This window comes from Streptomyces sp. NRRL S-37, from assembly GCF_000721605.1.
Taxonomy (GTDB): Bacteria; Actinomycetota; Actinomycetes; order Streptomycetales; family Streptomycetaceae; genus Streptomyces.
In genome coordinates this window covers 114,481-170,756 of record NZ_JOIZ01000009.1, presented here as the reverse complement: position 1 = coordinate 170,756, position 56,276 = coordinate 114,481, and the positions used below count along the sequence as shown (strand labels likewise).

Annotated in this window: 49 protein-coding genes and 5 pseudogenes (2 of these 54 only partly in view); 33 read left to right on the top strand and 21 right to left on the bottom strand. The window is 72.6% G+C overall.

Annotated features, from left to right (window positions below; genetic code table 11):
* Together IH50_RS43545 and IH50_RS0116080 are read right to left on the bottom strand one after the other, a co-directional pair.
* Positions 1-45: pseudogene (locus tag IH50_RS43545) on the bottom strand (transposase) (its annotated part extends 96 nt beyond the left edge of the window); the annotation flags it as partial.
* Positions 46-221: 176 nt separating this feature from the next.
* On the bottom strand, positions 222-989 hold the full coding sequence (locus tag IH50_RS0116080) for a calcium-binding protein (protein WP_030861831.1): 768 nt from the start codon (positions 987-989) through the stop codon (positions 222-224).
* Positions 990-1,776: 787 nt separating this feature from the next.
* On the opposite strand from IH50_RS0116080, the gene IH50_RS0116075 reads away from it, so the two are divergent.
* On the top strand, positions 1,777-2,382 hold the full coding sequence (locus IH50_RS0116075) for a lytic polysaccharide monooxygenase auxiliary activity family 9 protein (RefSeq protein WP_030861829.1): 606 nt from the start codon (positions 1,777-1,779) through the stop codon (positions 2,380-2,382).
* 202 nt (positions 2,383-2,584) lie between these two features.
* Positions 2,585-5,755: an NACHT domain-containing protein gene (locus tag IH50_RS0116070; protein ID WP_051767329.1), complete on the top strand. Its 3,171-nt coding sequence runs from the start codon at positions 2,585-2,587 to the stop codon at positions 5,753-5,755.
* A gap of 327 nt (positions 5,756-6,082) precedes the next feature.
* Here the strand turns inward: IH50_RS0116070 and gvpJ are convergent, their stop codons facing one another.
* Positions 6,083-6,448: a gas vesicle protein GvpJ gene (gene gvpJ, locus IH50_RS0116065; protein ID WP_030861825.1), complete on the bottom strand. Its 366-nt coding sequence runs from the start codon at positions 6,446-6,448 to the stop codon at positions 6,083-6,085.
* Between the two features lie 712 nt (positions 6,449-7,160).
* On the opposite strand from gvpJ, the gene IH50_RS37720 reads away from it, so the two are divergent.
* Positions 7,161-8,330: a Cmx/CmrA family chloramphenicol efflux MFS transporter gene (locus tag IH50_RS37720; RefSeq protein WP_051767328.1), complete on the top strand. Its 1,170-nt coding sequence runs from the start codon at positions 7,161-7,163 to the stop codon at positions 8,328-8,330.
* A gap of 210 nt (positions 8,331-8,540) precedes the next feature.
* Here the strand turns inward: IH50_RS37720 and IH50_RS0116055 are convergent, their stop codons facing one another.
* Positions 8,541-9,707, bottom strand: coding sequence for an alpha/beta hydrolase family protein (locus tag IH50_RS0116055; protein ID WP_030861823.1), 1,167 nt, complete (start codon positions 9,705-9,707; stop codon positions 8,541-8,543).
* A 501-nt stretch (positions 9,708-10,208) separates the two neighbouring features.
* Here IH50_RS0116055 and IH50_RS0116050 point away from each other — a divergent pair.
* Both IH50_RS0116050 and IH50_RS0116040 read left to right on the top strand, forming a co-directional pair.
* Entirely contained in the window at positions 10,209-12,992 is a 2,784-nt protein-coding gene (locus IH50_RS0116050; RefSeq protein WP_199822091.1) for a hypothetical protein, read from the top strand.
* 259 nt (positions 12,993-13,251) lie between these two features.
* Positions 13,252-14,184, top strand: coding sequence for a hypothetical protein (locus tag IH50_RS0116040; RefSeq protein WP_030861820.1), 933 nt, complete (start codon positions 13,252-13,254; stop codon positions 14,182-14,184).
* Positions 14,185-14,272: 88 nt separating this feature from the next.
* Here IH50_RS0116040 and IH50_RS0116035 read toward each other — a convergent pair whose 3' ends face one another.
* Positions 14,273-14,671, bottom strand: a complete 399-nt coding sequence (locus tag IH50_RS0116035) for a VOC family protein (protein WP_030861819.1) — start codon at positions 14,669-14,671, stop codon at positions 14,273-14,275.
* A 92-nt stretch (positions 14,672-14,763) separates the two neighbouring features.
* On the opposite strand from IH50_RS0116035, the gene IH50_RS0116030 reads away from it, so the two are divergent.
* Both IH50_RS0116030 and IH50_RS0116025 read left to right on the top strand, forming a co-directional pair.
* Positions 14,764-15,753 carry a helix-turn-helix transcriptional regulator gene (locus IH50_RS0116030; protein ID WP_030861818.1) on the top strand — a complete coding sequence of 330 codons (990 nt, stop codon included), beginning with the start codon at positions 14,764-14,766 and terminating at the stop codon, positions 15,751-15,753.
* Positions 15,754-15,818: 65 nt separating this feature from the next.
* On the top strand, positions 15,819-17,342 hold the full coding sequence (locus tag IH50_RS0116025) for a glycoside hydrolase family 43 protein (RefSeq protein ID WP_030861813.1): 1,524 nt from the start codon (positions 15,819-15,821) through the stop codon (positions 17,340-17,342).
* A gap of 618 nt (positions 17,343-17,960) precedes the next feature.
* Here the strand turns inward: IH50_RS0116025 and IH50_RS0116020 are convergent.
* Positions 17,961-18,440 (bottom strand): ATP-binding protein, encoded by a 480-nt coding sequence (locus IH50_RS0116020; RefSeq protein ID WP_030861811.1) that lies wholly within the window; start codon positions 18,438-18,440, stop codon positions 17,961-17,963.
* A gap of 440 nt (positions 18,441-18,880) precedes the next feature.
* Here IH50_RS0116020 and IH50_RS0116015 point away from each other — a divergent pair, with 440 nt between their 5' ends.
* From IH50_RS0116015 to IH50_RS0116005, 3 genes are all read left to right on the top strand, one after another.
* Positions 18,881-19,444: a dihydrofolate reductase family protein gene (locus tag IH50_RS0116015; protein WP_030861810.1), complete on the top strand. Its 564-nt coding sequence runs from the start codon at positions 18,881-18,883 to the stop codon at positions 19,442-19,444.
* A 458-nt stretch (positions 19,445-19,902) separates the two neighbouring features.
* Positions 19,903-20,451, top strand: a complete 549-nt coding sequence (locus tag IH50_RS0116010; RefSeq protein WP_030861808.1) for a TetR/AcrR family transcriptional regulator — start codon at positions 19,903-19,905, stop codon at positions 20,449-20,451.
* Positions 20,452-20,476: 25 nt separating this feature from the next.
* A complete protein-coding gene (locus IH50_RS0116005; protein ID WP_030861806.1) occupies positions 20,477-22,645 on the top strand; it encodes an MMPL family transporter in 2,169 nt (722 codons plus the stop codon).
* Positions 22,646-22,768: 123 nt separating this feature from the next.
* Here the strand turns inward: IH50_RS0116005 and IH50_RS0116000 are convergent, their stop codons facing one another.
* Complete coding sequence (locus tag IH50_RS0116000; RefSeq protein ID WP_030861804.1) at positions 22,769-23,110, bottom strand: hypothetical protein; 342 nt, start codon at positions 23,108-23,110, stop codon at positions 22,769-22,771.
* Positions 23,111-23,395: 285 nt separating this feature from the next.
* Positions 23,396-23,506: pseudogene (locus IH50_RS42555) on the bottom strand (IS5/IS1182 family transposase); the annotation flags it as partial.
* Positions 23,507-23,758: 252 nt separating this feature from the next.
* Here IH50_RS42555 and IH50_RS0115995 point away from each other — a divergent pair.
* Both IH50_RS0115995 and IH50_RS0115990 read left to right on the top strand, forming a co-directional pair.
* Positions 23,759-24,796 (top strand): SPFH domain-containing protein, encoded by a 1,038-nt coding sequence (locus tag IH50_RS0115995; RefSeq protein WP_030861802.1) that lies wholly within the window; start codon positions 23,759-23,761, stop codon positions 24,794-24,796.
* On the top strand, positions 24,793-25,704 hold the full coding sequence (locus IH50_RS0115990; RefSeq protein ID WP_030861800.1) for an NAD(+)/NADH kinase: 912 nt from the start codon (positions 24,793-24,795) through the stop codon (positions 25,702-25,704). Before IH50_RS0115995 ends, IH50_RS0115990 begins: the two co-directional genes overlap by 4 nt.
* Positions 25,705-26,084: 380 nt before the next feature.
* Here IH50_RS0115990 and IH50_RS0115980 read toward each other — a convergent pair whose 3' ends face one another.
* The gene (locus tag IH50_RS0115980) at positions 26,085-27,704 is read right to left on the bottom strand and encodes a family 43 glycosylhydrolase (protein WP_030861795.1); all 1,620 of its coding nucleotides are present in this window, start codon (positions 27,702-27,704) and stop codon (positions 26,085-26,087) included.
* Positions 27,705-28,151: 447 nt separating this feature from the next.
* Between IH50_RS0115980 and IH50_RS0115975 the strand changes: the two are divergent.
* Both IH50_RS0115975 and IH50_RS0115970 read left to right on the top strand, forming a co-directional pair.
* A pseudogene (locus IH50_RS0115975) lies at positions 28,152-28,475 on the top strand (response regulator transcription factor); the annotation flags it as partial.
* Positions 28,469-28,891 carry a TSUP family transporter gene (locus IH50_RS0115970; protein WP_420709061.1) on the top strand — a complete coding sequence of 141 codons (423 nt, stop codon included), beginning with the start codon at positions 28,469-28,471 and terminating at the stop codon, positions 28,889-28,891. The pseudogene IH50_RS0115975 and the gene IH50_RS0115970, both read left to right, overlap by 7 nt.
* Before the next feature lie 37 nt (positions 28,892-28,928).
* On the opposite strand, the gene IH50_RS0115965 is transcribed toward IH50_RS0115970, so the two are convergent.
* On the bottom strand, positions 28,929-29,210 hold the full coding sequence (locus IH50_RS0115965; RefSeq protein ID WP_018845516.1) for a metal-sensitive transcriptional regulator: 282 nt from the start codon (positions 29,208-29,210) through the stop codon (positions 28,929-28,931).
* Between the two features lie 77 nt (positions 29,211-29,287).
* On the opposite strand from IH50_RS0115965, the gene IH50_RS0115960 reads away from it, so the two are divergent.
* Positions 29,288-29,857 carry a rhodanese-like domain-containing protein gene (locus IH50_RS0115960; RefSeq protein WP_030861785.1) on the top strand — a complete coding sequence of 190 codons (570 nt, stop codon included), beginning with the start codon at positions 29,288-29,290 and terminating at the stop codon, positions 29,855-29,857.
* 212 nt (positions 29,858-30,069) lie between these two features.
* Here IH50_RS0115960 and IH50_RS0115955 read toward each other — a convergent pair whose 3' ends face one another.
* A complete protein-coding gene (locus IH50_RS0115955) occupies positions 30,070-30,390 on the bottom strand; it encodes a hypothetical protein (protein WP_030861784.1) in 321 nt (106 codons plus the stop codon).
* Positions 30,391-30,599: 209 nt separating this feature from the next.
* On the opposite strand from IH50_RS0115955, the gene IH50_RS43170 reads away from it, so the two are divergent.
* The 3 genes from IH50_RS43170 to IH50_RS0115940 all read left to right on the top strand — a co-directional run bounded on the left by IH50_RS43170 (position 30,600) and on the right by IH50_RS0115940 (position 32,478).
* Entirely contained in the window at positions 30,600-30,731 is a 132-nt protein-coding gene (locus IH50_RS43170) for a hypothetical protein (RefSeq protein WP_267883273.1), read from the top strand.
* Between the two features lie 18 nt (positions 30,732-30,749).
* Entirely contained in the window at positions 30,750-32,006 is a 1,257-nt protein-coding gene (locus IH50_RS38760) for a hypothetical protein (RefSeq protein ID WP_030861782.1), read from the top strand.
* Positions 32,007-32,124: 118 nt separating this feature from the next.
* Positions 32,125-32,478, top strand: a complete 354-nt coding sequence (locus tag IH50_RS0115940) for a hypothetical protein (protein WP_030861780.1) — start codon at positions 32,125-32,127, stop codon at positions 32,476-32,478.
* Between the two features lie 64 nt (positions 32,479-32,542).
* On the opposite strand, the gene IH50_RS37710 is transcribed toward IH50_RS0115940, so the two are convergent.
* Positions 32,543-33,022 (bottom strand): L,D-transpeptidase, encoded by a 480-nt coding sequence (locus IH50_RS37710; protein ID WP_234328171.1) that lies wholly within the window; start codon positions 33,020-33,022, stop codon positions 32,543-32,545.
* Between IH50_RS37710 and IH50_RS39750 the strand changes: the two are divergent.
* Positions 32,981-33,322, top strand: a pseudogene (locus tag IH50_RS39750) (response regulator transcription factor); the annotation flags it as partial. The gene IH50_RS37710 and the pseudogene IH50_RS39750 overlap by 42 nt on opposite strands.
* A gap of 210 nt (positions 33,323-33,532) precedes the next feature.
* On the opposite strand, the pseudogene IH50_RS39745 reads toward IH50_RS39750, so the two are convergent.
* Positions 33,533-33,877, bottom strand: a pseudogene (locus IH50_RS39745) (DNA alkylation repair protein); the annotation flags it as partial.
* Between the two features lie 883 nt (positions 33,878-34,760).
* Between IH50_RS39745 and IH50_RS0115930 the strand changes: the two are divergent.
* On the top strand, positions 34,761-36,113 hold the full coding sequence (locus IH50_RS0115930; protein ID WP_051767333.1) for a DUF5933 domain-containing protein: 1,353 nt from the start codon (positions 34,761-34,763) through the stop codon (positions 36,111-36,113).
* A gap of 209 nt (positions 36,114-36,322) precedes the next feature.
* On the opposite strand, the gene IH50_RS0115925 is transcribed toward IH50_RS0115930, so the two are convergent.
* The 4 genes from IH50_RS0115925 to IH50_RS0115910 form a co-directional block, all read right to left on the bottom strand.
* The gene (locus IH50_RS0115925; protein ID WP_030861774.1) at positions 36,323-36,577 is read right to left on the bottom strand and encodes a hypothetical protein; all 255 of its coding nucleotides are present in this window, start codon (positions 36,575-36,577) and stop codon (positions 36,323-36,325) included.
* Between the two features lie 552 nt (positions 36,578-37,129).
* A complete protein-coding gene (locus tag IH50_RS0115920) occupies positions 37,130-37,375 on the bottom strand; it encodes a DUF5133 domain-containing protein (RefSeq protein WP_030861772.1) in 246 nt (81 codons plus the stop codon).
* Between the two features lie 157 nt (positions 37,376-37,532).
* Positions 37,533-38,537: a MerR family transcriptional regulator gene (locus tag IH50_RS0115915; protein WP_030861769.1), complete on the bottom strand. Its 1,005-nt coding sequence runs from the start codon at positions 38,535-38,537 to the stop codon at positions 37,533-37,535.
* Between the two features lie 3 nt (positions 38,538-38,540).
* The gene (locus IH50_RS0115910; RefSeq protein WP_030861767.1) at positions 38,541-39,215 is read right to left on the bottom strand and encodes a HEAT repeat domain-containing protein; all 675 of its coding nucleotides are present in this window, start codon (positions 39,213-39,215) and stop codon (positions 38,541-38,543) included.
* 127 nt (positions 39,216-39,342) lie between these two features.
* Here IH50_RS0115910 and IH50_RS0115905 point away from each other — a divergent pair, with 127 nt between their 5' ends.
* From IH50_RS0115905 to IH50_RS0115890, 4 genes are all read left to right on the top strand, one after another.
* Positions 39,343-39,684, top strand: a complete 342-nt coding sequence (locus IH50_RS0115905) for a hypothetical protein (protein ID WP_030861766.1) — start codon at positions 39,343-39,345, stop codon at positions 39,682-39,684.
* 507 nt (positions 39,685-40,191) lie between these two features.
* The gene (locus IH50_RS0115900; protein ID WP_030861763.1) at positions 40,192-40,806 is read left to right on the top strand and encodes an ATP-binding cassette domain-containing protein; all 615 of its coding nucleotides are present in this window, start codon (positions 40,192-40,194) and stop codon (positions 40,804-40,806) included.
* A complete protein-coding gene (locus tag IH50_RS0115895) occupies positions 40,803-41,603 on the top strand; it encodes a hypothetical protein (protein ID WP_037872454.1) in 801 nt (266 codons plus the stop codon). Before IH50_RS0115900 ends, IH50_RS0115895 begins: the two co-directional genes overlap by 4 nt.
* Before the next feature lie 232 nt (positions 41,604-41,835).
* The gene (locus tag IH50_RS0115890) at positions 41,836-42,060 is read left to right on the top strand and encodes a helix-turn-helix domain-containing protein (RefSeq protein WP_030861760.1); all 225 of its coding nucleotides are present in this window, start codon (positions 41,836-41,838) and stop codon (positions 42,058-42,060) included.
* 285 nt (positions 42,061-42,345) lie between these two features.
* Here IH50_RS0115890 and IH50_RS0115885 read toward each other — a convergent pair whose 3' ends face one another.
* Positions 42,346-42,603: a hypothetical protein gene (locus tag IH50_RS0115885; RefSeq protein WP_030861759.1), complete on the bottom strand. Its 258-nt coding sequence runs from the start codon at positions 42,601-42,603 to the stop codon at positions 42,346-42,348.
* Between the two features lie 349 nt (positions 42,604-42,952).
* On the opposite strand from IH50_RS0115885, the gene IH50_RS39740 reads away from it, so the two are divergent.
* The gene (locus tag IH50_RS39740; protein ID WP_078913982.1) at positions 42,953-43,162 is read left to right on the top strand and encodes a hypothetical protein; all 210 of its coding nucleotides are present in this window, start codon (positions 42,953-42,955) and stop codon (positions 43,160-43,162) included.
* A gap of 93 nt (positions 43,163-43,255) precedes the next feature.
* Positions 43,256-46,081 carry a SpoIIE family protein phosphatase gene (locus IH50_RS0115875; RefSeq protein ID WP_030861758.1) on the top strand — a complete coding sequence of 942 codons (2,826 nt, stop codon included), beginning with the start codon at positions 43,256-43,258 and terminating at the stop codon, positions 46,079-46,081.
* A 20-nt stretch (positions 46,082-46,101) separates the two neighbouring features.
* On the opposite strand, the gene IH50_RS0115870 is transcribed toward IH50_RS0115875, so the two are convergent.
* Positions 46,102-46,662, bottom strand: coding sequence for a hypothetical protein (locus IH50_RS0115870; protein ID WP_030861757.1), 561 nt, complete (start codon positions 46,660-46,662; stop codon positions 46,102-46,104).
* A 187-nt stretch (positions 46,663-46,849) separates the two neighbouring features.
* Between IH50_RS0115870 and IH50_RS0115865 the strand changes: the two genes are divergently transcribed.
* Positions 46,850-47,437: a TetR/AcrR family transcriptional regulator gene (locus IH50_RS0115865; protein ID WP_030861756.1), complete on the top strand. Its 588-nt coding sequence runs from the start codon at positions 46,850-46,852 to the stop codon at positions 47,435-47,437.
* A 457-nt stretch (positions 47,438-47,894) separates the two neighbouring features.
* Here the strand turns inward: IH50_RS0115865 and IH50_RS37705 are convergent, their stop codons facing one another.
* Entirely contained in the window at positions 47,895-48,212 is a 318-nt protein-coding gene (locus IH50_RS37705) for a hypothetical protein (protein WP_234328167.1), read from the bottom strand.
* A 300-nt stretch (positions 48,213-48,512) separates the two neighbouring features.
* Between IH50_RS37705 and IH50_RS39130 the strand changes: the two genes are divergently transcribed.
* Positions 48,513-49,646 carry a sigma-70 family RNA polymerase sigma factor gene (locus IH50_RS39130; RefSeq protein WP_063759493.1) on the top strand — a complete coding sequence of 378 codons (1,134 nt, stop codon included), beginning with the start codon at positions 48,513-48,515 and terminating at the stop codon, positions 49,644-49,646.
* A gap of 38 nt (positions 49,647-49,684) precedes the next feature.
* Positions 49,685-50,527, top strand: a complete 843-nt coding sequence (locus tag IH50_RS0115850) for a ribonuclease BN (protein WP_051767327.1) — start codon at positions 49,685-49,687, stop codon at positions 50,525-50,527.
* An 8-nt stretch (positions 50,528-50,535) separates the two neighbouring features.
* Here IH50_RS0115850 and IH50_RS0115845 read toward each other — a convergent pair whose 3' ends face one another.
* Positions 50,536-51,600 carry an MGDG synthase family glycosyltransferase gene (locus IH50_RS0115845; RefSeq protein WP_051767332.1) on the bottom strand — a complete coding sequence of 355 codons (1,065 nt, stop codon included), beginning with the start codon at positions 51,598-51,600 and terminating at the stop codon, positions 50,536-50,538.
* 351 nt (positions 51,601-51,951) lie between these two features.
* On the opposite strand from IH50_RS0115845, the gene IH50_RS0115840 reads away from it, so the two are divergent.
* From IH50_RS0115840 to IH50_RS0115825, 4 genes are all read left to right on the top strand, one after another.
* Positions 51,952-52,854 carry a DMT family transporter gene (locus IH50_RS0115840; protein WP_030861752.1) on the top strand — a complete coding sequence of 301 codons (903 nt, stop codon included), beginning with the start codon at positions 51,952-51,954 and terminating at the stop codon, positions 52,852-52,854.
* A 54-nt stretch (positions 52,855-52,908) separates the two neighbouring features.
* Entirely contained in the window at positions 52,909-53,688 is a 780-nt protein-coding gene (locus IH50_RS0115835; RefSeq protein ID WP_030861751.1) for a polysaccharide deacetylase family protein, read from the top strand.
* A gap of 185 nt (positions 53,689-53,873) precedes the next feature.
* A complete protein-coding gene (locus IH50_RS0115830) occupies positions 53,874-55,985 on the top strand; it encodes a SpoIIE family protein phosphatase (protein WP_051767326.1) in 2,112 nt (703 codons plus the stop codon).
* Positions 55,982-56,276: the 5' portion of a ZIP family metal transporter gene (locus tag IH50_RS0115825; RefSeq protein WP_030861749.1), read on the top strand. It continues 467 nt past the right edge of the window; only the first 295 of its 762 coding nucleotides appear in the window; it begins with the start codon at positions 55,982-55,984; its stop codon lies off the right edge, out of view. Before IH50_RS0115830 ends, IH50_RS0115825 begins: the two co-directional genes overlap by 4 nt.

The following is a 56,276-nucleotide window of genomic DNA, read 5'->3' as shown; positions in this document are numbered from 1 at the left end:
GTTGACGTACAGGATCTCGTTGACGATTTCCCGCAGATCGTGCATCCGGTCCGGTGCGTCTCACCCGCCAGGCCGTGGAGACCGGCTCGATCGGAGCCCAGCGGGCATCGGACACATCACTGCGGTACGGACGAGGAGCACGCACACATCGCCCGACGACCGCCGGCACCACCAGTCACAGAACCATCCCGGAACACCGACTGCCTGGATCGGGTGCTCTCTTACGGCAGGACGATGTTGCGGCCGGGTCCGCCTTCGAGGATGTCCTTTCCGGTGCCGCCGCAGACGAGGTCGTCGCCGCCTTCGCCGTCCAGTGTGTCGTTGCCGGGACCGCCGAGGACGATGTCACGGCCGTCCCCGCCCATGGCGTGGTCGTCACCGGGGCCGGCGTGCACGGTGTCGTCACCGCCGTAGCCCTCGATCATGTCGTCGCCCCGGCCGCCCCACATCTGCTGGTTGCCGCTGTCACCCATCAGGTGGTCCATGCCGTCGCCGCCGTGCAGGGCCGCGGGCCCCATGACCATGTCGTTCCCCGCGCCGCCCAGCACCGTGCGTGCGGTGTGGGCGTGCAGTTCGTCGTCGCCGGGGCCGCCGCTGACCGTGCCGATCCCGGGGGTGAAGGCGGCGGTCGTGTCGTCGCCGTCGCCGAGGAAGACGTCGATCCTGTCGGGCCGGGGGCTGTCAACGGGCAGTTCACAGACGACGGAGGTGGTGTCCTCGGGTCTGGAGTACGCACAGTGGTCGCCCGGTTCGAGCGGGACCACGTCGCTGAAGCCGATCCGCCGGATCCCGTCGCTGGTGTACATGGAGAATATGTCGAGGTTGTTGGTCTGTCCCGCAGCGGCGGTGAAGACGATCGACTGGGTCACCCAGTCGGCTCCGACGCGGGCCTTCGCCTCGGCGTCGGCGGCGGCTGCCGGGCCGACGGCGAGGCCGGCGGTGAACAGGGTCACGGCGGCCGCCGTGACGGTGGCTCGGTTTCGGTTCATCAGACCTCATCCCGGTGGAGTGACGGTGGACCGACCTGCTTGGCGTGGTGCTGCCGGGGACCGGGCGGACCCGGTCGTCAAGGCAGTCTCCCCTGCCGGCCCGGATCTGCAAGACCGCGAATCGACGCGGCGTCATGGTAAGCCGATGTCCCTCCGGATGCGATGGTCGGGCTTCTTCGGTCAGGCATGTTCCCGGTGCCGCCACGACAGGGTTCGCCAGCTCAATTCTTTCTCGACAAAAGCAAGTTGGCCGAAACGATCGATCACTGCGGCGTCCATGCTCCGGTGCCGTCGGTTCGGGTCCGAGGAGTACGGACGTTCCCGCCGCGTGCCATGAGCCGCGTTCCCCGCCCGGTGCGCCGTACAGTCACGGTTCCTACCGGGCAACCTGCCCGACGAGGACGACTCGGGTGCGCGGAAGCGCACCATCAGGGCTTGGGATCCCGCGTGTTGTGGAACCGGACAGCCCTCGCGCCGGAACCAGGCCCCGTCGTCATGCCGCGTACGCCCTTCCCCGACATCGCCCCGCACACCGGTCCGGGCCACATCCTCGCTCTCCGGCCCCGGGAACGGTTCCGCCTCCCGGCTCACGGCAGATCCCCTGCTCACCACCCGCCTCTGTGATCAACTTTGTTTGTTTCATTGACATTTCACTCGGAAGTCGTACCGTTGGGAGCGCTCCCATGACAGTCTTGCAACTGGAAGGAGTTCCCCCCACATGCGCAAGCAGAGTCCATCGACCGGGCGTTCACGGTCGCTCCTCCGCCGGCCTCTCCAGGCGTTCGTCATGGTGTTCGCCGTGGTTGTCGGCGCACTGACCTGGTCGGCCCCCGCCCAGGCTCACGGCACCATCGTCAACCCCGCCTCCCGTGCGTACCAGTGCTGGAAGACGTGGGGCAGCAACCACACGAACCCGGCCATGCAGACCGAAGACCCCATGTGTTACCAGGCGTTCCAGGCCAACCCCGACACCATGTGGAACTGGATGAGCGCGCTCCGCGACGGTCTCGGGGGCCAGTTCCAGGCACGGACCCCCGACGGGACGCTCTGCAGCAACAACCTCTCGAGGAACGCCAGTCTGAACAAGCCCGGACAGTGGAAGACGACCAACATCAGCAACAACTTCACGGTCCAGCTGTACGACCAGGCGTCCCACGGTGCCGACTACTTCAAGGTCTACGTGAGCAAGCAGGGCTTCAACCCCAAGACCCAGACCCTGGGCTGGGGCAACCTCGACTTCATCACGCAGACCGGCCGCTACGCCCCGGCACAGGACATCAGGTTCAACGTCAACACCTCCGGCTACACCGGACACCACATCCTGTTCGTGATCTGGCAGGCCTCGCACCTCGACCAGGCCTACATGTGGTGCAGCGACGTGAACTTCGGCTGAGCCGGAGAGCGCCGCACACGGCACCGGCTCCCGCCGGGCGCCGGTGATCCACCGCCCGGCCGACCGAGCTCCGTCGGGGCAGGGGACCCGTTCGGTCACCCTGCCCCGACGGAGCTCCCTGTGCTCCTGGTGGGAACACACCCGATCGCGCGGTAGCGTCGGTCTCGACCGAGCCTGTACAGACGCGGGAGTGAGGGACATCGTGGCACGCGGACTCCTGGCGTTCACCGACGCGCTGGTGCTTCTCGGTGCCGAGCCGCCGCGGCTGGCGGCGTTGGACCGGGCGCTCGGCGGGGCGTTGAATCTGGCGACCGCCGGGGTCAGCGGCACGGTGATCGGCATGGCCGACGCCAACGGGCGCCTCCTCGGCCTCGGACGCGACGCGATCCGCGGCGTCGGCGCCCGTCTGGACCGTACCCGGGGGCGTGCGGAGCGGACCGATGTGCTGCGCGCGGCGCACACGGTCATCGTCGTGGTGGCCTTCTTCGAGGCGATGGAGGAGTTGGAGCTTCCGTTCGCCCTCGCCGAGGTGCGCTTGACCCGGGACGAGCAACTCACCCTTGCCCGAACCGAAGCGGGCTCGCCCCCGCAGACGTCGGATCTGGTGTCGCTGCTGCTCGCCACGGACCTGCCCTGCCCGGCACCGCACATACCGGCCTCGGCACTCGCCGCGATGCTGCTCGCGAGTTACGCGGACTACGCCCGCAGGTTCTGCGCCTTCCTGGAAGGCCTTGTCCTCTGGGAGCGCATGGACGCGTCGCGGCGCCTTCGGGCCCGTACGGCTCTCATGGACGACCTGCCGCGCGCGGCCCATGACCGATACCAGAGCCTGTACGTCGAACTCGCGAAGAAGGCACCCGAATTCGGCTTCTGGGTCACGCACGTGGCGCAACAGGCGATCCACACGGACGTCGGCCGTGCCCTGTCCGGGATCGAGACTCTCCTCACCCGCACCACCGAGGCGCTGCGCCCGCCCGCCGACGTGGCCTCCGCGCTGGCACGCGCTCACCGGGCGGCGCTCGCCCACCCGGTGCTGGACGCCGCGTCGGCGCCGGACGGCATCAGGATCCCCACCCTTCAGGACCTCTATCTCGACCCGGACTTCCGCGTCAGTGCCGTTTCCGGGCAGGCCGCACCGGCCGACCACGCGTGGTGGGGGCGGTTGCCCCTCCGGCGAGACCTCACCCGCTACCTGGCCGGGGCCCTCACCTCTCCTCAGCTCGCCGAGGCACCCCTGCTGATCCTGGGCCAGCCCGGTGCCGGCAAATCCGTCCTCACCCGGGTGCTCGCCGCACGGCTCCCCTCCGTCGGTTTCCTCCCCGTGCGCGTGCCGCTGCGGGACGTCCGGGTGGAGGACGAACTGCAGGACCAGATCGAACAGGCGATCCGCGCCTCCACCGGCGAACGGGTCAGCTGGCCGGAACTGGTGCGCGCGGCAGGAGGCAGTACTCCCGTTCTGCTCCTGGACGGCTTCGACGAGTTGCTGCAGACGACCGGCGTCCACCAGACCAACTTCCTGGAGCGCGTGTCCCAGTTCCAACGGCGTGAGGCGGATCAGGGACGCCCCGTGCTGGCCTTGGTGACGAGCCGGACCTCCGTGGCTGACCGCGCCCGCTACCCCACCGGCATGGCCGTCCTGCGCCTGGAACCCTTCCGCGCCGAGCAGATCACGACCTGGCTGGCCGTGTGGAACGAGGCCAACACGGCCGGGTTCCCGGCGCACGGCCGCGGCCCGCTCACCTGGCAGCACCTCGAACGGCACGCCGAACTGGCCTCCCAGCCCCTGCTGTTGACGATGCTCGCGCTGTACGACGCCGCCGAGGGCGCTCTGCGGCGCGCCGGCGACGACTTCGACGTCACCGAGTTGTACGAGCAACTGCTGTCCTCCTTCGCCCGGCGCGAGGTCGGCAAGACGACACTCCACGCCGTCCCCGACGACGACACGGCCGCCCTCGTCGAGCAGGAGCTGCAACGCCTGTCGCTCGTGGCCTTCGCCCAGCTGAACCGGGGCCGCCAGTGGGTGTCGGCCGACGAACTCGAGCAGGACCTCACCGCCGTACTGGGCAGGCAGCCGGTACGGCAACCGGGATTCCGCGCCCCGCTCACCGCCGCCGAAACGGCGCTCGGCCGCTTCTTCTTCATCCAGCGAGCCCAGTCGGTGCGGGACGGCCAGGTACTCGCCACCTATGAGTTCCTGCACGCGACCTTCGGCGAGTATCTGGCCGTACGCCTCACCCTGCACCTGCTCACCGACCTGCTCACGCCCCGCCCCGCGCTCTCCCTCGGGGACACCCGCATCGACGACGACCTCGCCTACGCACTGCTTTCCTACACCTCCCTGGCGTCCCGGCAGATGCTGCGTTTCGCGCGGTCACTGACCGGCAGGCTGTCCGCGGCTGAACGGCGCCGGCTGACCCGGACCCTCATCCAGGTCCTGGCCCAGCACGCGACACGCACCGGCGACCAGCACCCGGCCTACCGGCCCGCCCGGCTGCGTACCACGACACGCCACGGCTTGTACGGTTCCAACCTCGTGCTCCTGACGGTGCTGCTCGCCGAGCGCTGCTCCGCCGCCGAGCTGTTCCCGGGCTCCGCGGACCCGCCGGGTGCCTGGCACCGGCACTGCCTGCTGTGGCGCTCGGCGATGAACGAGAGCCAGTGGACGGACTTCGCCCTGTCCCTCGACGTGCGTCACATGTGGGACGACGAGGGCCGGACCCTGGAGATATCGCTTCGCTCCGGTCCGGGCACCCCGCCGCAGCCCCTCGACATGAACTGGCACTTCCGCTATCCGCGAGGCAGCGGAGGTCCAGGCTGGTCACGGTCGTACTGGGACGAGCTGTGGCACAAGACGGCCGTGTCCGGCGGAACCAATGACTCGGTGATGCGGCATGCCCTGGACCCGGTGTTCCGGTGGCTCGGCCAGGCCATGACCGTGTTCAGTCCGGTGGACGGTGCTCCGGCCTCGTCGCTCGCCCACGACCTGCTCGAACTGCTGCTGGCCGACCGGGCGACCATGAGCGACAGGGAGCTGGGCGATCTCTACGAGCGGGCGCTCCGGGGAACGCGGCTGCTGATGGACATGCGTCATTCCCACCTGGTGTCGGCCGTGCACGTCCTTCTGACGGCCTTCGGCCAGGACAGGGGACGAATCCCCAGCGACGCGCACGACGACGTCCTGCTGTTTCTGGCACAGCTCATTCGGCTCATGTCCGGTGACAGCGAGAGGGTACAGCCGTTGCCGGTGACCGTCTTCGACGCGCTGTCCCAGACGCTGGCGTCCCACCGGCCCTTGGTGCACGCCCTCGTATCGGCGGAGGACCGGGCCCTGATCGCGCGCCACCTCGATCCGGCCGCCGGCCCGCCGGAGTAAGCAGCCGGGCCGACGGCCGGCGGCGCGGTCGCCTCACCAGCGACCGTTTCGCCGTCATTCGGGTCGGACGCCTGATGACGGGCTGTCGCAATGAGCTGCCGGAACCCCTGCCTGTCCATGAAGGCCGAGCCTGCCACCCGGACCTGCTTCCGCTCCGCGCCCACCCCGCTTCTCCCGGTCAGGCGGACCCCCGGCTGGACGCTCCACGGAGTGCGGGTGACGGCCTCGTCGGACACACCGGACTGACCGACATGCGACCGGAATCGCCGCGCATGCGACATAGGGCGATCCTGCCTCAGTGCATCGGCGGTTCGGCTTCACGGCCGGTCACTGCCTGCGGCTCTCCCCGCGGGCCTGCTGGAAGGCGTCGGAGATCGTCTCGGCGGCTCCGGACAGGAGACCCTTCGTCGCACCGCGCGCGCCCGATTCCTTCATACGTCCCGGCAGTTCGGTCACTCCGGCAGGCTTGCGCGGGCCTGCCTCCAGGTCAAGACGGTTGCAGGCCTCGGCGAAGCGCAGATAGGTGTCGACACTGGCCACCACGATGCGCACGTCGATCTTCACTATCTCGATGCCGACGAGTGAGATGCGTATGAAGGCGTCGATCACCAGGCCCCGGTCGAGGATCAGTTCCAGCACGTCGTAGAGGCCGCTGGATCCTCCCCCACCGCCCTGCTGCGCCACTACGGTCACCGCGACCAGTCCCTTCCCTCAGGTGGTGTGGGCCCGTTCCGGCGACCTGCCGCACGCCCGGCCCGGCGGAGTCCGGGATGCGGACGGGGGGCCTCGCACGGCCCGTGGTTCTCGGCTGCCCGGCGGGCAGCGTCCTTCTTGCGGATTACCCCTGCTCCGCCACTCAAACGGACGTCCGGAACCAAGCCGGTCCTCCGCGCTGGCGGGAAAGGGGCGGCCGTGCTCGGTTCGGTCCGTCGCCGTGACCCGTACTTCCGCAGGCAGTACCGGTCGTTCAGGCCCGGTGCTGCCCGGAGATCCAGCCCCAGCGCAGTCCCATCGACCAGTTCGTCATCCGTGACCGACGCGGTCCCCGACGCCTTCTTCGCCACCTTGACCCACACACCCGCACGACGAGTGTGACGGCCGACCGGCCACGCCCCGGTGGACCTTCCTGGTCACAGCACTGCTGGTACGGGACATGACGTTGGTGTCACAGGCCCATGCCGGTGAAACCGAGGTGCTTCGACGGGCATCGGTCGGGTAGCGTGCGGGCCATGTCGAGTCCTGAGTCGGACACGGTGGGGGCTTGCGGTCACGCCGTCAGCCCCCTGAACCAGTGAGCTCGTAGCCCTGCCGTCGCGCCGCGTTCTGCGGCCGGGCGGGTGTGCCCTCGGGGCTGGCCGCGGTGACGAGATGACCTTCTCGCCTCTCCTCACCTCGGAGCCACTCGATGCCTCTCCCGCTGTACCTGCTTGCCCTGGCGGTTTTCGCCATGGGCACCTCGGAATTCATGCTCGCCGGCCTGTTGCCGGACATCGCCTCGGACCTCGATGTCACCGTCGGGACAGCCGGAACGCTCACCTCGGCCTTCGCGGTCGGCATGATCGCCGGCGCCCCCTTCGTGGCCGCGCCGGCCCGCGACTGGCCCAGGCGCTCCAGTCTTCTCTGGTTCGTCCTCGTTTTCGCGGCAGCTCATGCCGTGGGCGCCCTCACCACCAGCTTCCCGGTCCTGTTCGCCACCCGGGTCGTCGCCGCGCTCGCGAACGCGGGGTTCCTCGCGGTCGCTCTGACGGCTGCCGCCGCGCTGGTCCCGCCCGACAGGAAGGGGCGTGCGCTGGCCGTGCTGCTGTCGGGCACGACGGTGGCCACGATCGCCGGTGTCCCCGGCGGATCGGTGCTCGGCACGTTGCTCGGCTGGCGGGCCACCTTCTGGGCGGTCGCCGCTCTCTGCCTGCCCGCGGCCCTCGGCGTCCTGAGGGGAATCCCAGCAGGACGTGATGAGGACGAGGTGACCGGCAGGCCGGCGTTGCGGGCGGAGCTCGCCCAGCTCACCCGGCCTCGATTGATCCTGGTGATGCTGCTCGGCGCGCTGGTGAACGCGGCGACGTTCGCGAGCTTCACCTTCCTCGCCCCCGTGGTGACCGACAGTGCCGGGCTGGGCGAGTGGTGGATCTCTGCCGCTCTGGTGCTCTTCGGCGCCGGTTCCTTCGCGGGCGTCACCGTCGCCGGCCGGCTGTCCGACCGGCGTCCCGGCCTGGTCGTCGCGGTCGGCGGCCCGCTGCTGCTGCTCGGCTGGCCGGCCCTGGCGCTGCTGGCCGACGAGCCGGTCGCCCTGTTCATCCTCATATTCGTGCAGGGCGCACTGTCATTCGCACTGGGCGGCACACTGATCACGCGGGTCCTCTACGAGGCCGCGGGAGCTCCCACCATGGCCGGCTCCTATGCGACCGCGGCGCTCAACGTCGGCGCCGCCGCCGGCCCCCTCATCGCCGCGGCCACTCTCGACACCGCGGCCGGGAACCTCGGGCCGCTCTGGGCAAGCGGACTCCTCGTCGCGGTCGCGCTGCTCATCGCATTCCCCTCCGCACTGCGATCGAAGCCGGCCGGAGCACCGGAGTGATCCAGTGACACACGAACGGCCCCTTGAACATCGAGGGACGCCAAAGGCTCGTGGAGCGCTGCCGCGGCCACCGGATCGCCCATGCCGGAGTGTCGTGCCGGCGGAGGCCGTGGACGACCGGCTCTCCGCCGGCAACCCGGCTGTTCCGGCCGTACCGTTCAGGTGACAGGCCTGGCCCCGGCGGGAGCCTCTGTCCCGCCCGCCACCCGGTCAGCCCTCCGTGTGGAAGACCACCTCCGGGTGTTCGGCGGTCGGCCCGTCCAGCAGTTCCCGGTCCACGCCCTTCAGGTGCAGGTCGAAGAACGCTGTCACGTACGCGCGAGTGATCTCCTGCGACCGCTTGCCCGACAAGGGCTCCTCAGGCGGCAGGAGGCCGAGTCGGTCACCGAGGACGGGCACGTCCGTGAAGGTGAAGTGTCCCGCGCCGGTGACGTTGATCCAGCGCTTCCAGCCGTCGAGGAGCGGCCAGTCGCGTGTCCAGGAGCGGTCGTCGTCGCCGGTGCCCAGCATCATGAAGGGGCGCCCGCCCAGGCCCTCCGCCGGAACCGGCTCCATGAAGGAACCGTCCATGTCGGCCCCGGCGCGGACCCGCCGGTCACCCGCCATGGTCGTCGCGGCCGAGGCACCGCCGATGGAGTGGCCGGCCATGCCGATCCTCGTGGGGTCGATCATGCGGGCGAGCCGCCAGGCGGGGCGCCGGTCGGCGAGCAGCCGGTCGAGGAGGAAGGACACGTCCTCGGCCCGGCCTCTGGGCACCACGCCGTACCCACCGGGGGTGATCTTCTCGCAGGCGACGCAGTTCAGGAGGCGCCCACCGGGAAAGGCCGTGCCGACCGACTCGTAGGCGTGGTCGACGGCGGCGACGACATACCCCTGACTGGCCAGTTCCTCGGCGAGCAGGGTCAGAGTGGAACGGTTGACGGTGAATCCGGGCGACAGCACGACGAGCGGGTGCTTCCCACGTGCGGGCGGGGCGGCGAGGCGGGCGTGGGTGCGGGTGCCACTGAGCGTCCCGGCGGACACCACGCCGGTCAGTTCCCGGTCGTCGAGGAAGGCCTGGGCCTCGGCGGCGGTCATGTACGGGGCCGTCCGGCCGCCGCCGGGCCGTGCCGGGTAGTACATCGACACCATCAGCTCGCGCTCCCCGGCCTCCGGCACCCAGGGATCGGGGCGGCTCCTGTCGACGAGGTGCATGGTGTCCCGGCCCACCGCGTACGCCCCGGTGGGCGGCGGCAGTTCGAGGCGCACGCGGGCGGTCTCGGCGGCCGGCGGCACCTTTGCGGGTGCGGGTGACGCGGCTCGGGCCACGCCCGTGCCGAGGAGGGCGAGGGACAGGCCGAGTAAAGCGGCGGCTGCGCCGCGAGGCAGATGACTCATACCGGTGAGGCTAGGCAGCGGGCCCCGCCCGGAGCGTCAGCCCACGGCCTGAACGGTGTCCGTCCCAGGGCGTATGCCGGTCTCCGCCCGTGGACGGGCACGGGCGCTTCCACGGCGCCACGGGATACGGGCCCGGGCGGTGAGAGCGCGTGAGGCGGCACCATCTCGTGCGACCGGTACACGCCCCGGCGGGCGCCGCTTGCGGGGACGGCGTGAAGCACCGGACGTGACGTTCGCCGGGAACCAGGGCCGGGCCTTCCGCACGGGCCTCCGGCAGAACCGAAGCGGTCGGCGTCCGGATGCCGACCGCTGCCGAAGGGACCGGCGGGGGTGTTCGTACCGCCCTGCCCGACACCGTATGGAGAGCGGTCGACCGCACTGGCTTGATCACATCGCTCGTCCGCCGCCGACGCCCCCTCACGGACAACCCACAGACACCTCTGCCCCTCCTAGGTGACGCGAGGGGCGCCCGAGACCGACGGGACGTCCGCGCACGGGGTTATGAGGAGAGGACCATTGATCCGTGCCCGGCGAATATGTGTGACCGCCGTGGCGGTGCTGGCGGCCCTGGCGGGCTCGCCCGGACCGGCACAGGCCGAACAGCCGTACACATCGGGTCCGTCGAGCACGACGGACGACCATCCGCTTCCGCCGGGGTGGCGGATCGACGGGGAGGGCGGGTCGCGTGAGCTGATCTGGCGTACGCCGAAGGCCGTACCCATGGGGGACGCCCGGGTCGAGTTCCGTACCGGGGACCGGCTGCTCGGGGCGCCGAAGCCGGCGAGGGACGGGAAGACCTTCCGGCTCGCCCTCGGCGGGACACCGCCCGGACATCTGACGGACCTTCAAGTGACGGCCGGCGGGCGTCGGCTGGACACGGCGGCCGACGACACGCACAGGTCCGGCCCGCGCGTGGCGCGGATGCCCGCGCAGGCGCCGTCGAACGGCGTCGATCCGGGCAAGCCCGGTTCGTACCGCACGGTCACCGGGGAGTACGACCTCGACCCGGTGCGCCTGCCCGGGTTCGACACCCCGGTGGAGATGACCGCCGAGGTGGTGGCGCCGAAGGGTGCCGCCGGCAGCCGGCCGCTCGCGCTGTTCCTGCACGGCCGCCACGGCACCTGTTACAAGCCGGGCTCCGAGGACGACGTGACCGGCGACTGGCCCTGCGCGGACGGCTACAAGCCGATCCCGAGCCACCTGGGTTACCTGCGCGACCAGCAATTGCTGGCCTCCCAGGGATATGTGACGGTGTCCATCGCGGCGAACGGCATCAACGCCCAGGACTGGCAGGCCGAGGACGCCGGCGCGCAGGCGCGTTCCTCCCTGGTACGGCAGCACCTCGCCCGCTGGGCCGACTGGACCGCCCATCGCTCCTCCGCCCCGGCCGTCGTACGCGAGGCGGCGAAGGCGGACCTCTCCCGTGTCCTGCTCGTCGGCCACTCACGCGGCGGCGAGGGCGTCAACCGGGCCGCCATGGACAGCCTCTATCCGCCGCCGGCCGCCGAGGACGGCTACCGCGGCCCGGTGCGCTGGAAGGTGCGCGGGACCGTGCTCATCGGACCGACGGCCTTCGGCCAGAACCCGGTCGCCGACGTGCCGTCCGTGACGCTGCTTCCGGGCTGCGACGGCGACGTGTCGGACCTGCAGGGCGAGAACTTCGTCGACGGGACGCGCGGGATCAGCCGGGGCACGGCCCTGCACAGCGCGGTCTACATGGTCGGCGCCAACCACAACTACTTCAACAGCGAGTGGACCCCGGGTGAGGCCGTCGCACCGGCCGAGGACGACTTCCGGACCGACCCGGAGCAGCCGGACCCGGTGTGCACGCCGGGAGCCGCGACCCGGCTGACCGCCGCCCAGCAGCACAAGGCGGGCACCACGTACATCGCCGCCGCGGCCCGGCTCTTCGTCGCCGGGGACGACCGGGTGCGTCCGCTGCTCGACGGTTCCGGCACGCGGGCCCCGTCCGCGGACCCGGCCCGGGTGCTGACCCACGCGGTCGGCGGCCGTCGCAGCGGTGGTTTCCTGCCGGACGGCGGGGTGAAGGTGACCGGAGCCCGGCTGTGTTCGGCGGTCGACCCCGACCCCGCCGCGGCCTGTCTGGACCCGGAGACCCCCGGATCGTCACCGCACTTCGCGTCGTGGGAGACGGAACAGGAGACCGGCCGCGGCGCGGTGGACCTGAAGTGGTCCGCGCCGGGCACGGCCGCGCGCGTCACTCCGGCCGAACCGCTCTCCCTCCACGGCTCCCAGAAGCTCGCGCTCCGGGTCTTCGTACCGCCGAACACGACCGGCACGAAATTCGACGTGTCCGTCACCGACTCCTCCGGCCGTCGGGTGACGCTGGGCTCGGTCCGGGTGGACGGGCTTCCGGGCTCCGCGAGCACCGCCTCCTACTGGGCGCAGGAACTGCGCGTCCCGCTGGCGGCCGCGACCCGGGCCGGGCTCGATCTCAGGCATGTCAAGTCCCTTGAACTGACACCCCGTTCGCAGTCCGGGCAGGCCTGGCTGATGGACGCCTGGGGCTGGGCGCCCGGCACTCCGGCGGTGAAGGCGGCCGCACTGCCGCGTGTCGACGTGGGCCGCACGATCGTCGAGGAGGGCGACTCGGGCACCCGCACCTACCGGGTCCCGGTCGAGATCTCCGGGCACGGCAGCGGGCAGGTCCGCGTGTACGTCCTCGACCCGGACGGCGGCCGGACCGAGAGCCGCCTCGTGACCGTACGGCCCGGCAGCGACACGATCGACGTGCCGGTCGAGGTGAAGGGCGACACGGTCTACGGCTACGACGTGGAGCACGACATCGCCGTCAAGGCCGTCCACCATGCCGTCGTCGGCAAGTACCGAGGCGGGCTCACCGTCGGGAACGACGATCCCGAGCCGGTGATCACTCTGTCGCCGGTCGCGGACCGGGTGACCGAGGGAGAGACACTGACCTGGCGGTTGTCCGTGGATGCGCCCGTAGCGGTGGACATCTGGCAGCCGGTGCGGGTGCTTCCGGCCACCGAGGGCGCCGAGCTGTCCACCAAGGACGTGGACCCGCAGTGGCTCCTGGACTGGTCCGGTGACGTGCCCGATCCCGAGCGGCCGCTGTCCGACGCGAGCCTGTGGGTGTGGCTGAACATCCCGCCCGGGAGCACCAGCGTGGACTTCGTCGTGCCGATCGTGCGGGACCAGGCCGTCGAGCCGGCCGAGTCGATGCGCCTCGCGCTGACCGACGGCAACGCCGAGCCGCTGCCCGATGCGCCGGTGCTGACGGGGACGGTGCTCGACAAACCGTAAACACGATGCACGAGGGATCGTGAGCGCCCTCTTGCGCGGGGTCCGGCGTGTCCGGGCCCCGCGCTTCACAAGGTCACGTGGATCTTGACCGTCCCGTCCGCCCCGCCGTCCTTCAGACGCTCGTGAGCACCGGCATCACGGTCATCGGTGGGGTCGTACGTGAGAGGACGAGAACGAGTGCACCGTCGTCCTGGAGCATCACCGCACCGTCCTCGACGAGTTGTCCGCCGGCCCCGTAGGCGCCGTCTACGCTCTTGACATGCAGCGCAGCGATGTCACGCGGGACGACGGCACATGGGTGGGCCTGTCCTTGGACGTACGGGACCGCCACCGGCCGGAGCTGTGCGTTTTCAGCGCGGGGCCCCGGCTGCTGATCTCCCAGCTGTCGCGGCCTGTGCTGCTCGCCGTCGTCGAAGAGCCCCTGCAGGGCGTGGACTTCCGGCGTACCGATGAATACCGCTCCTTCGTTCCGCCGCTGCGCGCCGACGTGGGGCGTGCCCTGTCGGGCAGTCCGCAACGGTGGGCTCACCGCTTCGCGCGGTACCTCATCGGCTCGCCGGGCAGCCCGTTGCACGAGGGCCGGTGGCTGCTCTCGTGCGAGAGCCCGCTCCCGCACTGGCGCCACGCTGCCACTTCGCATGCCGAGTACTGGAGCTCGATGCTCGTCGAGGGTCATCCGGACGGATACATCGACTGGTTTCTCCACTCCACATCGTTCGAGATCCTGCCGCTGCGTCCCCTGCCCGGTCCGGGCGACAGCCGGGTCAAGGCGTACCGCAAGCAGGTCCGTGAGGGGACGCTCCCGCCCGTTCTGCTGTGGTGGGTCAGTGGTCTGGACTGTCATCTGATCCTGGACGGTCACGCACGGCTCGCCGCGGCGATCGCCGAGTCCGTCGATCCTCCGCTGCTGCAACTGCACCGCACGGTGCCGCGCGACGAACTGCCCGCACGTGTCGAGGACGCCGTGGGCTTCTACGAGGACGAACTGGCCCGCTTCGCCGGACTCCGCGCCCTCCACGGTCCCACCGTCCCGGACGGCGCCGCCATCGCCGGCCCACAGCTCGCCCGTCTCCTCCACGGCCTGGACACCGCGAAACAGCCGACCTGGGCCTGGCCCCTGCCCGGAGGGGAGGACCGGTGGCGTCGCATCGCACGCGAGGTGACCACCGGCAGGGGCCGGCTCCGTTCCTGAGCCCTGCCGGTGGCTCCTGGACCCGGTGGCCGCGTTCATCGGGAGTCCTGGGATCCCAGGGCTCCCGCGTGAGCGGCCTTGTCCGGCGTCAGTGTGCGAACTTCTCCCTGGCCGCCGGGGTGACGGGGGTGAAGAAGTTGACGAGGTTGCCGTCGGGGTCGCGGAACAGCAGCGACCGGTTGCCCCAGGGCATCGTGGTGGGCTCGTTGACGAAGTCGGTGACGATGCCGGTCAGGTTCCGGTGGACGCGGTCCACGTCGTCGACGAGGAACTCGGTGATCACGCTGTGGTTGTCCGCCGGGCGGGCGGAGCCCGGGGCGAACAGCGGGACGGTGCGGGTACCGGCGATCGCGAGGGTGGCGCCCGAGGTCCTGAGTTCGGCGAAGTCCTCGGTGGCCCACGTCGCCTGCGCCCCTGTGGCGCGCTCGTAGAACTCGACAAGGCGCGCGACGTCGCCGGTGATGATGCGGATCGAGACGAAGTCCATGGGGGTCTCCTTGCTGTGCTGGAAGCGTGCACCGCGCAGGCTAGAAGAGATAGTGGACGGAATCGGTCCGGTATCCGCGTTACGCTGCGAACATGCCTCGACCCACCGGCCGCGTGCTGACGCTCCTGGAACTGCTGCAGTCGGGCGGCACCCGGACGGGGGCCGAACTCGCCGCCCGGCTCGGCGTCGAAGAGCGCACCGTGCGGCGGTACGTCAACCATCTGATCGACCTGGACGTACCCGTGGAATCGGTGCGCGGCCGCTACGGCGGGTACCGGCTCGCTCCCGGGTACCGCTTGCCGCCGCTGATGCTCGGCGACGACGAGGCGCTGGCCGTGCTGCTCGGCCTGGTCGCCGGCCGCCGGACGGGACTGACGACGGCGGAGCGCGCGGCGAGCGAGACGGCGGCGGCGAAGATCCGGCGGGTGCTGCCCCGGCACGTCGCCCGCCGGCTCGACACGCTCCTGGAGGCTCTCGCCTTCACGGACCGCCCCGGTGAGTCCGACCCCCCGGACGCCGGTGTCCTGCTCACGGTCGCCGACGCGGTACGTCACCGCCGGCCGGTCTCGATCCGCTACACCGACCGTGACGGACGGCGCAGCGAACGCACGCTGCACGCGTACGGGATCGTCGCCCACGCGGGCCGGTGGTACGTCACGGGCGAGGACGCCCGGCTCGGCGAGGACCGGACCTTCCGGCTCGACCGCATCGCGGACGCGCGGACCCTGCCCGGTTCCTTCGAGGCGCCCGCCGGCCCCGGTCCGGCAGAGCGCGTGCTGTCGGCGTTCGCCACGGCCGAGTACCGGCATGAGGTGACCTTGCGGATCCACGGGACGGTCGAACAGGTCCGTGCCCGTCTTCCCGCCGGCGTCGCGAGCCTGGAGGAACACGATCCCGCGGCAGGCCGGGACCCGGCGGCCGAGCGCTGGCTGCGCGTCGAACTGCGGGTGGAACGGCTCGACTGGCTGCCTCCGGTACTCGCCTCGCTCGACCGGCCGTTCGTCATCGAGCGTCCCGATGAACTGCGCCGTCTCGTCACCGCGCTCGCCGATCGCCTCGCGTCCTGCGCTCGTGAAGCCTGACCGGCAATACACCTAGACTCGCTCCACGGCGCCCGGCGGCTCGAAGGGGAAACGTTTCAGTGCATATGTACGACAATCCCGTGATCAGCGGGTTCCATCCCGATCCGAGCGTGTGCCGGGTCGGCGACGACTACTACCTGGTGTGCTCCAGCTTCGAGTACTTCCCCGGGCTGCCGCTCTTCCACAGCAAGGACCTCGTGCACTGGGAGCAGATCGGCAACGTGCTCGACCGGCCCGGACAACTGCCGCTGCCCCTCCCCGGCGCCAAGGCGTCCGGAGGCCTCTACGCCCCCACGATCCGCCACCACGACGGCCGTTACTGGGTCATCAACACCAATGTCGACGGCGGCGGCAACTTCGTCGTCTCGGCCGAGCGGCCCGAGGGGCCGTGGAGCGACCCGGTGTGGCTCGACCTGACCGGGATCGACCCCGACCTGGCGTGGGAGGAGGACGGCACCTGCTGGTGCGCCTTCTCCGGCCCCGCAGGGGGCATCAACATGGCCAGGATCGACCCGGTCGAGGGCAAGGTGCTGGAGGGGCCCTTCGCCACCTGGTCGGGCAGCGGCCTCAAGTACCCCGAGGCGCCCCACCTCTACCGCATCGGCGACTGGTGGTATCTGCTGATCGCGGAAGGCGGCACGGAACGCGGCCACAGCGTGTCCGTCGCCCGCGGCCGCTCGCCGCGCGGCCCCTGGGAGGCCGCACCCGCCAACCCCCTGCTGTCCCACAGCGGTACCGCCCGCTCCATCCAGAACACCGGCCACGCCGACCTGGTGCAGGCTCCCGACGGCAGCTGGTGGATGGTGCTGCTCGGCGTCCGCCCCCGCGGCTTCACGCCCGACGTGCACGTGCTCGGCCGCGAGACGTTCCTGACCCCCGTGGAATGGGACGAGGACGGCTGGCCCGTCGTCGCACCCGTCCCCGAGAACCACGCGGCCCCGGGCGGCGCCTGGCATCCCGTTCCGGCCCCGCCCGCCCGCGACGACTTCGACGGGCCCGCTCTCGCGCCGCACTGGATCTCGCCGTTCGCCCGCCCGGAGGGCTCCTGGTCGCTCACCGAGCACCCCGGCCGGCTGGTCCTCAACGCCACCGGCCCCACCCTCGACCGTCCCGGGTACACCTTCGTCGGCCGCCGCCAGCAGCACCACGACTGCCGCGTCACCGCCCTGATCGACCCGGGTACGGGACGCGGTGGTCTCTGCGTACGCCTGGACGAGGCCCACCACTACGAACTGGAGGCCGGGGACGGGGAGGTCGGCGTCGTCGCCCGGATCGGACCGCTGCGCCAGACCGTGGCCCGCCGTCCGGTCCCGGCCGGGCCGCTGACCCTCACCGTCACGATCCGGACGTCGGGCCTGGTGCCCGCGTCGCCCGAACTCACCGACGGCGGCACCACCGGCCCCGACACCATCGCCTTCTGGCTCGGTGATCCCGACGCTCCGGACGCCCGGCCGCTCGCCGAACTGGACGGGCGCTACCTGTCCACCGAGGTCGCCTGCGGCTTCACCGGCCGCGTGATCGGCATGTACGCCATCGAGGGCGCGGTCACCTTCGACTGGTTCGAGTACGCCCCGGCGCCGTCCGTGTGACGCACGGTGCGCGGGCGGGCGCCGCGCACCGGCGCGGGCGGTGTCCCTCTCACGGTCTTCCCGAACGGTCGACGTGCTCCCCGGCCTGAAGTCCGGGGATTCCGGCACGGGCCGGCTGCCCCTTCCGGGGGCTTCCCGCTTCACCGCGCCGTGCGGGCACGAGCGCCCGTCCTACCGGACCTCCGCCCGCCCGGCGGCGGCGATACGGCGCCCTTGAAAACGCCGTCCGGTCCCGGAGGCCCGCGTGGGCGTGGAGCGCACGCCGAGGGCCCAGGTCGCGGACGCGTCTCATCATGCGGTCGGGGTCGCTCGGCAGCATGCCCCTTTGGCCATGCGGCGAGGGGGGTGGTGCCGAAGGAGCGGTAGGCGGCATGCCATGCCTCGACGCGCGGGGCGCTCTCGTCGGCGAGTCGCCCTGCGCCGTCGTCGGGCCGGGCACCGGGACATGTCACCTGATCATGACCGTCCGCATTCCGCCCGGTCCTGGCACGGCGGCCTGACCGGCACGGCGCAAGGCAGCGCGAGGCTCGACGCCGTGCGCGGTGAAGAGTGTGGCGCGGTTGACCTCGCTGTTCCGTTGCTCCGCAAGCGAGAGTGTCACGCCGGGGGCCGGACCCTCTACAGCGGTTGTCGTCCGGCGAATCCGCCGCCGGGGTCGTCGGCCAGGGCGAGGCGGGCAGTGATGCGTTTGCCCACCGGCTCACGTCGCACCTCGAAACCCTGGGCGACGGCCATCACGATCTCCAGGCCGTGCTGGCCGACCCGGCCGGCATCCGCGGCCCGGGCGATCGGCAGCGCCGGATCGGAGTCCCACACCGACACCTCCACCGTGTCACCGGCGATGCGCAGGTCCATCAGCGCCGGACCGGGAGCGTACTTACGGGCGTTGGTGACCAGCTCACTGACCACCAACTGCGTCACATCCATCGCACGCCGGGAGACCGGCAGGCCGTACTCGGCCTGCACCCGGGCAAGAAAGCCGACGGCCAGGTGACGGGCCTGAGCGATACCCGCCCCGCCCCCGTCCAGCACGAGCGTGGCCTGGACGGCCCTCTCCCCCGGCGCAATACCGTCCCCGCCCACGGGCACTGCTGCCATCCCCGCCGCCCTCACCGCACTGTTCACCACCCAGCGCGCATACCCGCCCGTGCGCGGCACACACCCCGCGCCCCTCACCCTCCCGGCCTCGGTGGCACGGCCCATGGCCGTGGTCTCGCCGAAGCCCACCCGTGGTCTGCCGGCCGATGGCCCGACGTGGAGACCGGTGCGGCCGTGGGGCGAGGTGTGACCGCGGTGCTCTTCGTGTGAACAACGCCGCACGCCGGCATGGCGATCACGCGGTGGGGGAAATGGGTGATGACCATCCGTCATGTGCCGATGGTGGCGCGGGACCGCCGCCGGCTGTCGTCACCACGCACTGCTGCCGGCGTCGCGCATGCCCTTGATCACACGATCGGCCACCTCGTCCGGGCCGGTCCACAGGACGTGACGACGGCTCGCGGTCGTACCGTCGAACCCGTTACCGAGGAGGGTTTCCGATGCGCAGAGTGACCTATTCGATGGGCGTCTCACTCGACGGCTACATCGTCGGGCCGGACGGCGGCTTCGACTGGACGGCGCCCGACGAGGAGGTCTTCCGCTTCTGGATCGACGAGATCCGGGAGGTCGGCGTTCACCTGATGGGACGACGGCTGTACGAGACGATGCTGTACTGGGAGACCGCCGACCAGGATCCCTCGCTCGACGAGGCGTCGCTCGAGTGGGCCGCGCTCTGGAAGCCGCTGCCCAAGGTGGTGTTCTCCACCACGCTGTCGGCGGTGCGGGGCCATGCCCGTCTGGCCTCCGGCGGCCCGGCGGAGGAGATCGGGCGGTTGAGGGCCGGGCCGGGAGAGGGCGACATCGCGATCGGCGGCGCGACCCTCGCCGCCGAGGCGGCCGCGTCGGGACTGATCGACGAGTACCGGGTCATGGTCTACCCCGTACTGGTAGGTGGTGGTATTCCGTTCTTCCCCCGGCACGAGCGCCGGGTGGACCTCGAACTCGTGGAGACCCGCACCTTCGGCTCGGGAGTCGTCCACCTCCGCTACCGCGTGGCGCACTAGCTGTTGCGGTACAGGAGGTTGCCGACGTCTGGGCAAGTCCTCGTCCCGTCGTAGCGACGCAGGGAACCTACGGATGCGGTCCGCAGGCGTCAGCGCCGGCAGTGGGGAAACCGGCAGGGACGAGCACCTCGAAGAGTTCGACGGGCACGCACACCCGAACCGTTTCGCCTGCGGGGCGATTCGAGGTCGCAGTCGGTCCGGTGCCCGGTCTCCTTCCCGTACACGAAGAAGCGCGGTCGTTCGCCGTCGGCCGCCGGGAGCGAACCTCGCGGCAGTACGCCGAGCCCGGTCGTGATCGAACTGCCGTGCTGCGGTGGCTCCTTCGCCCGCGGAGCCGCCGGGGAGAGGGAAGGCGGTGTGCGGACCGTACAGGCCCCGGACAGGAAAGGTGACGCACGTCATGGCGACACACTGTCCGATCGGTCAGTTCTGACCGATCGGACAGTTATGGTGAGGTCATGGCACGCTCCGCCTCCGCCATGCGCGGTCAGATCCTGGAGTCGGCGCTGCGGCTGTTCGCCGTGCACGGCTTCCGCGGCACCTCGTTGCAGGACATCGCCTCCGACGTGGGCTGCTCGAAGGCGTCACTCCTCTACCACTTCGCCGGCAAGGAAAAGATCCTCACCGAACTGCTGACCCCTGCCCAGGACGCCCTCGCCGCGCTGCTCGACCGCGTGGCCGGGCTGGAGGGCGGCCGGCTGGTGGAGGAGACCGTCGTCGGATACGTCGACCTGACGCTGCGGTTCCGCCGCGAGATCAGGCTCCTCTTCGAGGACATCGCCGAGATGTCCTGCCACCAGGACCTCGACGTCATCGAGTTGGCGGACCGGCTGCTGGACGCGCTGGCCGGCCGCTCGCAGCACCCGCCGGCCCGGGTGGCGGCATGGATGGTGCTGGGCGGCGTCTTCGTCACCGGCGCCACCGATGACGAGGTGGCACCGGACGAGGTGCTGCGTGCCGAAATGATCCGCAGTGCGCTGCGGACGCTTGACCACACCCCCAGTTGACCCCTAACGGAAAGACCCCTCCCCCATGGCGACCTTGCTGTACCGGCTCGGGCGGTTCTCCTTCCGCAGAAGAGGCCGAATAGCCGCCCTCTGGCTGCTCCTGCTGACCCTGCTGGGTGTCGGAGCCGCCGGCCTGATGGGCCCGACCAGCGACAAGTTCTCCATGCCGGGCACCGAGTCCCAGCGGGCGCTGGACGACCTCGACCGGCAGTTCCCGCAGGCCGGAGGGGCGACCGGCACCATCGTCGTCGCCGCGCCCGAGGGTGAGAAGCTCTCCCCCGCCGCGGTGGCGCCCGTGGTGAAGGAAGCCTCCGGGATCGACGGCGTCACCGCCGCCATGGACCCGTTCCAGGCCGGCTCCGTCTCCCAGGACGGCCGTTACGCCCTGATCCAGGTGCAGTTCGACGAGGCCGCCGACGAGGTCACCGACGAGCAGAAGTCGGCCTACGAGGCCGTCGGCACCGACGCCGAGGGCCTGCGGATCGAGCACGGCGGCGAGGTCATGGGCGGTGAGGTGGAGGTCGGCTCCACCGAGGCGCTCGGCGTCCTGGTCGCCGCGGTGGTCCTGGTCGTCACCTTCGGCTCGCTGGTCGCCGCCGGCATGACCCTGCTGAACGCGCTGATCGGCGTCGCCGTCGGCATGGCCGGCCTCTTCTCCCTGACCAGCGTGATCGAACTGACCTCCACCGCCCCCATCCTGGCGCTGATGCTGGGCCTGGCCGTCGGCATCGACTACTCGCTCTTCATCACCTCCCGCTACCGCCAGTACCTCGCCGAGGGCCTGGAGCCCGAGGAGGCCGCCGGCCGCGCGACCGGCACCGCCGGCTCCGCCGTCGTCTTCGCCGGTGCCACCGTCGTCATCGCCCTGGCGGGCCTCTCCGTCGTCGGCGTTCCCTTCCTGAGCGTGATGGGCCTGGCCGCGGCGGGCACCGTCGCCGTCGCCGTGCTGGTCGCCCTCACCCTGCTGCCGGCCTTCCTCTCCTTCGCCGGTGACAGGATCCTGCCGCGCAGGCAGCGCCGCGCGGGCCGAAAGCCCGCCGAGGAGGGCGTCGTCGCCGAGGGCTTCGGCTTCACCTGGGGCCGGCTCGTCACCAGGCTGCGCGTACCGCTCCTGGTCGTCGGCGTCCTCGGCCTGGGCGTGCTCGCCCTCCCGGCCCAGGACATGCGCATGGCCCTCCCGGACGCGGGCACCGCCGCCGAGGGCTCCCCCGCGCGAGAGGCGTACGACCTGACGTCCGAGGGCTTCGGCGAGGGTTTCAACGGCCGTCTCATCGCCGTCGTCAACGGTGAGGACGCGCGGTCCACCGGGGCGGCCGCCGAGAAGGCCACCGCGCTCATCAAGGACACCGACGGCATCCTGGCCGTGGCCCCGCCGCAGCTGAACGAACAGGGCACCACCGCCCTGCTGGCCGTCATCCCCGAGGCCGGCCCGACCGCCGTCGCCACCGAGGACGCCGTCCACGACATCCGCGACCGGGTCGCGGACATCGAGGACGCCGACATCGCCCTCACCGGCGCGACCGCCCTGGGCATCGACGTCTCGGAGAAGCTCGCCGACGCCCTGCCGGTGTATCTGCTCCTGGTGGTGGGCCTGTCCTTCCTCCTGCTCATGCTGGTCTTCCGGTCGGTCCTGGTGCCGCTGAAGGCGGCCCTGGGCTTCCTGCTCACCGTGGGCGCGACCTTCGGCATCACCGTCGCCCTCTTCCAGGAGGGCCACCTCGCCGGCCTGGTGGGCGTCGACACCCCCGGCCCACTGGTGAGTTTCCTGCCGATCCTGCTCATCGGCATCCTGTTCGGCCTCGCCATGGACTACGAGGTCTTCCTCGTCTCCCGTATGCGCGAGGACTTCGTCCACGGCGCCGACCCGCAGGCGGCCATGGTCAGCGGCATGGGCCACAACGCCCGTGTCGTCACGGCCGCCGCGCTCATCATGACGTCCGTGTTCGGAGGCTTCGTCCTGATGGACGACCCGATCATCAAATCCATCGGGTTCGCCCTCGCCGTCGGCGTGGTCATCGACGCCTTCGTCGTCCGCATGGCGCTGGTACCGGCAGTGATGTCCCTGCTCGGCCGTGCCGCCTGGTGGCTGCCGGGGCCCGTCGACAAGGCCCTGCCCGACCTCGACATCGAGGGCGAGAAGCTGAACCGGCGGCTGGACGCGGAGACACGCGACGAAACCCCCGTCCCGGTCTGACCCGCGCACCGGACGGCAGTTCGGAGGACGGGGCCCGCGCGGCGGCCCCGTCCTTCCTCGTTCCCCCCACCGCTACCGCTTCGACGAGAGCGCGGAGACCCCCGGTGGGGCGTGGAACACGGGTCACCTGTTCCTGGCACACCGCAGGATCGCGTACACGTCCTCCTCGAACCGCAGGCGCCGGACGAGAAAGCGCCGGTACCTGATCGGGAACGAGAAGGTGGACCGGGCTCCGGTGCGGTGTTCGACCTCGACCATCACCGCCGTGTCCAGCCTGGGCAGCCGCCCGAGCAGGAGCGGGAGGACCCAGCCCCATGTGCGCGAGTCGACCGCGTTCCCGTAGACCAGAGCGGCGCACCGGTTCGTTCCCAGCTTTTCCCGTAGGGCACCGGCGAAAGAGCGGGCGGAGCGTGGACCGTCCCAGTCGACGTGCTTGCCCAGTTCGCCGAAGTCCACCTGCGTCACAACGGCATCGTCATCGTCACCGTCACGAAGCGTGATCCATTGCAGCCGGACGCCCCTTCGACGGGTCCACGTCCGGGGGGTGACCCGTACGACCGTCTCGAGGACATGGATGCAGTCCGCGCGCACGTGAACAGGAAGAGAGCCGAGTTCGGCCAGGATCGCCTCGCCCCGCACCGCCGTGCCCGCCCCCCACATGGTGTGATCTTGACTGGCCGTAGGGTAACGCAGCCTGGATCCGGCAGTGCGTCGCAAAGAGTGCGTCGGGTGATCCACAGGTAGCCACGGGTGTGCGCGGGCTGCGGCCAGGTCATGCGTGACACCGGGCAGCGCGGGCGAGGCCCACGGCAGTCGTCCGAACAGGACCGTGCGGACTCGGACGTTCATCCCGTGCCGCCTCACGCGCGTGGCGATGGACGGTCGCGACACCGGGCCTGGTGGCACGCTGCGCACAGGTGTCGCCGCACCGCGGGTGGGCCAGGGCCGGCAGGGTCTGCCACCCGGCCGTCGCCACCGGGTGCCGGCCTTCCGCCGCCGACTCCCCCTGCCTACGGGCGCGACAGCCACGCCACACCCACCCTCCATTCTCGTCCTCTTGACGATAAGAAAGTTCCGCATTATCGTCAAGAGGACGAAAAAGAAGGGGATCCCATGGCCGACATCACCCGGCGTCTGGGCTGGCGCCACCTGCGTTCCACGCCCACGGCCCACATCCGTCACCACCGCGGCGGCAAGCTGGTGCACGACGGGCCAGGACTCGGCTTCTGGTTCCGCCCGTTGGCCGCCGCACTCTCCGAGGTGCCGGTCGAGGACCGGGAGCTGGCCATGGCCTTCCGCGCCCGTACGGCCGATTTCCAGGACGTGTCGGTGCAGGCGACCGTCACCTACCGGATCGGCGACCCGGCACTCGCCGCGGCCCGCCTGGACTTCTCCGTCGACCCCGACACCGGAGCCTGGCGCGGGGCCCCGCTGGAGCAATTGGGCACACTGCTCACCGAGACGGCCCAGCAGCACGCGCTGGACGTGCTGGCCCGCACCCCGCTGTCCGCGGCGCTGGTCGACGGGGTGGCCGCGGTGCGCGACCGGATCGCGGAAGGTCTCGGCGCCGAGCCGCGGCTGCCGGCCACCGGGATCGAGGTGGTGGCCGTACGGGTCATGGCGGTGCGTCCCGAGGCGGAGGTGGAGCGTGCGCTGCGCACGCCCGCCCGGGAGCTGATCCAGCAGGAGGCCGACCGGGCGACGTATGAGCGGCGGGCCGTCGCCGTCGAGCGCGAGCGCGCCATCGCCGAGAACGAACTGGCCAGCCAGATCGAACTCGCCCGCCGCGAGGAACGGTTGGTGGAACAGCGCGGGGCGAACGCGCGCCGTGAGGCGGAGGAGGGCGCGGCGGCGGACCGGGTGCGCGCACAGGCCGAGGCGGCGCGCACGGTCAAGCTCGCCGAGGCCGAGGCCGCCCGTTCGGTGGCGCTCGCCCGCGCGGAGGCCGAGGCGGCGCGCGAGGTCGGCGAGGCCCGGGCCGAGGCCCAGGCGGCCTGGCTGCGCGTCCACGGCGATGTCGACGTGGCGACGCTGCACGCGCTCACCGGAACCCGGCTGGCGGAGAACCTGCCGCGCATCGACAGCGTGACCGTCTCGCCGGACGTACTGACCGGGCTGCTGGCCCGGTTCGGCGGCGGGTCCCGGGGATGAGTCTCGCCCCGCGGGCCGTCCTGGTCCACCGCACCACGGAGTACGAGGAACTGGTGGCCCGGCACGGCACCCATGGACAGGCCGCCTTCTTCCTCTCCTCCCGTGGCCGGGACCTCGGGGAAGTCGCCGAACGCCACCGCCGCGCGCACCGGGCGCTGGCCGAGGTGACGGCCGCGGTCCCGCTGACCTGGCGGCAGGCCCGGGTGGAGCGGAGCGATCTGGACCGTTTCCTGTTCGCCCCGGAGGACGTCGTGGTCGTGGTGGGACAGGACGGACTGGTGGCCAACGTGGCCAAGTACCTCGCCGGGCAGCCGGTGGTCGGTGTCGATCCCGAGCCGGGGCGCAACCCCGGCGTGCTGGTGCGGCACCGGGTGGCCGACGCGGCGGCGCTGCTGCGCGGCGCGTCCACGGCCCGGGTGGACGAACTCACCATGGTCGAGGCCGTCGCCGACGACACCCAGCGGCTGGTCGCGCTCAACGAGATCTACCTCGGCGCCGTCGGACACCAGACGGCCAGGTACCGCCTGGGCCTGGAGGGCGACGGGGGTGTCGTCGAGGCCCAGGCTTCCTCCGGGGTGCTGGTGGGCACGGGCACCGGCGCGACCGGCTGGCTCCGGTCGGTGTGGCAGGAGCGTGGCAGCGCCCTGCGGCTGCCGCACCCCACGGAGGACCGTCTGCTCTGGTTCGTCCGCGAGGCCTGGCCGTCGCCGGCCACCGGGACATCCCTGGTGGCCGGCGAACTCGCCGCCACCGGCCGGCTGCGCCTCACCGTCGAGTCCGAACGCCTCGTCGCCTTCGGGGACGGCGTGGAGGGCGATGCCCTGGAGCTGACGTGGGGACAGACGGTACGGGTGGGCAGGTGCGAGCAGCGGCTGCGGCTGGTGACACACGTTCCGGGACAGCGGTGACCCGACGAGGCGGAACGTCGGGTACGCGAGAGGAAACGCCCCGAGGAAGCCGAGCGCCACCAGCCGGACCACGGCCTGTCCGACGGAACCGTGGTCGGACTCGAGAGGCCGTTCGTCATCGTCGCCTGTGAGTGGGACGGGTTCAGGGCCCTGCTCTCCGTGGACGCGGGCCGGGTGGTGCCGCGTTCGCGGCGCGGCACCGGGACGGCGGCCCCGTTCCTGAGGGACTTCAGCCGACACGCCACGATCCATGCCGCCACGGTCACGCAGACACCCGGTCGGCGCCGTGACCGCGGGCGGGACCGGCCCCGAGGGGAGGACCCGGACAGCCCTCCCCCGGCGGCCGCTCCCTCTGGAAGCGACGACGGCGCTTCGCGGTGCTAACGAAGTGCGCGCCAGGTCGCCTCGTCGAAGTCGGCGGGCAGGCCGCCTCCGGTGAGGTCCCAGGCCCACATGCCGACGAACGCACCGGTGAAGCCGAGAGCCCGGATCCGCCCGTCCTCGAATTCCTCCGCGTGCTCGTCGGACAGGACGGTGGCGTCGAGCGGCGGTCCGAGGGGCTGCCAGTCGTCGCCGGTGGCGTAACGGAAACGCAGGACGGCCCCCCGCAGGTCGAGACCGAGACGCAGGCGGCGGGTCTCACCGAGAGACACCTCGCCGGCTTCGTCCACGCTCAGCGCGCCGCGGTCGCAGCCCGCCACCCGCAGCACCGTCCGCCCCTCGTCGTCCGCCGTGACGTGCAGGAAGTACCAGTTGCGCGTGTTGTAGTACGCGGTGATCCCGGCCAGGTGCTGGAAGGACCGCGGCCGGTACTCCACCGTCGCCTCGAAGGCACCGTCCGCGGACGTCACCCGGCGGCCCACCAGACTGGGGCCGGTCAGGCTCTGCGGGGAGCGGCCGCCGTGCAGCCGCAGATGGGAGGGGCGGGCGGTGAGGGAGACCCAGTCGGGAGCCGCGGGGCGCCGCAGCGTGGACCACTGCGGCCCGAGCACCGGCCGGTCGAAGCCGTCCGCCTCACCGGCCTCCGTCCGCGTCACCTCGTTGTCGCCGGCGGGCCGGTCCGGAGCGGGAATCTCCAGGGCGGGCAGGCCGGTGGGGACGCGCGGCCATCCGTCGTCGGTCCAGGTGACGGGCGCCAGCGCGGTCTCACGGCCGAGCACGCACGGCCCCTGGCGGCCCTCGGGCCGCGCGACGAGGTACGCCAGGTACCACAGGCCCTTCCCGGCGTCGACGAGACTGCCGTGCCCGGCCTTCTGCAGGGCCAGGTTCGGATGGTGACGGGCAGTGATCAGAGCTCCGTGCGGGTCGCGTTCGTACGGACCGGTCAGCGTGCGGGAGCGGGCGACGGTGACCTGGTGGTCATAGCCCGTGCCGCCGTCCGCGGTCAGCAGGTAGTACCAGCCGGCACGCCGGTAGAGGTTGGGGCCCTCGATCCAGCCGGCCTGCGGCGGCAGCGCGATACGCACCGGCTCACCGACCAGACGGCACGCGGACCGGTCATAGCGGGTCGCCTCCAGACCGGCCGAGCCACCGTGCCCCGGACGCCAGTCGTGCACCAGGTTCAGCAGCCAGCTGTCGGGACCGTCATGGAAGAGGGACGCGTCGAAGCCCCGCGCGTGCAGCGGTACGGGATCGGACCAGGGGCCGTGGACCGACGGCGCCGTGGTGAGGTGGTTGGGACAGTCGGTGAAGCCTCCCGCATAGGTGGAGACGTTGCTGTAGACCAGGTGGAACAGCCCGTCCGCGTAGGAGAGGTTCGGCGCCCACACTCCGCCGGAATCCGGGCAGCCGGTGAGATCGAGCAGACGTGTGGTGTCCAGAGCGCCGCCCAACGGCCGCCACCGCACCAGGTCACGGGAGTGGTGCAGCCGTACGCCGGGGTGCCACTCGAACGTCGAGGTCGCCAGATAGAAGTCGTCACCCACGCGCAGCGCGGACGGATCCGGGTGCGAGCCCGGCAGGACCGGATTGTGGATGGTCTGGGCAGCTGGTTGCCACATGTGCCTCGTGTGCCTCTCGAACCCTGGATGACCGCACTGTGAAAACATGGACCGTAATGTCGAACACGCTTGCGTGCAACGAGGTGTGGGCAGCAACTCCGGCTCACCCGCGCGGACGGAGAGCGGTGGACACCGGTCCGCCCGAAGAAGGACGGTGCTCAACGGCAGTGCTCCGAAACCGCCGGGGGCCTCCTCCCCCGCTGCCGTCGAGGACTCCGCCTCCTCTCCGAAAGGCTTCACAGGCGCGCAGAAGTCCCGGCACGGCACACTGGATCCCCAGGTCCGCCAGGACCCCGGACGCGCATCGGCGGACGGTGGAGTTCTCGTCGACGGCGGATGGTACGGCCGGTTCGGCACCCTGAAGACCCGTTCCCGGCGCCGCCCGCGCGGCAACGCGCTGGTGGTGCGGACTAGCGGGGTGTGGCAGGGAGGCGCAGGCGTCCGTCGTTCACTCTCAAAGACGCCCCGCCCGAGGACCTGGCCGCCGCCGTCCGCACCGCCGCCGCCGGACGCACCACACTGGCGCCCGCTGTCGCGGACCGGCTGATGAACCGGCTGCGCGCACCGGGCAGCGCCTTGACCCGGCGCGAGACCGAAGTCCTCACCCTGGTCGCCGACGGCCTGTCCAACCGGGCCGTCGGCGACCGCCTCCACCTGACCGAAGGCACCGTCAAGTCCCATCTGGCCCGCGTCTACGCCAAGCTCGACGTCGAATCGCGCACCGCCGCCGTCGCCACCGCCACCGACCTCGGCCTCATCCGGAGGTGGTAGGAAGCGCGGCAGGTCCGCGCCACGCCGCCACCGGCTCGGCAGCCGGCGGAGCAAGGGCCGCCAAGGCAGCCGGCACCGGCGCCGGACTGGGCGCGCTGACCGGACTGCTCGGGGTCGGTGGAGGCTTCCTCGCCGTCCCGGCCCTGGTCACGGTGCTGGCGTTCGAGATGCGGGCCGCCGTCGGCACCAGTCTGCTGGTCATCTCGGCGAACTCGCTGGCCTCCCTGGCCACCCGCGGCGCCACCACCGCCGGCATCGACTGGACGGTGATCGGCCCCTTCACCGGGGCGGCGGTCCTGGGCGCCTGGGACGGCAAGCGCCTGGCCGCCAAGGTCACCGGCACGCCCCTGCGGCGCGCCTTCGCCGTCGTACTGCTGACCGTGGCCACCCTCATGCTGATCGACGCCCTCACCTGACAGGTCGGGCGGTGATCCGGTACTGCGGCACCACGGCTCAGGCCAGAGAAAGGAACAGTTTCTCCAGCCGGGCACGCATCTGCTCCCGGTCACCGGAAGCGGCCATGTCCGCATCGGTCAGGCAGTGCTGCAGACCGGTGGCGATGATCGCGAAACCCGCCTTGTCCAGAGCCCGGGACGCCGCCGCGAGCTGCGTGACCACGTCCTCGCAGTCCCGCCCCTCCTCAATCATCTTGATCACACCGGCGATCTGGCCCTGCGCCCGGCGCAGCCGGTTGACCACCGTCTTCAGTTCCTCAGCCGCCATCGCCAGTTCCACGACCCACACTCCTTCGAGATACCCCCGTGGGTACCTTACCGAAGGGGTGACTCCAACCGGGCAAAGGAAAATCCCCCGTGACACCCACCACCGCCCTCACCGCCGGCCAGGTCGACGCCCGCCTGCACGAGCTGATCGTCATCGACGTGCGCACCACCGGCGAATACGCCTCCGGCCACCTGCCCGGCGCCCACAACATCCCCCTCGACCGCCTCGACACCGCCCTGCCCGCCCTGAGGACCGCCGCCGGCCGCGGTGACCTCCTCGTCGTGTGTGCCTCCGGCGCCCGTTCCGCGACCGCCTGCCGGCGTCTGGCCGATCAGGGCGTCACCGCCGCCACTCTCACCGGGGGCACCACCGCCTGGACGCAGCTCGGTCACGACCTCCACCGCCCCGCCGGCACCCGTTCCCCTTGGGCCATGGACCGCCAGGTCCGCCTCGTCGCCGGGTCCCTCGTCCTGGCCGGCCTGATCGCCGGACGGCGCTGGAGCGCGGCGCGCCGGCTGTCCGCGGGCGTCGCCGGCGGCCTGGTCTTCTCCGCCTTGACCGACACCTGCGGCATGGCCAGGATCCTCGCCAAGCTCCCCCACAATCAGCCCGGGGCAGCCGACCTGGACGCCACCCTCGCCGCCCTGACCGACCGCTGACGCCACCCGGCCCAGCGGGGCACCGCTCACGGTGTCCGGCTGGGCCGGCCCGCAGTCGCGCAGGTGACGACAGGCCCGCCCGCACGACGACCGATGTGCTCCGGCTCAGCCGGGTGCCGCCTTCGGCGTCGGCTGGGCCACCAGCGGCACCGGCGGACAGCAGCCCGTGTCAGAACCCGTGCGCCGGGCATGACGGAAGCCGCTTCGACCGGTCACAGACCGGCGATGTCCCCGGCCCTCCTGGACACCGAGTCGAGCGCGTCCAGCACGGCGTTGTGCCGACTCGCGCGCGCCGCCCGGTCCGCCGGCACCAGCCGCGCGGCGGTCTGCACGGCGTGGGCGTCCGGGTCGCCGAAGGCGGTCCGCGGGTGCTCACCCGTATCCGCGCAGTGCGCCGTGACCTCCTTGACCGCCTGGAGCACGACCGCCCGGTCCACACCCGGCTGCAGGGCCAGCCGGACCTGGAAACGCGCCATCCACTTCTCGCGGTCCTTCTCCCTCGCCGCGTCCGTCGTCCGGTCCTTCTTCGCCACGTGCTCTCCTGAGTGATCGGCAGCCGCCCGTCAGGGAGTTGGACGTCGTGGCGTCGAAGCGGGTTGCGTGAGCGCGGGACGGGTTTCAGGTGACTGCCGCGGAGCCCACCGCGCTCCGTGGCCCGGACACTCCGGCCGTGCGCGACGGCAGCATCGGGAGACGGAAAAGAGCTGGTGGGGGCGGTGGGCGACGACGTTACAGTCCGCCCATGACGACGTACGGACTCCGTCCCACCCTGCTGCACACCCCGGGCGAACGGCTGCTTCGCGGCAAGGGTGTGGGCCCGGCGGTCGGTGCCGGGGCGGCCGACGACTGGATCGCCCTCGACGCCGGCGTCTGATCGGGCACCGCCGGCGCTATGAGGGGCCGGCGTTCTCACTGCCGGATCCGGGTCGGCTTCCACTGGTTCGACAAGCGGGAGATCGCCGACTGGGACCGGGCCCCGTACTGGCGGGAGACCGGCCCCGGCGCTCCTTCCTGGAGCCTGCCGCCCACCGAGTCCGAGGTCGCCCTGTGTCTCGGTCATGCGGACGCCCGTGTCCGTGCGGCGACGCTCGCCCGCGCGGAGCCCGGGGCTCTGCCCGCCTCCGTGCTGCCACTCGTCCTGATCAGGTGCGCGGACACCGACGAGCGGGTACGGGAGCTGGCCCGCGCGGCCCTCGAACGCGCGCTCGCCGGCGCGGACGAGGCCGTGCTGCGGCGACTGGCTCCCCTGGCGGCGCTGGTGGGCATGCGGCGGTACGGCGCGTGGGTGCGGAAGGCCGTCCTCGGGCGCCTGGGCGGGCTGCCCGAGGAGGCTGTGGCGCACCTGTCGGCGGGCGGCGCCCGGGAGGCCCGGATCGCCGGCCTGCGGGCCGGGGCCGCGTACGGGCGGCTCGGCATGACGCGGGCATGGGAGATCGCCGAGGGAGACCCCGACAACGGGGTGCGCGTGCACGCGCTGCGCACGGTGATGCGTCTGGCGCTCGCGTCCGGACGGCAGACCGTCCTCGACGACACGCGGACCCGGGTTCTCGCCCGCCTGGACGCCGACCTCTCGTACGAGGTCCGCCGCGTCACGTTCGCCGCCGCCGTCGAGGCCGGCTTCTTCCGCGCCCGGGACCTGGCCCGGCTCGCCGTCGGGCACCGGGACCGGCACATCCGGCGGTCCAGCTGCGCGGCCGTCCTCGCCGGCCCGGACGGGAACGCCTCCCTCGACCGCCTGCTCCGTGCGCGGGACACGGCCGTGCGCTCCGCCGCCGTCAGACGGCTGCGAGGCGCCGGCCGCGGCGACGAACTGGCACGGCACCTGACGGACCCGTCGGCCACCGTCCGCGCGGCGGTGTGCCGGGAACTCCGGGCCGCGGGCGGCGCCCCCCGCGCGCACTACCGGGCGTTGTGCACCGACCCGGCCGCCGTCGCACCGGCGGCACTCGTCGGGCTGGCCGAGCAGCGATGCCCCGAGGACGCCGCCCTGCTGCGCCCCCTCACCCGCCACCCGCGGGCCGCGGTCCGGGCCCGGGCGCTGTCCGCGCTGCGGATGCTCGGCGCTCCCGCCGACGACGCGCCGCCGCCGTCCGCCGACGCCCCCGGCTCCGGTGCGCGTGCGGGTTCCGGGTCAGGGGGTGTCCCGTGACCGCTGGTCACGGAGCCGGCCGCGGGTGGAAACCGCGTGGCCGGCGAGTCCGTGGTGCCGGTATCGTCCGGGTCTCCGGACCGTCGTACCAGCGGCCCACGTGCAGGAAGTGACGGGCATGACCAGTCGGCAGACAACGACGACCCTGTGGCGCCCTACCGGTCCCAAGGAGCTGGATCTGGTCCGGGAGCTGAACTGGCGTGCGTGGCCGCCCCGGCTGCCCGAGCAGCCGATCTTCTACCCGGTCCTCGACGAGGACTACGCGATCAGGATCGCCCGGGACTGGAACGTGAAGCACGACGGCGCCGGCTTCGTCACCCGTTTCGAGGTCGAGTCGGAGTTCCTGAGCCGGTACCCCGTCCGGCAGGCGGGTGGGCGGACGATCCTCGAACTCTGGGTTCCGGCCGGGGAACTGGACGACTTCAACGCCCACATCGTCGGCAGGATCCAGGTGGTCCACGAGTTCCGCTGAGGCGGGGAGGCCCGCGGACGGGGCACGCCGGCCCGGTGCCGTGATCCCGGCGTCGGCGTCGTGATCACCGCAGCGCGCTCTTCTGCCGCCAGGCGGTCCACGGCACGTTCCACGCGCCGAAGCCGTTGCCCGGGTCGACCACGCCCTTGGTCTCCTCGCCCGTGATCTCGAACGGGTCGCCCGGCCGTACCTGCCCGTAGAACCAGGCCGCGTCCGCGTCGCTCATGCCGATGCAGCCCGAACTGCGGTTGGCTTTGCCGAAGTGGGGGGCGCTCCACGGGGCGGCGTGCGCGTACATGCCCGACCAGGTCAGCCGCATCGAGTAGTCGACCATCTTGTCGTAGGCGTCGCCGAGGCCGACCGTCTCGGAGTTCATGTTGATCGTGCCCTCCTTGGCCATGAGCACGGCCGTTCCGCGCCAGGAGCGCTTGTCGCCGCCGGGCGTGCCGCCGGAGACCGGGATGCTCCGGACGGTCTCACCGTCGCGTACCAGGGTGAGCCGGTGGCGGTCGAGGTCGACCTCGGGCTGCGCCGCCGTGGACACGAGGTACGGGTGGCCGCGACCGGTGAGGCCGGTCTCGCCGCGCTGGCCGAATTCCGGCCCGATCTGATGCTCCTCGACCTGATGCTGCCCGGCATGAACGGGGTGCAGGTCTGCCGGCGGGTCCGCGAGCGGAGCCGGTTGCCGATCATCATGCTGACCGCGCGGGGTGACGACTTCGACGTGGTGATCGGCCTGGAGGCCGGTGCCGACGACTACATCGTCAAGCCCGCCCGTACCGAGGTGATCGAGGCCCGGATCTCTGCCGTGCTGCGCACGGTCGCCCACCCGGACCCCACCGGCACGAGCGCCGTGCCCATGCCGGCGGAGGCGGTGATCCTCGCGCTGCTCGGCGGTCCCGACGAACAGGACCGCGCAGCGGGGCTCAGCACGTCCCTTCCCCCCGCTCCGGGGTCCGCGGGACTTCAGGTGGAGTTCTCGCCCGGCGGCGAGGAGGTCACGGCCGGCCTGCCCATCGCGCTGGACGGGCTGGGCCGACCGCGCTGCGCCAGCTGTCACCGGGTCGGGATCGGCGAACCAGGCCAGGCGCAGTTCCTCACGGTGCGGGTTCTTCTTCACCACGTAGTTCACGAGCCAGTCGTGCACCTTGGGGGTGCGCGCCTCGCGCAGCATGGTGTCCAGCTTGTCGCGCTCGGACGCCCTCGGACGGCAGATCAGGAGTGCCAACAGCCTCGCCGCGGTGTCGTCCGTCGTCCAGAGCTCATGCGCGAGCTCGTGCCGCGTCCTGAGCCGCTTCGCGAGCGCGCGCAGTTTGGTGAGGTTCACACCGTGATCGTCACCGTGTCTCTCGTTCACCGCGCGGATCCTCGGGTCGTCCAGCGCGGCCAGCTCGGCCATCACCTCGGCCGCCGTCGTCTCGGCCACCCCTGTCTCCTGTCCGTCGCACCGGGGCCCAGCCTACGACGGGTGCCGGCCGGGCGTACGACGGCGGCCGGAGCACGGTCACCCGGACCTGGTGATACTGGCGGTGGCACGCGGTGCGTGGTTCCGCGCGGAGGGGGAGCGGCGGGCGGGGTCCGTCGAGCGGCCGACCGGCGAGCGGACACGACGGAACGCCCGCGGAAGCGTGCGGCGCGGGGGAAGGGCATCCGCGTCTGGATCGTCGTACGGCTTCCGCATGGCTATTGACCTGCTCGAATTCGCTGTGCTTGTCTCGGCGTGAGGGCCTGGGGAGGCACACCGAGGGCACGGATGGCGTGCAGGGGCGGATCGAGGGGGCGTGAGGTGTCTCGGGGCATGGGGGAACACAACGGGAACGCTGACGACGTGACCGCGCCGCACCCGCGTGCGCCTCGGCCGGGCCTGCCCCGGCGGCGGGTGTCACGAAGCCGGTGATCCTCGTACGACGGCCTCGTGGCCGTGCCCCGGCCGGTCCCCGGCGATCCCCTCACGTCCGCCGGGCGACCCCCCTGACGTCCGTCCCGCCGCGGTGTGAACCGCCGGCGGCACGGAGAACGGCGGCGGCCGGACTGCCGGGACGACGCCCCGCACCGGAGCCGGCGGACGGCGCACGGCTCGACGGAGAACTCGCCGGAACCCGCGTCACGTTCTTTCCGTCTTGCTCCGACGGACCGCCCTCGGCGAGGGGGAAAGCGACGCCGGCCGGAAGGTGACGAGCGGAACCCGCCCTGACATGACCAATCTCTAGCAAAGCAGTCGAAAATTGATACACATACCACCGCAGAACTTTTCGCGAACGGACCAGGACACCGCGCTCCCCCTGTGGCGTCGGCCACGGACGGTCCTCTGGGCCGCGGTGGGTGCCGTGGCCCTCGGGTTCCTCGTCGCGCTGGAATTCGCCGCGCGTCACTACGGCCTGCCGGGGCCGCTCACCAATCAGGTGCGGGAGGTGGTGTACGCCCCCAAGTCGGGCGGTCTGCTGTACGCCGCCATGGCGTTGATGATGGTGGTGCTCACCTGGCGGGAACGGTTCGTCGCGGTGGGTACGGCGATCGGTGTCGACGTCGCCTTCCTGGTGGTCCGGTGGGCGGCCGACGTGGACACGGCCGGGGGCCACCCCTTCGGCAACGGCGCCCTCTGGGTGATCCTGGGCTGTGCGGTCATCGCCGTCACCCGCCGCACCGGCCGGGAACGGGTCCTGCTCCTGAAGGGCGTCGGGCTGGCCCTGCTGCTGATGGCCGGCCGCAAGACCGGTGACACCTGGCTGCTCATCACCTCGAAGACCCGCCTGACGGTGCTCGACCAGTACGTGGCCACCGCCGATCACGCGCTGGGCGACCCGTCGTGGCTGGCGGGCCGTATCGTGACGGCCACCGGCCCCGTCGGCTTCAACTTCCTCGACTTCGTCTACGGCAATCTCGCGGTGGCCGCGGTCATCGCCGCGCTGTACCAGCTGCGCCATGTGGCGGTCGAGCGCCGCTTCCCGCGCCACCACCTGGTGCGCACGTTCCTGGTGATCGGCCTCGTCGGGCCGGCCTTCTACATGATCTTCCCGGTGGTCGGACCGCTCTTCGCCTACGGCACGGGCACCGAGCACTGGGCGGCGGTCAGCCTCTGGGCGCCGGACATGCCGCCCAGCGAGCCCTGGGCCGTGGCCGATCTGTGGCCGCGGACGCTGCCGCCGGCCGATGCCCCGCACCCCATGCCGTTCGACGGGATCACCCCGCGGAACTGCATGCCCAGCCTGCACACGGCGTGGGCCACCGCGATCTTCATCCACTCCCGGAAGGGCCCTCGCGTCCTGCGGTTCGCGGGAACGTTCTGGCTGGTCGCCACGCTCGCCGCGACGCTGGGATTCGGCTACCACTACGGCGCGGACCTCCTCGCCGGCGTGGTGTTCACGCTCACGATCGAGGCGGCCCTGCGCTCGTTCGACCAGGGCTGGGACCGGTCGGGGATCCGGCTGGTCGCCTACGGCGTGACGGTCTTCGCCGCGCTTCTGCTGTCCTACCGGTTCCTGCCGTCGGCGATGGCCGCGTATCCCTGGGTGTCCGGACCGCTGCTCGTACTGGCCATGGTCTCGGTGATCTACGGCTACGTACGGACCACCGCGCGGTGGGAACCGGGGACCGCACCGGCACGGCGACCGGAACCCCAGCCCGAACTGATCTGAGGCGCGCCGCACCGGATACCGGCCGCGTCCCGCCCCGTCCCGGAGCCACCGTGGCCCGCCCGGGCTTGCCCCGCCCTCCGGCGGGCCGGCCCGGAAGCCGGGGTGCCGGCCCTCTGCCAGCTCCTGGGCGCCATCCAGGACCTGCCGAGGTGATGGACCGGTACCCGCACCAGGGCCGGCCCCGGCGAAGCACTACCGGCGGTGTCCCCTCAGCTCTGCCCCTCAGGGCTGTCGGCGGGCTCCTGGAGGGGGCGGCCGCTGTCGCCCTCCTGGTTCACCGGCAGCAGGCCGCGGGCGAGGTTCGGGACCAGGTACGCCAGGTCCCCCAGGCTGCTGCCGTCCCGGGCGGATTCGGCGGCCGGGTCGGCCGGCACGGGCGAGGCCGCCTGCGCGGCGGAGACCGGGAAGAGGACCCCGGCAGCGGCAAGTGCCGCGACGGCACCGACGGCGAGAGTATTACGCACTTTTATCCCTTTCGCGTAGGAAGTGACGCGCTGATCAACGAGCGGATCCGGTGTAGGACACGTGTCACCGAGGGCTGTCGTCACCGCCGGTCCGTCTGCTGGAGGACTGTGGCGCGCGTGTGCTCCTCACCTACGAGACCCGGCCGGCGCGTCAGCGGGGACGGCTGTCCCGCCCGGGCCGACCGTGGTGGTGGCCGAGGACGGTGAGGAGGACGGGGGTGCTCCGCCGTCCGGGGACTTCCGGGGTGTGGCGGGCGACGTTCCGCGGAGCCGGAGACGCCCGCCCGGGACGGTCTCGGGCTGGACGGGACGGCGTGGCCGCTCCGCACTCCCAAGGGAGTGCCGACGACCGCCGCGACCGCCTCGCGCCGGTCGTGGCGGGCGGCCTCCTGGGTGTTCCCGGTCTGCCGGAACGGGACCGGCTGCCGTGGCCGTTGCCCCTCCACCACGCCATGAGCCGGGTTCTCCGGGGCCGTCGCCTTCGCCGGGTACGGGTTCTCTCCTACGGCGCACCGGTCGCCCGACTCGGCGGCCAGGGGCGGGGATCCGGCCTCACGCGGCCAGTGTCTCGTCCTTCCGGGAGGAGCTCGCACGGTCCGCGCCGTACCGCTCGAGCAGTGCGTCGGCCGCGAGCAGAGCCTCCTCGACGGTGCGGGCCCCGGTCATCACGCACAGCGTGTAGGTGGAGTCCTCGAGGTCCCGGCTGGTGCGGCCGGTGGGGCGCACGTCGTGTTCGATGCGCGCCTGAGCGAACCGGGCCAGTACGGCGCGCAGTTCCTTCTCCGCCGGAAGGATCATGGTGATGCCTCTCCCCTCGAGGTCCGTCTCACAAAGCGGCCGGCACCGCGGCCATCACCGGGCAGCGCCGAGCAGACCTTCGTGTGCCCCGTATCGGGACGCCCATGCCACCGTGATCACCGCCCTGCGGCCCGGCCCGTCGGCCCCTGAGGGGACGTCATCGTGCGTCGCGCAGGTGAAGGAGGTACGCCGCGGTCAGGGCGACGGCACGGTCCTCGTCGTCCGAGAGCTGTACGAGGGCACGTGACGCCGTGGTTCCCGGGATGTCCGCCAGCGCCTGGGTCAGCCACCGGCGTACGGGCGCTTCGGTGGTGCCGTGGGCGAGGCGGTCGACGAGCCCGGTGGCGATCCGGTCCGCCGTCGCGGGGTCGCTCGCCAGCCGGCTCAGCGCATCGGCCGCGTCGGTGTCGTTCCTCCCCTCCACGATCATGTCGATGAGCGCCGGGACCGTATCGGCCGCTCCGCGTGCCGCCAGCGCCAGAGCCGCGTACCCGCGGACCGCGGCGTCAGGGTGCGCGAGGGCGTCCCGCAGCCGGGCGGCAGCCTCGTCACCGGGCATCTCGGCGAGGGACCGGACGGCGCGTTCACGCACCGCGGCCACCGGTGAGTCCAGACCCTGCGCCAGCAGTGCCGTGCCGTCGCCGCCGGATCGCGCCAGTGCCCAGCGCAGGGCCCCGGCGACGTTCGGATCCGTCTCCCGCAGCACCGCCTCGGCCAGGGCCTCCACCGGTACCGGGACCTCGCCGGCCGAGGAAAGGGCCGCGCGCTGACGCGCGTCGGCGCTCTTCGATCCGAGTGCCTGGAGGAGTGCGACGCTCCGCAGGACGTCCTCCCAGCCGGCGGGTTCCGCGGCATCGATCCGGCGGAGCCGCGTGAGCAGCTCGGTCTCGGCCGCGATGCGTTCGCGTGTCTGACGGATGAGGTCGTCGACGAGCGCCGAGGGCGTGAAGCCGGGGTCGTCGAGCGCGCGCCCGATCTCCCGCAGCGACAGCCCCAGCGATCGCAGGCTCTCGACGTGGAAGATCCGCCGGATGTCCTCGTCGGAGTACTCCCGGTAGCCGGAGCCCGTACGGCCCGAAGGCCGCACCAGACCGAGTGACTCGTAATGCCTGAGCATGCGGGCGCTGACCCCGGACCGTCGCGCCACCTCACCGATCAACACGTTCTATCGTCCCTCCTGGCCCGGGCCGCCGAGGGCCACGACGCGCTTCGCCTCCTCGATCGCCCACTCGAATCCGGTGTCAGGATCGCGCAGCAGCCGTTCCGTGGCGAGCGCGTGCGCGCGCACGCGCGGGTCGGGGGCCATGGCCGCGGCACGCAGAACCGGAGGAACGGCATCGCCGCCCAGTGCGATCAGCGCCCGGCTGAGACTCAACCGCGTCTCCCGCTCACCGCGCCCGAGTTGTCCCGCCAGCAGCGCGGCCAGCCCGGGTTCCTCACCCTCCGGCACGAGCACGACCGCGGTCCGCCAGGCGCTCCGCGCCACCTCGTCGTCGGTGTCGGACAGAAGTTCCGGTGTGATCGCCGGCCATGCCCGCCGGTCCCCGATCTTGGACAGCGTGTGCAGTGCCTGGCTCCGTGCCCGCGCATGCTCCGAGCGGACTTCGCGGAGCAGCGCGGGAAGCGTCATGGACACCGGGTGGCGGGTGAGTGCCCAGGTCAGCATGTCCCGGACGAAGAACTCCGGTTCGAGTGCGCATCGTTGGACGAGCTTGTCGACGAAGCACGGGTCCGGTGCCGTGCCGGCCTCCAGAGCGGCCCGCAACCGCACGGACGAACTCCCGTCCTCCAGCGCCTGGAGCATGCGTACCGCGTCCGTGTCCTGTCTCGTCGTGGCCATCGGGACCACCTCCTCGGCAAGCAGTGAAGGCCTTGTCACCGTGTCAAGGTCAAACGGGACTCGGTGGACGGCCGGTCCGCGTAGGCTGACCGGCGTCCGTGGCCGGAGAAACGCAGGAGGGCGGAGCATGGGGGTGGCGTCGATCGGCGTACGGCTCGTCGCCGAGGCGTCCGGGAGCGCGGGGGCGGGGTTCGTGTACTCCTGGCTGGTGCCCGACGACGGACGGCGCGGCTGGATGCTGTTCGTCCCGGCGGAGCGGCTCTTCCGGGAATGCGACGGAACGGGAGCCGTCCTGGAGGACGGCATGGAGGTCCGCTTCGGACTCACCGAGGACGAGTCGGCGCGCAGGCACGCGCGGTGGGAGGGCAGCCAGGAGTGGCGGGTGATGGTGACGGCGGCCTACGGCGTCTGGAAGAGGTTCCAGGAGCACGGGAAACCGCCGCGGCAGGCCGACCGCACCTTTTACTAGTCTTCCTGGTCAGGAGCTCTGTCCGGACGAGCGGGGCGGCCGGAGGCCGGGTCTCTCCCGCCGGACGCGGAACGGGCGACGCCGTTCCGGGACGCCCCCGCACACGGAGAGGGGATCCGACCGTCCAGCGGTTCCCGTCGGTGCGTGCCGAGCGGGTCGCGTGCAGCGACACCAGGAACCGCAGCCGGTCCGCGTCGGCGCTGCCCGGCTCAGCCTTGCGGTCGACGGTCCGGGACGGGCCGGCAGGAGGGGCGAGCCGCAGCGGCAGCCGTTCGACGGGGCTCACGCACCGGTCCCGGAGCACGCACCGGAAGCGTGCGTGACGTGTCCCGGCGGGCTCGTGGATCGTTGGCCGGTCGGAACCCGTGCACTCCACCGCTCTCGAGGAGCCTTTGTGGCCAGTCCGAGCCCGCTGTACGCCGACCGGGACGAGGGCCCGCCGTCCCTCCGGTGCCCGTTCGCCGACCGTACGCATGTCCGGACCCGGACGTGAGGCGGCAACCGGCGGTGGTGCTGCGTGTGACGGCGGTCCGCAAGAGCTTCGGGTCCCGGCAGGTCCTGCGCGGGGTCGGCTTCGAGGCGCGGGCAGGGCAACTGGTGGGCATCGTCGGGGAGAACGGCGCCGGGAAGACCACCCTGCTGCGTATCCTCAGCGGTGACCTGCGCCCCGACGACGGACGCGTCGACCTGGTGGGCACCCGGGGTTACTGCCCCCAGCACCCGGTCCTGGACGAGGAGCTGACCGTGCGCCAGCATCTGCGTCTCTTCCAGATCGCCTACCGTCTCCCGGACCCCGGCCGCGCGCTCCGGCTGATCGACACGCTCTCCGCGGCCGGTTATCTGGACGCGCCGGTGAAAGTGCTCAGCGGTGGCACCCTGCAGAAGCTGAACCTGGTCCTGGCGTTGATGCACGACCCGGACGTCGTCCTGCTCGACGAGCCGTACCAGGGCTTCGACTGGGAGACCTACCTGCGGTTCTGGGACCTCGCCCAGGAGCTGAAGGGCAGCGGCCGTACCGTGATCATCGTCTCCCATCTCGCCCACGACACCGGACGCCTGGACGTCCTGCACCGTCTGCACGACGGCCTCCTCGGGCCCTCGCCCACGGCGGACACCGCATGAGGGCCTACCTGGTCGCCTGCCGCTACGCCCTGCTGGCCATGGCGAAGAACCGGCTGGCCGCCGTGCTCCTGGTCGCCTTCATCCCGATGTGGATCACCGTGGCGAAGACCCTCACCACGCCGAAGACGTTTCCCTTCCGGCTACGCGCCACCGGAACCTGGCTGCGCGCCGGCGGAGACGAGATCACGATGATCAGCGGCTCCCTGAACGCCGTGTCCCTCCTCGTGGGATTCCTGATGTTCAGCGCCGCACGCCGCACCAAAGCCTTCGACCGTCGCCTCACCGCGGCCGGCTATCCCCGAACCGCCCTCATCGGCGCCAAACTCACCACACTCCTGGTCGCATCGGTACTGGTCGGCGCTTACGCCACCGCCTGGATGCTGCTGTTCTGGTCTCCCCTCCGGCCCTTCCTCCTCGGCATCGCGGTCCTGGCGGTCTGCCTGGTCTACGGGGCCATGGGCATGTGCCTGGCCCTCTTCCTGCGCGGCGAGGTCGAAGGACTGGTCACGATCATCATGACCAGCATCATCGATCTCGCGCCGCAGAATCCCGTCGCCAGCACCACCGCCGACAAGGCCCTGGTCGAGCTGCTTCCGAGCTACGGCTCCCTCCAGACCAGCCTCGCCGCGGGCTTCACCCGGAACGCCACCTCGAGCCCTCTGCTGCACAGCGCGGCCTGGCTGACCGCCATGACCACCACCGCACTCGCCGCCTTCGCCCTCCGCACCCGCACCCGCACCCACCAGCCGCCCGCGCCCCCGCCGTCACGTGCGGCGGGACCCGGACGGGCGCGGTGACGGTTTCGGCGAAGTACGGAACGTCCCGGGTGGGGTCTCGGCGCAGACGACCGGGCGGGAGACGGAGTGGATGCCGTGCCGCGCGGAAGGTCCTTTCCTCCACGGCCACGTCCTTCCCGACCGCACCCGCCCGCGGATCGTTCCCCTCCGCCGTCGCCCGCCGAGTGGCTCGTCCCTCGTCGGGGGTAGACGACGATCACGGCCAGACGTCGATCACCGAAGGAGACGAGCCGTGGACAAGGGCAAACAGATCACCGGCACGGCCCGTGCGGAACTCGCGCGGGAGATGAAGGAGCAGTACGAGAACGGCCTGTCCATACGGGCCATCGCCGAAGCGCACGGGCGGTCGTACGGGTTCGTCCACCGTGTCCTCACCGAGGCGGACGCCTCTCTGCGCAGCCGGGGCGGGAACCGTTCGCACCGGCGGCTCGAGGAGGCCGGGCGTCCGCGGAGGTGACGAGGAACCCGTGGACCGCGGCGGGGCGGGACGGTCACCAAGGGCTGTCCCGCCCCGCCGGGTTCCGCCGCCGGGCGAAGGCGGCTGCCTGCCGGCCGGACAGGTACGGCCTGCGCGGCGGCGAGGACGCGTGTGCCCCGGCCGCGCGTACGGAGACGAACAGCCGGGCGGCCGCCGGGACCGGAAGGCCGGAGGCGGAGTACGGGGCACCAGGCGGATCCCCGCCGTGCGTCCACCCGGCAGCCGTGATCCCGTGGCCCGGAACGGGGAATCCGTACGTCCCCGTCACGGGGTGGTGTCGTGGAGGTACTCGGTCAGGGCCTTGCCCGGCTGGAAGGCGGCGGAGCCCCCGTCGGTGTGGAAGCGGCCGAAGCTGCCGGCCACCACCGCTTCGTCGTGCTTGAGTGTCTCGGCGATCACGCCCGCCATGTCGACCGTGCCGAACAGGGCGTCGATCACCTGTTCCGCGTCCTCCTCGCGGATGTCGTGGCCTCTCTGCGCGGCCTTGCGCACGCTGGCCCGGGCCAATTGGGACTTGTCCATGTCACACCTCTGCTTCTCCTGTCCGACCGCGCCGGGACGGCGGGCCCGGACCTCGGGGCCGGAACGGTCTCCGTGACCGGCCGGCCGGCGTGCTCCCCGTCCTTTCCCTCCACGCCGCGCGAGGCACACCGGGACAGGACCGGCGGACCGGTGGGGACGAGGCCCGCGGCGCGGGCGTGCCCGGCGCGGACACCGGACCCGTACGTCCATCACAGCCGTCCGCCCGGACGACTGCCAGCGGTCACGGCCACATGGAGCAGGCACATCCGCGCGGACACCGCGGCACACCCTTCGCCCGCCGGCGACCGACCGCATACGGTCGGACATGTGAGTGGTGAGAGTCCCGGCGGTGCCTCCACCTGGCCGGCGCGGGACACCTCCCTCCGCACCCCTGCCGGCCGGATCGCTCCTCGCCCTCTGCACCGACGGTCTCGTGGAAACCCCCGGCTCCGACCTCACCCGGTCCATCGACGATCCGGCCGACGATCCGGTGCGCCACGCCGTCCCCCGGCACGCGTACACCGATGACATCGCCCTGCTGCTGTGGCGCAGCCCGTGAAGGCCGGTGAGGGACCGTCCCGGGTCCGGAACCTTCGCCTCCGGGACACTCGCGGCCGAGCGCACGTCCCATATGCCCGATTACCCTGATCCTGTGAACCCGTATCCGACTCCTTCGGGCGGTGGTCCCGGCGACCGGGCGCAGCCGGTCGCCGGAGTACGTCCGGAGATCCTCGCCTCCTGGCAGCGCTCGCGGTCGCTCGGTATCGACCAGGAGGGGGTGGCCCTGCCGGTCGAGGGGGACCTGGATCCCGACTCCCGGCTGATCAGGGCCGCCGCGCCGGTGCTGGCCCACCTGTACGAACGGTTCTCGGGCGTGCCGGTGACCGTGGCGCTGGCCGACTCACGGGCGAACATCGTGGACCGGTGGGGCGCCCCGGCGGGGCTGGAGCTGATGGACGCCGCCTCCCTGGTACCGGGCGCCAACGTCGACGAGCGGTTCATGGGGACCAGCAGCGTCAGCATGGTGCTGAGCACCCGGGCGCCGTTCGTGGTCGTCGGCCACGAACACTTCCTGCACGGCCTCAAGGAGCTGACCTGCATGGCCGCGCCGGTGCGCGACCCGGTGGGCGGCACCGTGCGGGGCGCGGTCAACCTCTCCGTGCCCCGGGCACTGGCCGACCCCGGCATGGCACTGGTCCTGCAGGAAGCCACCGAACGCATCGGGGAGCGCCTGCTGGAGCTGAGCACGGCCCGCGAGCTCGAGCTGATGCGCTCCTTCCAGCGGGCCAGGGAGCGCGGCGGGCACACCGAGCTGGACCTCGGCTCGGGTGAGCTGCACCGGCTCGGCGGGCCGGCTCCCCGCCTGGCCTCGCAGGAGCGGCTGATGCTGCTGGAGCGCGCCGTCGAGCTGATCTCCTCGGCGGGCGAGGCGTTCACCGAGGTGCCCCTCGCGGGCAGCCGCGTGGCCGTGCTGCGCCGCCGGGAGCTGCACCACGGCGACGCGGAGGGCGCGGCGGTCGAGGTCAGCTTCGAGGACATCCGCGGCAGGGGGACGCCGGGCCGGGGCGCCGTGACCGCCCCTGACGGCCGTCATGTGCCGCTCCTGGACCGTCCCGCCGGGGCGGCGGGGGCGGATGCGCCCGGTGCGACGGCGGAACCGCCCGCCGCCGGGCCGGCCGACGCGTGGCTGCTGCTGGTCGGCGAGCCGGGCGTCAGCCGGCTCGCGGCCGAGGCCCGTAGCCGGCTGTCCCTGCTGAACGAGGCGGGCACCCGGCTCGGCACCACTCTGGACATGTGGCGCACCGCCGAGGAGCTGGCGAGGATCGCCGTGCCGCGCTTCGCCGACCTGGTCGTCGTCGACCTGGTGGAAGGTGTCCTGGCCGGTGAGGAACCACCGCGCGGGCGGCTGCGCCCCGGCGCGGCACTGCGCCGGGTGGCCGTCTGGGCGGGCGAGGACTCCCGCGACGCCCCGGCCGGCGGCGTGGACGTACCGGCCGGCTACCCCGCGGGGACACCCCAGGCCCGGTGTCTGGAGACCGGGCGGCCGGTGACGGACTCGGTGCCGACCGCCGCCCTGTCCGGGTCCCCGGCCGGCCGGGCGCACCCCGTCGGCCTGCTCGGTGCGGGCGTGCACTCCTATCTGGGCGCGCCGCTGTCCGCGCGGGGCTCCGTGCTGGGCCTGGCGGGCTTCTACCGGCGCGGCAGGACGAGGCCGTACGAGCAGGACGACCTGACGCTGGCGGGTGAACTGGCGGCCCGTGCCGCGATCAGCGTGGACAACGCCCGCCACTACCGCCGGGAGCACCGCGCCTCCCTGACGCTGCAGCGCAGCCTGCTTCCGCACGCCCTGCCCCGGCTGAGCGCCGCCGAACTCGCCTCCCGTTATCTGCCCGCGGACGCCAGGGCCGGTGTGGGCGGGGACTGGTTCGACGCGATCCCGCTGTCCGGGATGCGCGTGGCGCTGGTCGTCGGGGACGTGCCCGGGAACGGCCTGCAGGCGGCGGCGACCATGGGCCGGCTGCGGACGGCGGTGCGGACGCTGGCCGGTCTTGACCTGCTGCCCGAGGAGGTGCTGGCCCACCTGGACGACCTGGTCAGCCGGACGCCCGGCGAGTCGGACGAGGAGCAGGACCCCGCGACGGGAGCGACCTGCCTGTACGCGGTGTACGACCCGGTGTCGTGCCGCTGCACGGCCGCACGGGCCGGTCATCCGCCGCCCGCCGTGCTGACACCGGGCGGGCGGGCGCGGCTGATCGACCTGCCGAGCGGTCCGCCGCTCGGGCTCGGCGGGATCCAGCCGTACGAGTCCGCAGGCGTCGACCTGCCCGCGGGCAGCCTGCTGGCGATGTACACCGACGGTCTGCTCAAGGAGGACCGCGGCTACGGGGACACCGACGTGCGCACCGGGCGGCTGCTGGACTCGCTGGACCGCGGCGGCCCGGCACTGGAGGACGTCTGCGACCGGATCGCGGACACCCTCCCGGCCGGCGGCCCGTACGACGACGTGGCCCTCCTGCTGGCCCGTGTGCACGCGCTGTCCGAGGACCGGGTGGCGGCCTGGGAGTTCCCGTCCGACCCCTCGGTCGTGGCGCGGGCCAGGGCGCTGACCCGCGATCAGCTCGCCGCCTGGGGCCTGTCGGAGCTGGACTTCAACACCGGGCTGGTGGTCAGCGAGCTGGTCACCAACGCCGTGCGGTACGGCGGCCGGGGGCCCGTGTGCCTGCGGTTGCTGCGCGACGACTCGCTGATCTGCGAGGTCTCCGACCGCAGCAACACATCTCCGCGCATCCGGCGGGCGGCCATGACCGAGGAGGGCGGGCGCGGTCTGTTCCTGGTGGCGCAGTTCACCAGCAGCTGGGGGGCCCGCTACATGCCGCAGGGAAAGACGGTATGGGCCGAGCAGCTGCCGCAGTCGGAGCGGCCCGGACCGGAGACGGACGAGCAGGCGCTGCTGGCCATGTTCGACGACTCCGGCTGACCCGTCCGGGTCCGGGGAGGTCACACCTCGTCGCGGGTCCGGTTCAGCCGGAGGGCCGAGACGAGGAAGAAGACACCTCCGAGGAAGGCGTAGCCGGCGAGGTTCGCCAAGGTGGCGTCGTCGCGGCCGGCCGCGGCGAAGAACGACGCGCCGGCGGCCGTGGAGATGGCGCCGCTGATGATCATCGGCCACTGGCCGCCCAGTTTCCTGCGGCCCGCGCCCACGATGAGCTGGACGAGTCCCGAGGTGACGGCCCAGATCCCCCAGACCCGTAGGACGGCCGGAATGCCCGACGTGGCGGCGACGGCCAGGCCGACGGCCGTCAGTGAGCTGAGCGCGATGTTCACGTACAGGAGCCGGGCCGTACCGCCGTTCGCCTTCGCGGACCGGGCGTCGACGACCGCGGCCGCCGCGTCGAACAGGGGGTAGACCAGGAGCAGCACCGTACCGAGCGCTCCCAGTGTTCCGGCGGTCGTGAACAGCAGGGCGGCCCATACGGCGGCGAACGCGAACCGCAGGAAGTACAGCCTGCGCAGGGCGGCGGGAACGCCGGTGGGGGCCGTGCCGACGAGGGTGTCCATGAAAGTTCCTTTCGTGACGGTGAGCCGATGCGGGACGGCGCGGTCCCGCCCGGCGGCCGGGTGCGCGGGGAGCAGTGAAGGCGCCGCCCGACAAGAGGGAGAACGTTCTGTCTCGTGCTCAGATCAAAGAGGACCGGCACGGTCTCTGTCAAGACCGAACGTTCTCCCCTCTTGGTAGCCTGGCGGCATGAGTCGGAGCCCGAAGAACGGCAGCACCTCCGAAGCGCGAGCGCGGCTGCTCCACACAGCGACCCGGATCTTCTACGCCGAGGGGATCCACTCCGTCGGCATCGACCGGGTCATCACGGAGGCACAGGTGACCCGGGCCACGCTGTACCGGCATTTCTCGGGCAAGGAGGACCTCGTTCTCGCCTACCTCGAACAGGCCGACCGGGGAATCCGGGAGCAGGTAGCCACCGCCGTGGCGAGCGTCCGGCCGGCGGCCGACAGGGTCCGGGCCGTCGCCGGGGCCATCACCGAGGGCATCCGGTCCCCCGGTTTCCGCGGCTGCGCCTTCCTCAACGCGGTGGCCGAGTATCCCGACCCCGCCCACCCGGTCCACCGGGCCGTCCTGGCCCACCGGCAGTGGTTCCTGGACACCGTCACGGAGCTGCTGGCGGAGACCGGCGACGCGCCCGCCGAGGCGGCCGGCCGGCACCTCGTCATGCTCCGGGACGGTGCCATGGCGGCCGGTTGCCTCTTCGACCCCGAACTGGTCTCGGAGACCTTCCTGCAGGGCGTCGAGGGGATCCTGCGCGCCCGTACCGCGTCCTGAGGACGGGGCGGCCGGCGGCCCGCTCGATCGCCTCCGTGACCTGTCCGGCGGGCAGCGCGCGGGCGGCGGCCGGCATTCCCGCGACGTGGTGACCGCAGTCGCCCTGCTCCTCGTGCCGCAGTTCATGACCGAGGATGACCAACCGGGCCTCGGGGACGGTGCGTTCCTCCACGACGATGATGGAGGGGTCCCCGCAGTCCAGTCGCATGCCGGAGACGGGGATGTCCGGCGGGAACGCCCGGAACAGGAGGCTGATCGGCCGGCCGGTCCGTGCGGTCATGGCCTCGCAGAACGCCTCCATGACCTCCTGGGGCTCGGCCGGCCGCTCGACGGTTCCCGCCGCCCGGCGGCCCAGGACGGTGAGCAAGGTCTTCATCGCCTTGGTGCTCACCGGCCGCGGGCTCCTTCCGGGGGCACGACGGACCGGAGGACTCCTTCGAGGAGACACTCCACCTGCTCACGGGTCGGGGAACCGTGCGCGCGGGTCGGCGGAGTTCACCCCGTAGCGGTCCATCAGGGCCAGTACCGGATCGCTCTCGGGATGTCCGAGCCTGCGCGGAAGGGGGAGCAGGGCGCGGTTGAGCGCGTCGGCGGCCGGTGCGGTGAAGAACGCCTCTCCCTCCTCGACGCCGAAGTACTCGACGAGCCCGTGGAGGAGTTCGACGCCGGGCACCTTTTTGCCGTCGCGGACCTGACGGGCCCAGTACCCGGACACCCCCAGCCGCCGGGAGATGTCCGAAGCCAGGTCGGACCTGCGGGTGCCGGTCGTGGTCATGCTGGCTCTGGCGAGCGCCGCGATCCGCGCCCGGCAGCGGTTCCGCCCTCCCGGACGGAGCGGGCCACTCTTCTCGTACGGTCCTGGTGTCCCGACCGGACGGCAGGTACCGGTCCGGAACGCAACCCGCCGGCGCCTGACGTCACTCGCGGGACGGACAGGGATCCCGCACGCGGCTCAGGCCGTGTTTCGGGGTCCGGCCGAAGGGTGACTCCGAGACTGGCGCGCACATCGCTCCCGCGCGGAGCGGCCGGCGCGCCCGAACGCCGACCACAGCGGAGCCGCACCCCCGAGAGGCCCATGTCCCCCTCAGCCGCCGACGTGATCCGGACACGCGACGCCGTACCGGAGCCGTCCTCGCAGCAGCTCGACGCGCTGCTGCGCGAGCTCTCGGAGCACCCGCCGGGACCGCGGCGGGCCGCCCTCCGGGAGCACGTCATCCGCCTGCTGCTGCCGATGGCGCGGCGTGTCACACGCCGCTTCCGGTGTCACGGGGAGGAGTTCGACGATCTCGTACAGGTCGCGTCCCTGGGACTGGTCAAGGCCGTCGACGGCTACGACCCCGCCCTGGGCCACGCCTTCCTGTCGTACGCGGTCCCCAAGGTCACCGGTGAGATCCGGCGCCATCTGCGCGACCGCACGGCCACCGTACGGCTGCCCCGCCCCCTGCGGGAGGCGAGCGGCCGGATCTTCCAGGCCGTCGAGGAGCTCGAACAGCGGCTGGGCGGCCGCTCGCCCACCCCGGAGCAGATCGCCGTGCACACCGGGCTCGGGCGGGACCGCGTGCTGTCCACGCTGCGGGCGGTGCACGCGTGCCGTGCCCGGTCCCTCGACGAGCCCGCCGGACACGGCCAGGAGATCCCGCTCGCCCGTCTGATCGGCGCGGAGGACCCGGCGCTCGGCCGGGTGGTCGACACCGTGTCCCTGACCGCCCTGGTGAGGCGGCTGCCGGAGCGCGACCGCCGTGTGCTCTACCTGCGCTTCTACCGGGAGTACACCCAGCAGCGGATCGCGGACGCCGTCGGCGTCTCCCAGATGCAGGTCTCGCGCATCCTGCGGCGCTGCCTCGACCGGCTCCGCGAGGGGCTCCTGGCGGGCGAGCCGCGCGCGGGCGCCGGCGGGGCGGCGCGGGGTCCGGCCACCGGGCGGGCGGCCCGGCCGGCGCGCACCTCGTGCGGCCTCCGTGGCGCCGAGGAACCGGTACGTCCCGTGGGAGCCGCCGGCCCGGCGCGCCCGGCCCCGCGTGCCGCGGCCGGTACGGGGCCCCGGCGCGGTCACGGGCACCCGGTCCGGCGGCGGCGCGCGGGCTCGCGGCGGCGGACGTACGCCGAAGCCGCGCCGCGGACCGCGAGGGCGCGGCCCCCTCCCGCCCGCCGCGCGCGCGAGGAGAGGGCACCTTCCCCGCCCGGGTTCGTCCCGCCCGCCGAGGGGTGACACAGGTGCGTGGACGCGAGCCGACGAAGGAGCGCACCGTGAGGCGTGGCCTGCGCACGCTCCGGCACGGGTGGGAGTGGCTGGGCGCCCACACCCTGATGCGGCGCGGCCGTGACATCGAACTGATGCACAGGGCCATGGGTTTCGCCACGCTGGCGCTGGTCACGCTGGCGCCCCTGCTCATCGTGATCGCCGCCGCCGACCCGCTCGGGCGGGGCGGCTTCGCGGCCTGGCTGGCGGACGGCATGGGGCTGTCCGGCCGGTCCGCGCGCGTCCTCACGGAGATCATCAGCCCGCCGCGCGAGGTGATCGGCACCACCAGCCTGTGGGGTGTGCTGGCGCTCGCCGCGTTCGGCATCCCGTTCGGCGGGAGCGTCCAGAACGGCTACGAGCGGATGTGGAACCTGCGGCCTGGGCCGTGGCACCGCATCTGGCGCCAGGCGACCTGGCTGTGCGCCCTGACCGCGTACCTCTACCAGGAGGTGCTGACCCGCGACGCCCTGCACGGGCCGGAACGGATCACCCTCTCGCTGGCGACCGGCATGCTGTTCTTCTGGTGGGGGCAGCGCTTCCTGCTGGGCGGCCAGATCGGCTGGTGGCATCTGCTGCCGGGCGCGATCGCCACCATGGCGGGCCTGATCGGTCTGCGGGGCTTCTCCTACTTCGTCTTCGCCCCGCTGATCATCGACAACGCGATCAGCTACGGCACCGTCGGTGTCGTCCTCATCGTCGAGTCCTGGCTCATCGGCGTGGGGTTCGTCATCTTCGGCGGTGCCCTGTTCGGCCGCTGGCTCCTCCACCACCACGGGCACCGGTTCACCGGGGACCTGCCCCCGCCGCCCGGCACGGAGCCGGCCGGTGACGACCGGCGCGGGCCGTGAGCGCCCGGTCACTCGGAGGGCAGGCCGGCGAGCGCGGTCACCCGGGCCAGTACGTCTCCCCGGAAGAGCCGCCGCCCGCGGGCGATCCGGTGCTCCCGGTACGGGCCGTCCGCCGACAGCCGCCGCAGCGCGCGCAGCAGCGTGGCGGCGTCCGTGGCGGTCTCCGAGACGCCGAGCGCCGCCATCCGGCGCACGCCCTCCGCGCCGTGGCCGGGCAGCGGACGGTAGCCCACCACGGGCAGCCCGCAGGCCAGTGCCTGTACGGCGGTCTGGCCGGCGGCGTTGTCGACCAGGACGCGGGCCGCACGCAGCAGGCCGGGCATGTCGGTGACCCAGTCCGGTACGAGCGCGCCCGGCAGCCCGGCCAGGCGGGCCCGCAGGCGTTCGTTGCGGCCGCACAGCACGACCGGGAGGAAACCGGCGGCGGCGAGCAGCCGGGCGGTCCCGTCCAGCTCCGAGGCCGCGCCCCAGGCGCCGGCGGACAGGACGACGGGCGGGTGTCCGGGGGCGTACCGCTCGAAGCGCCGCCGCCACTCCTCCGCTCCGGCGGCCGGCGCGAAGAAGCCGGGTGCCACGACCGGTCCGGCCGTCTCGACGGGCACCGCGATGTGCCGGCCCACGTCCCGCGCGGCGTCGTCGGTGAGGCAGAGGTACAGGTCGTTGCCGGGGTGGAGCCACTGCCGGTGGACGGCGAAGTCGATCACGAGGACGGCGCTCGGGGGCCGCAGCCGTCCGCGGGCCCGCAGATGGCCGGTCAGCTGAGCGGCCAGGTGGAAGACGGGGACCACCACGTCGGCTCCCGTGCGTTCCGTGAGGTCCGTCAGGCGGCGGCCCGCCAGCCGGGCGAGGGGGATGCCGCTGGGGCGGTGCCGCGGGCCGGGGCGCAGCAGCGCCCGGTACAGGCCCGCGTACAGCCAGGGGAAGTGGCGCACCGACGACCGGTAGAAGCGGCGCAGGCCGGTTCCCAGGCCGTGCGGGAGCAGCCGCAGGAGGTCCACGACCTGCGCGTCGTGGCCTTGTTCCCGGGCTCGGCGGGCGAGTTCGCCGGCCACCGTGTCGTGGCCGGCTCCCATGCTCGCGCTGACGATCAGCAGGCGCAGCCGGCCCTCCGCCGGCGCGTACCGGCGGGGTACCGAGGACGGTGAGTGCACGGGATGGTGTGTCTCCCGCGCCGCGCCGGTGAAACACGCTCCCGCGCGTTTCGGCGGCCGGACCGGGGATACTCCGGGGTGCCCTCCCCGACGAACGCCGGGAGCGGCCGCGGACGGCGGTTCTCCGGGCGTTCACCCTCGTATCCGAGGTGCAGCCCATGTCTCACGCTTCCCCCTCCGGCACGGCCGGCATGTCGTTCCCCCGGACGCCCGGCGCGGTGCCGGGCCTGTGCCGGCGGCCCGCCGCCGTGTCCGGCTGAACGGCGTCACGGCGTGCTGGTCGTCGTCCTGGCCCTGCTGGCGGCGCTGTCCAACGCCGCGGCCTCGGTGCTGCAGCGGCGGGCCGCGGCGGACGAACCGGAGGGCGGCGCGGGCGTGCGCCAGGCCGTCCGCTGGCTCGGGAAGGTGCTGCGGCGGCGCTACTGGGTCGCGGGGGCCGGGATGCTGGCGCTGTCGACGGTTCTGCAGGCGGCGGCTCTGGGCGTGGGCAGTCTCGCGCTGGTCCAGCCGCTGATGGCCACCGAACTGCTGTTCACCCTCGTCGTCGGCAGCGTGGTCTTCCACCGTCGTCCGGACCCCCGGACCTGGCTGGCGTTCGCCGCCCTGGCCGCCGGGCTGGCGGTGTTCCTGATCTCGGTCGCCCCGGCCACCGGCCGGTCCACGGCCTCCGCGGGACGGTGGCTCGTGACCGCGGGGGCGGTGCTGGGCGCCGTCGTGGCGCTGGTGGTGACGGCCCGCGCGGTACGGGGCGCGCCCCGCGCGGGGCTGCTGGGGCTGGCGTCCGCCGTGTCGTTCTCCCTGACGGCGGCGCTGCTCAAGGAGGTGACCGGCAGGATTCCGGACGGGGTGGGCGCCGTGCTGGGGACGTGGCCCGTGTACGCCACCGCCGTCGCCGGGGCCGTCGCCTTCCTGTTGCTCCAGAGCGCGTTCCGGGCCGGGACGCTCGCGGCGTCCCAGCCCGCCCTGACCCTCGGTGACGCGCTGACGAGCGTGGCGCTGGGGTGGGCGCTGTTCGGGGAGCAGATCACACTCGGTGTGCGGGTGGTGCCGGCGGTGCTCGGCGTGGCGCTCATGGGGGCGGGCACCGTGGGCCTGGCCCGCGCCCCGTCGGTCTCCGGAAGCTGGGACGCGGCGTCGCGGAGTCCGGGTACCGACTCGCCCCGGTCCGTGCCGTAGGCACCCCGGACCGGTGCGGTGGTCTCTCGCGGAAGGAGCCGGAAGCCGATGCCCATGTCCCCAGGCCCCTCCCCCGCCCGGCGGGCGGCTGCCGTGCTGACCCCCGCCGCCGTCGCCGCGGCGCACATCGCTCCCGCCGCGACCTGGCTGCCCGTGGTGCGCCGCCGTTTCCCGCGCCTCGCCGGTGTCGGGCACCCCGCCCATGTCGCGCTGACCTTCGACGACGGGCCCGATCCCGAGTCCACCCCGTGTTTCCTCGACGCGCTGGAGGAACTCGGGGTCCGGGCGACCTTCTTCGTCCTGGGCGACCACGTCGTACGGCATCCCTCCGTGGTCCGTGAGACCGTCCGCCGCGGACACGAACTGGCCGTACACGGCTGGAGCCACGACCGGCCCTGGCTGCCGGCCCCGGCGGAGGACGTGCGCGGCCTGGCGCGGGCGGCCGGCGCGGTGCGGGAACTGACGGGCCGGCACCCCCGCTGGTACCGCCCGCCCTACGGCATCCTCACCTCCGGGCGCTGGGCCGCCGCCCGTACGGCGGGTCTGCGGCCGGTGCTGTGGACCGCCTGGGGCCGGGACTGGACGGCCGGGGCCACCCCGGCGTCGGTGCGCTCGGCCGTCGCGGCCGGTCTGCGCGGCGGCGGCACCGTCCTCCTGCACGACACGGACAGGATGTCGGCGCCGGACTGCTGGCGGGCCGCGCTGGGCGCCCTCCCCGGCATCGTGAACGGCTGCCGGGAGGCGGGCCTGTCGGTCGGCCCGCTCGCCGAACACGGGGTGCCCCGGGCGGGGAACGGTGGCCGGCACGCGTCCGGGGCGGACCGGCCGCGGTGACGGACCGGCGCCCGGCACACGGGGCGGGAGCCGCGGGAGGCCCCTGCCGAACATCGGATACGCGGGCATTCAGATGCCTTTGCGACATATTGGGGATACTGTCCGCATAGAGGTGGTGTTCGGTGTGGCCGGTACGGCGCACCGGCGGCCGGCTGGGAGGTTGGTGGGGTTCAGGTGGGCGGCTGATGGAAACCGCGATGGCTGCCGTGGTGCGGGAGAGCGGCGCGTACGGCGGGCTGCTGTACGTGCTGCCGCCGGGCGAGGACGCCCTGTGGCTGGTCATCGTGGCGGGGGCCCCGCACGAGCTCGCGACTCCGTGGCGGCGGATCGCGCTGACCGATCCGATGCCGGTGGCGGACGCCGTGCGCGAGCGGCGCCTGGTGTGGATCGGCGGGCAGGAGGAACTGGCCCGCCGGTACCCGCGGCCGGCCCTCGTACTGCCGTACGACTTCGCGCTGTCGGCCGCCCCCGTCACCTCGGGCGTCACGGTCCGGGGCGGGCTGGTGCTGCTGTGGCCCGGGACCCATTCACCGCGGCTCGGTCCCGACGAGCGCGCCGCCATCGAGTCGGGCTGCCGCCGTCTGGGCGACCTCCTCCAGGAGGCGGCGGACCGCGGCGATCCGCTGCGGCCCGCCGGCCGGCCGCGGACCCTGCCCCTGCCGTCGGGGCGCACCGCCCCGCCCGGCGAGGCGGCCGCGGTCACGGCCTTCATCGACCGTCTGCCCGGAGGGTCCTGCGCGCTGGACATGAACGGCCGCATCACCTTCGTCACCCCCGCCGGCGCCGAGCTCCTCGGCGCCGGCCGGGACGAACTGGTGGGCGCCCTGCCCTGGGAAGCGCTGCCGTGGATGGACGTCCCCCAGGTCGAGGACCGCTACCGGGCCGCGCTGGTCAGTCATCAGCCGCAGACGTTCACCGTCCTGCGCCCCCCGGACACGTGGCTGGCCTTCGAGCTGTACCCGGACCCCTCCGGCGTCAGCGTCCGCATCACCGGCACCGACCCGTCCCAGAGCGCTCCCGCTCCGTCCTCCACGCCGGCCGCCGGTCCCAGCCGCGCCATCCTGCTGTACCAGCTGATGCAGCTGGCCGCCACCCTGACCGAGGCCATCGGCGTGCAGGACGTGGCCGACCAGACCGCCGACCAGCTCCTGCCCGCCCTCGGCGCCCAGGGCATGGTACTGATGGCCTCCGACGACGACCGGCTGAGAATCATCGGCCACCGCGGCTACAGCGCCGACATCATCGACCGCTTCGACACCGTCCCCCTGAACTCGGACCTCCCCGTCACCAGGGTCCTGACCACCGGCGTCCCGTACTTCTTCGCGAGTTTCGCCGAGCTCCGGCGCGCGTTCCCGGCGACGGTGCACGAGGACGGGATGGCCGCCTGGGCCGTCCTGCCGCTGATCGCCTCCGGCCGCCCCAAGGGCTCCCTCCTCCTCTCCTACCGCCGGCCCCGCGCCTTCCCGCCCGGTGAACGCGCCGTCCTCACCTCGATGGCGGGTCTGGTGGGGCAGGCCCTGGACCGCGCCCGCCTCTACGACACCAAGGACAACCTCGCGCACCGGCTGCAGTCCGCCCTGCTGCCGCACACGCTTCCCGACGTCCCCGGCCTGAAGGTCGCCGCACGCTACCTCCCGGCGGCGCAGGGCCTGGGGGTCGGCGGCGACTTCTACGACCTCATCCGTCTCGACGAGCACACCGCCGGCGCCGCCATCGGCGATGTGCAGGGCCACAATGTGGACGCCGCGGCGCTCATGGGCCAGGTCCGCACCGCCGTCCACGCCCACGCCACCGTGGGCTCGGCCCCCGACCAGGTCCTGGCCGGCACCAACCGTCTGCTCACCGACCTCGAACCGGGCCTGTTCACCAGCTGCCTCTACGTCCACCTCGACCTTGCCACGCGCCACGCGTGCGTGGCCACCGCCGGCCACCCACCGCCCCTGCTCCGCCACGCCGACGGACGCACCGAGGTCCTCCCGGTTCCCCCCGGTCTCCTCCTCGGCATCGAGCCGGACTCCCGTTACCCGGCCCTGGAATTCACCCTGCCGGCCGGCTGTGTGCTCGCCCTCTACACCGACGGGCTCGTCGAAGCTCCCGGAGTCGACCTCGACGACGCCACCACGGCCCTCGCGGGGCTCCTCGAACACGCGGACCCGGCCGACCTCGACGCCATGGCCGAGACCCTCATCCGCCACGCCCCCGCTCCCGGCGACGACATCGCCCTGCTCCTCATCAGCCCCTGCGACTGGCGCGGCGAAGAGAGGAAACGGCCCGCGGCGGGTAACGGGAGTGCATGACACAGGTGCTTCAGGCGGGTGGGTGGGGACTGGTGGCGGGCTCGGCGCTGCTGCTCGGGGCGGCGCTGGGATACGGACTGCGGATCCCGCAGAAGGTGACCGCGACGGTCATGGCCTTCGGCGCCGGGGTGCTGCTGTCGGCGGTCAGCTTCGAACTGGTCGGGGAAGCCTACGACCAGGCCGGGCTGGCTCCCGCGGCGGTCGGCACGCTGGCCGGCGCGGTGGCCTACACCGCGGGCAACATGTGGCTGGCCCGCCGCGGCGCCCGGCACCGCAAGCGCTCGGGGCACC

Coding starts and splice junctions, on each gene's coding strand:
- IH50_RS0116080 (WP_030861831.1), bottom strand. CDS start 989: ATGAACCGAAACCGAGCCACCGTCACGGCGGCCGCCGTGACCCTGTTC.
- IH50_RS0116075 (WP_030861829.1), top strand. CDS start 1,777: ATGGTGTTCGCCGTGGTTGTCGGCGCACTGACCTGGTCGGCCCCCGCC.
- IH50_RS37720 (WP_051767328.1), top strand. CDS start 7,161: ATGCCTCTCCCGCTGTACCTGCTTGCCCTGGCGGTTTTCGCCATGGGC.
- IH50_RS0116055 (WP_030861823.1), bottom strand. CDS start 9,707: ATGAGTCATCTGCCTCGCGGCGCAGCCGCCGCTTTACTCGGCCTGTCC.
- IH50_RS0116050 (WP_199822091.1), top strand. CDS start 10,209: ATGAGGAGAGGACCATTGATCCGTGCCCGGCGAATATGTGTGACCGCC.
- IH50_RS0116040 (WP_030861820.1), top strand. CDS start 13,252: ATGCAGCGCAGCGATGTCACGCGGGACGACGGCACATGGGTGGGCCTG.
- IH50_RS0116035 (WP_030861819.1), bottom strand. CDS start 14,671: ATGGACTTCGTCTCGATCCGCATCATCACCGGCGACGTCGCGCGCCTT.
- IH50_RS0116030 (WP_030861818.1), top strand. CDS start 14,764: ATGCCTCGACCCACCGGCCGCGTGCTGACGCTCCTGGAACTGCTGCAG.
- IH50_RS0116025 (WP_030861813.1), top strand. CDS start 15,819: ATGTACGACAATCCCGTGATCAGCGGGTTCCATCCCGATCCGAGCGTG.
- IH50_RS0116020 (WP_030861811.1), bottom strand. CDS start 18,440: ATGGCAGCAGTGCCCGTGGGCGGGGACGGTATTGCGCCGGGGGAGAGG.
- IH50_RS0116015 (WP_030861810.1), top strand. CDS start 18,881: ATGCGCAGAGTGACCTATTCGATGGGCGTCTCACTCGACGGCTACATC.
- IH50_RS0116010 (WP_030861808.1), top strand. CDS start 19,903: ATGGCACGCTCCGCCTCCGCCATGCGCGGTCAGATCCTGGAGTCGGCG.
- IH50_RS0116005 (WP_030861806.1), top strand. CDS start 20,477: ATGGCGACCTTGCTGTACCGGCTCGGGCGGTTCTCCTTCCGCAGAAGA.
- IH50_RS0115995 (WP_030861802.1), top strand. CDS start 23,759: ATGGCCGACATCACCCGGCGTCTGGGCTGGCGCCACCTGCGTTCCACG.
- IH50_RS0115990 (WP_030861800.1), top strand. CDS start 24,793: ATGAGTCTCGCCCCGCGGGCCGTCCTGGTCCACCGCACCACGGAGTAC.
- IH50_RS0115980 (WP_030861795.1), bottom strand. CDS start 27,704: ATGTGGCAACCAGCTGCCCAGACCATCCACAATCCGGTCCTGCCGGGC.
- IH50_RS43170 (WP_267883273.1), top strand. CDS start 30,600: ATGACGACGTACGGACTCCGTCCCACCCTGCTGCACACCCCGGGCGAA.
- IH50_RS38760 (WP_030861782.1), top strand. CDS start 30,750: ATGAGGGGCCGGCGTTCTCACTGCCGGATCCGGGTCGGCTTCCACTGG.
- IH50_RS0115940 (WP_030861780.1), top strand. CDS start 32,125: ATGACCAGTCGGCAGACAACGACGACCCTGTGGCGCCCTACCGGTCCC.
- IH50_RS0115920 (WP_030861772.1), bottom strand. CDS start 37,375: ATGATCCTTCCGGCGGAGAAGGAACTGCGCGCCGTACTGGCCCGGTTC.
- IH50_RS0115910 (WP_030861767.1), bottom strand. CDS start 39,215: ATGGCCACGACGAGACAGGACACGGACGCGGTACGCATGCTCCAGGCG.
- IH50_RS0115905 (WP_030861766.1), top strand. CDS start 39,343: ATGGGGGTGGCGTCGATCGGCGTACGGCTCGTCGCCGAGGCGTCCGGG.
- IH50_RS0115895 (WP_037872454.1), top strand. CDS start 40,803: ATGAGGGCCTACCTGGTCGCCTGCCGCTACGCCCTGCTGGCCATGGCG.
- IH50_RS0115885 (WP_030861759.1), bottom strand. CDS start 42,603: ATGGACAAGTCCCAATTGGCCCGGGCCAGCGTGCGCAAGGCCGCGCAG.
- IH50_RS0115870 (WP_030861757.1), bottom strand. CDS start 46,662: ATGGACACCCTCGTCGGCACGGCCCCCACCGGCGTTCCCGCCGCCCTG.
- IH50_RS0115865 (WP_030861756.1), top strand. CDS start 46,850: ATGAGTCGGAGCCCGAAGAACGGCAGCACCTCCGAAGCGCGAGCGCGG.
- IH50_RS37705 (WP_234328167.1), bottom strand. CDS start 48,212: ATGACCACGACCGGCACCCGCAGGTCCGACCTGGCTTCGGACATCTCC.
- IH50_RS39130 (WP_063759493.1), top strand. CDS start 48,513: ATGTCCCCCTCAGCCGCCGACGTGATCCGGACACGCGACGCCGTACCG.
- IH50_RS0115845 (WP_051767332.1), bottom strand. CDS start 51,600: ATGGGAGCCGGCCACGACACGGTGGCCGGCGAACTCGCCCGCCGAGCC.
- IH50_RS0115835 (WP_030861751.1), top strand. CDS start 52,909: ATGTCCCCAGGCCCCTCCCCCGCCCGGCGGGCGGCTGCCGTGCTGACC.
- IH50_RS0115830 (WP_051767326.1), top strand. CDS start 53,874: ATGGAAACCGCGATGGCTGCCGTGGTGCGGGAGAGCGGCGCGTACGGC.